The sequence below is a fragment of the Gilliamella sp. CG13 genome (assembly GCF_046635805.1).
Taxonomy (GTDB): domain Bacteria; phylum Pseudomonadota; class Gammaproteobacteria; order Enterobacterales; family Orbaceae; genus Gilliamella; species Gilliamella apicola_I.
In genome coordinates this window covers 1-57,671 of sequence record NZ_JBIDFM010000006.1, presented here as the reverse complement: position 1 = coordinate 57,671, position 57,671 = coordinate 1, and the positions used below count along the sequence as shown (strand labels likewise).

General features: G+C 36.4%; 52 protein-coding genes (1 of these 52 running past the window's edge). 33 read left to right on the top strand and 19 right to left on the bottom strand.

Annotated features, from left to right (window positions below):
• From ptsI to ACGH6R_RS09140, 3 genes are all read right to left on the bottom strand, one after another.
• On the bottom strand, positions 1 to 910 hold the 5' portion of the coding sequence (gene ptsI / locus ACGH6R_RS09150; protein ID WP_065559774.1) for a phosphoenolpyruvate-protein phosphotransferase PtsI. 818 nt of this gene lie to the left of the window's left edge; the window shows 910 of its 1,728 coding nt (coding positions 1-910); it begins with the start codon at positions 908 to 910; its stop codon lies beyond the left edge, outside the window.
• Between the two features lie 54 nt (positions 911 to 964).
• A complete protein-coding gene (gene ptsH / locus ACGH6R_RS09145) occupies positions 965 to 1,222 on the bottom strand; it encodes a phosphocarrier protein Hpr (protein ID WP_065559773.1) in 258 nt (85 codons plus the stop codon).
• Positions 1,223 to 1,364: 142 nt separating this feature from the next.
• Positions 1,365 to 1,709 carry a hypothetical protein gene (locus ACGH6R_RS09140; protein WP_267352127.1) on the bottom strand — a complete coding sequence of 115 codons (345 nt, stop codon included), beginning with the start codon at positions 1,707 to 1,709 and terminating at the stop codon, positions 1,365 to 1,367.
• A gap of 123 nt (positions 1,710 to 1,832) precedes the next feature.
• Here ACGH6R_RS09140 and ACGH6R_RS09135 point away from each other — a divergent pair, with 123 nt between their 5' ends.
• Together ACGH6R_RS09135 and pepP are read left to right on the top strand one after the other, a co-directional pair.
• On the top strand, positions 1,833 to 2,375 hold the full coding sequence (locus ACGH6R_RS09135; RefSeq protein WP_411599539.1) for a UPF0149 family protein: 543 nt from the start codon (positions 1,833 to 1,835) through the stop codon (positions 2,373 to 2,375).
• 29 nt (positions 2,376 to 2,404) lie between these two features.
• Entirely contained in the window at positions 2,405 to 3,718 is a 1,314-nt protein-coding gene (pepP, locus tag ACGH6R_RS09130; RefSeq protein WP_411599537.1) for a Xaa-Pro aminopeptidase, read from the top strand.
• A gap of 102 nt (positions 3,719 to 3,820) precedes the next feature.
• Here the strand turns inward: pepP and ACGH6R_RS09125 are convergent, their stop codons facing one another.
• A complete protein-coding gene (locus ACGH6R_RS09125) occupies positions 3,821 to 4,654 on the bottom strand; it encodes a TonB family protein (RefSeq protein WP_411599536.1) in 834 nt (277 codons plus the stop codon).
• A 154-nt stretch (positions 4,655 to 4,808) separates the two neighbouring features.
• On the opposite strand from ACGH6R_RS09125, the gene ispB reads away from it, so the two are divergent.
• Positions 4,809 to 5,795 (top strand): octaprenyl diphosphate synthase, encoded by a 987-nt coding sequence (ispB, locus tag ACGH6R_RS09120; protein WP_267352134.1) that lies wholly within the window; start codon positions 4,809 to 4,811, stop codon positions 5,793 to 5,795.
• Between the two features lie 168 nt (positions 5,796 to 5,963).
• Positions 5,964 to 6,830: an EamA family transporter gene (locus ACGH6R_RS09115; RefSeq protein ID WP_411599534.1), complete on the top strand. Its 867-nt coding sequence runs from the start codon at positions 5,964 to 5,966 to the stop codon at positions 6,828 to 6,830.
• A gap of 99 nt (positions 6,831 to 6,929) precedes the next feature.
• Here the strand turns inward: ACGH6R_RS09115 and ffh are convergent, their stop codons facing one another.
• Positions 6,930 to 8,297: a signal recognition particle protein gene (ffh, locus tag ACGH6R_RS09110; RefSeq protein ID WP_411599532.1), complete on the bottom strand. Its 1,368-nt coding sequence runs from the start codon at positions 8,295 to 8,297 to the stop codon at positions 6,930 to 6,932.
• Positions 8,298 to 8,481: 184 nt separating this feature from the next.
• Between ffh and ACGH6R_RS09105 the strand changes: the two genes are divergently transcribed.
• From ACGH6R_RS09105 to galU, 4 genes are all read left to right on the top strand, one after another.
• The gene (locus ACGH6R_RS09105) at positions 8,482 to 8,865 is read left to right on the top strand and encodes a RidA family protein (protein WP_411590814.1); all 384 of its coding nucleotides are present in this window, start codon (positions 8,482 to 8,484) and stop codon (positions 8,863 to 8,865) included.
• Between the two features lie 372 nt (positions 8,866 to 9,237).
• The gene (locus tag ACGH6R_RS09100) at positions 9,238 to 10,431 is read left to right on the top strand and encodes an aromatic amino acid transaminase (RefSeq protein WP_411599531.1); all 1,194 of its coding nucleotides are present in this window, start codon (positions 9,238 to 9,240) and stop codon (positions 10,429 to 10,431) included.
• A 29-nt stretch (positions 10,432 to 10,460) separates the two neighbouring features.
• Positions 10,461 to 10,610 (top strand): entericidin A/B family lipoprotein, encoded by a 150-nt coding sequence (locus tag ACGH6R_RS09095; RefSeq protein ID WP_081299206.1) that lies wholly within the window; start codon positions 10,461 to 10,463, stop codon positions 10,608 to 10,610.
• A gap of 754 nt (positions 10,611 to 11,364) precedes the next feature.
• Complete coding sequence (gene galU, locus ACGH6R_RS09090; RefSeq protein WP_411597359.1) at positions 11,365 to 12,279, top strand: UTP--glucose-1-phosphate uridylyltransferase GalU; 915 nt, start codon at positions 11,365 to 11,367, stop codon at positions 12,277 to 12,279.
• Positions 12,280 to 12,358: 79 nt separating this feature from the next.
• Here galU and ACGH6R_RS09085 read toward each other — a convergent pair whose 3' ends face one another.
• The 5 genes from ACGH6R_RS09085 to orn all read right to left on the bottom strand — a co-directional run bounded on the left by ACGH6R_RS09085 (position 12,359) and on the right by orn (position 18,319).
• Positions 12,359 to 13,780 carry a cation:dicarboxylate symporter family transporter gene (locus ACGH6R_RS09085; RefSeq protein WP_411599529.1) on the bottom strand — a complete coding sequence of 474 codons (1,422 nt, stop codon included), beginning with the start codon at positions 13,778 to 13,780 and terminating at the stop codon, positions 12,359 to 12,361.
• Between the two features lie 184 nt (positions 13,781 to 13,964).
• On the bottom strand, positions 13,965 to 15,296 hold the full coding sequence (locus tag ACGH6R_RS09080; RefSeq protein WP_411599528.1) for a CoA-disulfide reductase: 1,332 nt from the start codon (positions 15,294 to 15,296) through the stop codon (positions 13,965 to 13,967).
• 207 nt (positions 15,297 to 15,503) lie between these two features.
• Positions 15,504 to 16,469 (bottom strand): ferrochelatase, encoded by a 966-nt coding sequence (gene hemH, locus ACGH6R_RS09075; RefSeq protein WP_411599526.1) that lies wholly within the window; start codon positions 16,467 to 16,469, stop codon positions 15,504 to 15,506.
• A gap of 9 nt (positions 16,470 to 16,478) precedes the next feature.
• A complete protein-coding gene (waaA, locus tag ACGH6R_RS09070; RefSeq protein ID WP_411599525.1) occupies positions 16,479 to 17,750 on the bottom strand; it encodes a lipid IV(A) 3-deoxy-D-manno-octulosonic acid transferase in 1,272 nt (423 codons plus the stop codon).
• A 5-nt stretch (positions 17,751 to 17,755) separates the two neighbouring features.
• Complete coding sequence (gene orn, locus ACGH6R_RS09065) at positions 17,756 to 18,319, bottom strand: oligoribonuclease (protein WP_411599523.1); 564 nt, start codon at positions 18,317 to 18,319, stop codon at positions 17,756 to 17,758.
• Between the two features lie 79 nt (positions 18,320 to 18,398).
• Here orn and rsgA point away from each other — a divergent pair, with 79 nt between their 5' ends.
• Positions 18,399 to 19,427 carry a small ribosomal subunit biogenesis GTPase RsgA gene (gene rsgA, locus ACGH6R_RS09060; RefSeq protein WP_267360792.1) on the top strand — a complete coding sequence of 343 codons (1,029 nt, stop codon included), beginning with the start codon at positions 18,399 to 18,401 and terminating at the stop codon, positions 19,425 to 19,427.
• Between the two features lie 108 nt (positions 19,428 to 19,535).
• On the opposite strand, the gene ACGH6R_RS09055 is transcribed toward rsgA, so the two are convergent.
• Together ACGH6R_RS09055 and dauA are read right to left on the bottom strand one after the other, a co-directional pair.
• Positions 19,536 to 20,084, bottom strand: coding sequence for an HdeD family acid-resistance protein (locus ACGH6R_RS09055; RefSeq protein WP_411599521.1), 549 nt, complete (start codon positions 20,082 to 20,084; stop codon positions 19,536 to 19,538).
• Between the two features lie 187 nt (positions 20,085 to 20,271).
• Positions 20,272 to 21,945 (bottom strand): C4-dicarboxylic acid transporter DauA, encoded by a 1,674-nt coding sequence (dauA, locus tag ACGH6R_RS09050; RefSeq protein WP_220215986.1) that lies wholly within the window; start codon positions 21,943 to 21,945, stop codon positions 20,272 to 20,274.
• A 269-nt stretch (positions 21,946 to 22,214) separates the two neighbouring features.
• Here dauA and ACGH6R_RS09045 point away from each other — a divergent pair, with 269 nt between their 5' ends.
• Positions 22,215 to 23,594, top strand: a complete 1,380-nt coding sequence (locus tag ACGH6R_RS09045; protein ID WP_411599519.1) for a histidine-type phosphatase — start codon at positions 22,215 to 22,217, stop codon at positions 23,592 to 23,594.
• Between the two features lie 89 nt (positions 23,595 to 23,683).
• Here ACGH6R_RS09045 and dtd read toward each other — a convergent pair whose 3' ends face one another.
• The 4 genes from dtd to rpsT are packed head-to-tail and all read right to left on the bottom strand — an operon-like array spanning position 23,684 to position 25,943.
• Positions 23,684 to 24,118 carry a D-aminoacyl-tRNA deacylase gene (dtd, locus tag ACGH6R_RS09040; protein WP_267360798.1) on the bottom strand — a complete coding sequence of 145 codons (435 nt, stop codon included), beginning with the start codon at positions 24,116 to 24,118 and terminating at the stop codon, positions 23,684 to 23,686.
• Between the two features lie 7 nt (positions 24,119 to 24,125).
• Entirely contained in the window at positions 24,126 to 24,968 is an 843-nt protein-coding gene (locus tag ACGH6R_RS09035) for a virulence factor BrkB family protein (RefSeq protein ID WP_267352147.1), read from the bottom strand.
• Between the two features lie 8 nt (positions 24,969 to 24,976).
• Entirely contained in the window at positions 24,977 to 25,645 is a 669-nt protein-coding gene (locus ACGH6R_RS09030; protein ID WP_411597366.1) for an SPOR domain-containing protein, read from the bottom strand.
• 34 nt (positions 25,646 to 25,679) lie between these two features.
• Positions 25,680 to 25,943, bottom strand: a complete 264-nt coding sequence (rpsT, locus tag ACGH6R_RS09025; RefSeq protein ID WP_025316521.1) for a 30S ribosomal protein S20 — start codon at positions 25,941 to 25,943, stop codon at positions 25,680 to 25,682.
• A 229-nt stretch (positions 25,944 to 26,172) separates the two neighbouring features.
• Between rpsT and pgk the strand changes: the two genes are divergently transcribed.
• The 22 genes from pgk to ACGH6R_RS08915 all read left to right on the top strand — a co-directional run bounded on the left by pgk (position 26,173) and on the right by ACGH6R_RS08915 (position 53,631).
• Positions 26,173 to 27,336 carry a phosphoglycerate kinase gene (gene pgk / locus ACGH6R_RS09020; RefSeq protein WP_065559751.1) on the top strand — a complete coding sequence of 388 codons (1,164 nt, stop codon included), beginning with the start codon at positions 26,173 to 26,175 and terminating at the stop codon, positions 27,334 to 27,336.
• 74 nt (positions 27,337 to 27,410) lie between these two features.
• Entirely contained in the window at positions 27,411 to 28,490 is a 1,080-nt protein-coding gene (fbaA, locus tag ACGH6R_RS09015) for a class II fructose-bisphosphate aldolase (protein ID WP_065559750.1), read from the top strand.
• A gap of 176 nt (positions 28,491 to 28,666) precedes the next feature.
• Positions 28,667 to 29,095, top strand: a complete 429-nt coding sequence (gene rplK / locus ACGH6R_RS09010) for a 50S ribosomal protein L11 (RefSeq protein WP_065559749.1) — start codon at positions 28,667 to 28,669, stop codon at positions 29,093 to 29,095.
• Between the two features lie 3 nt (positions 29,096 to 29,098).
• Positions 29,099 to 29,800, top strand: coding sequence for a 50S ribosomal protein L1 (gene rplA / locus ACGH6R_RS09005; RefSeq protein WP_065559748.1), 702 nt, complete (start codon positions 29,099 to 29,101; stop codon positions 29,798 to 29,800).
• Between the two features lie 234 nt (positions 29,801 to 30,034).
• Positions 30,035 to 30,532, top strand: a complete 498-nt coding sequence (gene rplJ, locus ACGH6R_RS09000) for a 50S ribosomal protein L10 (protein WP_025316516.1) — start codon at positions 30,035 to 30,037, stop codon at positions 30,530 to 30,532.
• 58 nt (positions 30,533 to 30,590) lie between these two features.
• Complete coding sequence (gene rplL, locus ACGH6R_RS08995) at positions 30,591 to 30,959, top strand: 50S ribosomal protein L7/L12 (protein WP_065559747.1); 369 nt, start codon at positions 30,591 to 30,593, stop codon at positions 30,957 to 30,959.
• Between the two features lie 245 nt (positions 30,960 to 31,204).
• Entirely contained in the window at positions 31,205 to 35,233 is a 4,029-nt protein-coding gene (gene rpoB, locus ACGH6R_RS08990; protein ID WP_065559746.1) for a DNA-directed RNA polymerase subunit beta, read from the top strand.
• Between the two features lie 91 nt (positions 35,234 to 35,324).
• Positions 35,325 to 39,542, top strand: a complete 4,218-nt coding sequence (gene rpoC / locus ACGH6R_RS08985; RefSeq protein WP_294825694.1) for a DNA-directed RNA polymerase subunit beta' — start codon at positions 35,325 to 35,327, stop codon at positions 39,540 to 39,542.
• A 79-nt stretch (positions 39,543 to 39,621) separates the two neighbouring features.
• Entirely contained in the window at positions 39,622 to 39,936 is a 315-nt protein-coding gene (locus ACGH6R_RS08980; RefSeq protein ID WP_065559744.1) for an antibiotic biosynthesis monooxygenase family protein, read from the top strand.
• A gap of 449 nt (positions 39,937 to 40,385) precedes the next feature.
• A complete protein-coding gene (locus ACGH6R_RS08975; protein ID WP_411599517.1) occupies positions 40,386 to 40,982 on the top strand; it encodes a LemA family protein in 597 nt (198 codons plus the stop codon).
• 8 nt (positions 40,983 to 40,990) lie between these two features.
• The gene (locus ACGH6R_RS08970; protein WP_411599516.1) at positions 40,991 to 41,908 is read left to right on the top strand and encodes a TPM domain-containing protein; all 918 of its coding nucleotides are present in this window, start codon (positions 40,991 to 40,993) and stop codon (positions 41,906 to 41,908) included.
• Between the two features lie 256 nt (positions 41,909 to 42,164).
• A complete protein-coding gene (gene yceD, locus ACGH6R_RS08965; protein ID WP_267352151.1) occupies positions 42,165 to 42,674 on the top strand; it encodes a 23S rRNA accumulation protein YceD in 510 nt (169 codons plus the stop codon).
• Positions 42,675 to 42,678: 4 nt separating this feature from the next.
• Positions 42,679 to 42,846 (top strand): 50S ribosomal protein L32, encoded by a 168-nt coding sequence (gene rpmF / locus ACGH6R_RS08960; protein ID WP_025316508.1) that lies wholly within the window; start codon positions 42,679 to 42,681, stop codon positions 42,844 to 42,846.
• Between the two features lie 33 nt (positions 42,847 to 42,879).
• The gene (plsX, locus tag ACGH6R_RS08955; RefSeq protein ID WP_267352152.1) at positions 42,880 to 43,926 is read left to right on the top strand and encodes a phosphate acyltransferase PlsX; all 1,047 of its coding nucleotides are present in this window, start codon (positions 42,880 to 42,882) and stop codon (positions 43,924 to 43,926) included.
• Between the two features lie 4 nt (positions 43,927 to 43,930).
• Positions 43,931 to 44,884, top strand: coding sequence for a beta-ketoacyl-ACP synthase III (locus tag ACGH6R_RS08950; RefSeq protein WP_411599514.1), 954 nt, complete (start codon positions 43,931 to 43,933; stop codon positions 44,882 to 44,884).
• Positions 44,885 to 44,920: 36 nt separating this feature from the next.
• Positions 44,921 to 45,856 (top strand): ACP S-malonyltransferase, encoded by a 936-nt coding sequence (fabD, locus tag ACGH6R_RS08945; protein WP_411599512.1) that lies wholly within the window; start codon positions 44,921 to 44,923, stop codon positions 45,854 to 45,856.
• Positions 45,857 to 45,875: 19 nt separating this feature from the next.
• The gene (gene fabG / locus ACGH6R_RS08940; protein ID WP_411599510.1) at positions 45,876 to 46,610 is read left to right on the top strand and encodes a 3-oxoacyl-ACP reductase FabG; all 735 of its coding nucleotides are present in this window, start codon (positions 45,876 to 45,878) and stop codon (positions 46,608 to 46,610) included.
• Positions 46,611 to 46,760: 150 nt separating this feature from the next.
• Positions 46,761 to 46,994, top strand: coding sequence for an acyl carrier protein (gene acpP, locus ACGH6R_RS08935; protein ID WP_065559736.1), 234 nt, complete (start codon positions 46,761 to 46,763; stop codon positions 46,992 to 46,994).
• 160 nt (positions 46,995 to 47,154) lie between these two features.
• Positions 47,155 to 48,399 (top strand): beta-ketoacyl-ACP synthase II, encoded by a 1,245-nt coding sequence (fabF, locus tag ACGH6R_RS08930; RefSeq protein WP_411599508.1) that lies wholly within the window; start codon positions 47,155 to 47,157, stop codon positions 48,397 to 48,399.
• 164 nt (positions 48,400 to 48,563) lie between these two features.
• Positions 48,564 to 52,040, top strand: coding sequence for a DNA polymerase III subunit alpha (dnaE, locus tag ACGH6R_RS08925; protein WP_267360807.1), 3,477 nt, complete (start codon positions 48,564 to 48,566; stop codon positions 52,038 to 52,040).
• A gap of 241 nt (positions 52,041 to 52,281) precedes the next feature.
• Positions 52,282 to 53,241 (top strand): acetyl-CoA carboxylase carboxyl transferase subunit alpha, encoded by a 960-nt coding sequence (gene accA, locus ACGH6R_RS08920; RefSeq protein ID WP_267352158.1) that lies wholly within the window; start codon positions 52,282 to 52,284, stop codon positions 53,239 to 53,241.
• 21 nt (positions 53,242 to 53,262) lie between these two features.
• The gene (locus ACGH6R_RS08915) at positions 53,263 to 53,631 is read left to right on the top strand and encodes a diacylglycerol kinase (protein ID WP_065559732.1); all 369 of its coding nucleotides are present in this window, start codon (positions 53,263 to 53,265) and stop codon (positions 53,629 to 53,631) included.
• A gap of 68 nt (positions 53,632 to 53,699) precedes the next feature.
• On the opposite strand, the gene ACGH6R_RS08910 is transcribed toward ACGH6R_RS08915, so the two are convergent.
• The 3 genes from ACGH6R_RS08910 to metK form a co-directional block, all read right to left on the bottom strand.
• Positions 53,700 to 54,542 (bottom strand): 23S rRNA (adenine(2030)-N(6))-methyltransferase RlmJ, encoded by an 843-nt coding sequence (locus ACGH6R_RS08910; RefSeq protein WP_411597372.1) that lies wholly within the window; start codon positions 54,540 to 54,542, stop codon positions 53,700 to 53,702.
• Positions 54,543 to 54,815: 273 nt separating this feature from the next.
• On the bottom strand, positions 54,816 to 55,319 hold the full coding sequence (locus ACGH6R_RS08905) for a SprT family zinc-dependent metalloprotease (RefSeq protein WP_411599506.1): 504 nt from the start codon (positions 55,317 to 55,319) through the stop codon (positions 54,816 to 54,818).
• A complete protein-coding gene (metK, locus tag ACGH6R_RS08900) occupies positions 55,303 to 56,454 on the bottom strand; it encodes a methionine adenosyltransferase (protein ID WP_267352161.1) in 1,152 nt (383 codons plus the stop codon). The genes ACGH6R_RS08905 and metK overlap by 17 nt, the downstream gene beginning before the upstream one ends.
• Positions 56,455 to 56,666: 212 nt before the next feature.
• Between metK and murI the strand changes: the two genes are divergently transcribed.
• On the top strand, positions 56,667 to 57,482 hold the full coding sequence (gene murI / locus ACGH6R_RS08895) for a glutamate racemase (RefSeq protein WP_411599505.1): 816 nt from the start codon (positions 56,667 to 56,669) through the stop codon (positions 57,480 to 57,482).
• The last annotated feature ends 189 nt before the right edge of the window (positions 57,483 to 57,671 follow it).

The window sequence follows — 57,671 nt, the reverse complement described above, 5'->3', positions numbered from 1 at the left end:
GATCCATAAATAAAAATTCAGTACGATAAAGACCAACACCTTCATAACCGTTGCGATCCGCACCAGCGATATCACGCACCGTACCAATATTCGCACAAATTTCAACTTGGTGACCATCAAGCGTGACGGCAGGTAAGTCTTTTAATTTTGCTAACTCTTCTTTGTCGGCAATATATTTTGCTTGAACTTGTTTGAGTTTTTCTTGGGTAGTATGATCAGGATTGATATAAATGGCGTTATTTATAGCATCAAGTATAACAAAATCACCTTGTTTAATTGTTTGTGTTGCATTTGATGTACCAACAATTGCCGGAATTTCTAATGAACGAGCCATAATTGAAGTATGGGATGTACGTCCACCTGCATCAGTAATAAAACCAAGTACCATATCTAGATTTAGTTGTGCAGTTTCAGATGGAGTAAGATCTGTTGCAACTAAAATACAAGGTTGGCTAATAGCACTTAAATCGACAATTTCAATCCCTAAAATATTTTTGAGTAAACGTTTGCCAATATCACGAATATCAGCAGCACGCTCTTTTAAGTATTCATCGTCTAAGTTTTCAAGCTCTTTAGCTTGAGTTTCAAATACTGATTGGACAGCGGCATCAGCGGTTGAATGCTTGCTTTGTATACGAGAAATAACTTCTTGCTCCAAATCCTCATCTTCTAAAAGCATAATATGCCCTTCAAAGATAGCAGCTTTATCTTCGCCTAATGTGGATTTTGCTCGTTCCATTATCGCATTTAATTGCTCGCTGGATTTTTGACGAGCATCTTTAAAACGCGCAATTTCAGCATCAATTTTGTTATCTGGAATTGCCCTATTATTAACAACAATAGGTTCTTCTTTTAATAATAGCGCTTTTGCAAAAGCGATACCGGGGGAAACAAGTATACCTGATACCATAACATTTAATCCTTATTCAATTTTAAATCTGTTCTTATCGCATTTTGGAGCTAATTATTCCAATTCAGGAATTAATTTAACTAGATGATTTACCGCTTCTTTTTCATCTTCGCCTTCTGCTGAAATGGTGATGGTGGTACCTTGTGTTAGACCAAGTGTTTGTAGTTTGAATAGACTTTTAGCACTAGCACTTTTACCATTTGATGTGACGGTAATTTCAGCATTAAAGTTTTTTGCTTCTTTTACAAATTGTGCAGCAGGGCGGGTATGGAGACCATTTGGTGCGGTAATGGTTACATCTTGTTTATACATAATAATTCTACTCCTAAAAATATTTTCATTTACGCGACCAATATAAATAAAAACCGCCTTAATGGCTAGTAACATTTAATCGATCTTTGGAAATTTAGTTAATCTTATTCAAATCAAAATATAGTTGTTATATCCATATTTCTCAATAACGGTAAATTCGAGTGATTCTATCACTACATTTTTTAAATTCTACTTCTCCATGTATACCACGCTTTATATTTTCAAAAACAATTTCTTCACTTCCATCAAGTTGTGACTCTTTTATTTCTTTACTGCAAAATGTTTCAAATCGTTGAAGTTCTTCTTCACCATTACCTAATTGGTAATTATGAGGTAAATCGTGACTTGTTATGAATGTTTGGGTTTTGTTCTGCACGTCAAGGATGATAGTGCCTTTGTTAGATAACCATGAACTACAAGCAGTTAATGATATAGCAAACGCCAGAAGGAGAAGGGAAAATTTCATCACAAATCTTACAATATTCAAAATAATTCCTTTATAAAGCTTAGTAACCTGTTTATTATTTATAGCTAGTTGTGGATTATATACTAATAATTAATGAAAGTGCAGAGTGCTTTTTATTGATATGACAAAATCAGGGTGACATTAATGACCAAAACTGTAAATTATGATGAACTTAATCATGAATTAAACTTAAATAAAATGGGTATTACTGCTGCTGAATTACATGGTTTTATTTCGGGTATTTTAGCCGGAGGCAATCATGATGAAAGTTGGCGCCCTTTAGTTGAAGATATGCTCAATAATGGGCAAAAAATACCAGAATCTTTAAATAAGAAAATGGTGGAACTTTATTGTATTACCAAGCAACAATTTTTGGATGATGATTTTGAATTTCAATTGATACTTAACGAACATGATCTTTTTTCACAAATTGATGATTTAGTCGGTTGGGTTAACCATTTTTTATTAGGGATTGGATTAGTTCAACCAAAATTAAATCGTATTCAAGGTGATGTAGGTGAAGCAATTTATGATTTAAGGCAAATTGTGAAGCTAGGTTACGATGAAAATGAAGATCAGCAAGAGTTAGGCTTTGCATTTGAAGAGATCAAAGAGTATGTTCGCATGACTTCGATTCTCTGTTTTGATGAATTTAATGAGGCTGATATCGCACCAACCATTCATTAATATTAACTTGTTTTTAAAAGGTTATCACTATGCTAAATATCGATACCAAAAAAGAGCTTTTTTCTCGTCGAGAAAAGCTTCTTTCGCAGATGCAACCTAACAGCGTCGCACTTTTTTTTGCCTCACCCGAAGTCGTCAGAAGCAATGACACGCATTATCCTTATCGGCAAAATAGTGATTTTTGGTATTTTACCTGTTTTGATGAACCCGAAGCCGTATTAGTGATGATTAAACAACAAGATAATCATGTTCGATATGTGCTGTTTAATCGTAAAAAAGACCCTCTGGCTGAAACATGGACAGGCTATCGTTTAGGGCAGCAAGCTGCGTTAGAAACCCTTGGCGTTGATGAAGCGCATCCTTTTGATAAAATTGATACTATTTTGCCTGAGTTGTTGAATGGTAAGCAGGCAATTTATCATGCTGATCTGCAATATGATTATGCTGACACGATTGTCAAAAAAGCCCTTACGATTTTAAAACAAGGTGCAAGATTTAAGCTTTCAGCACCCAGTAGCGTGATTGATTGGCGTCCTATTGTGCATGAAATGCGGATGTTTAAATCTAATTTTGAAATAGACCTTTTACGTCAAGCGTGCAAAATTAGTGCCCAAGCCCACTGTCGAGCTATGCGTAGATGTAAATCTTCGATGTATGAATATCAGTTAGAGGCAGAAATTTTACATGAATTTGCCTGGCATGGTGCGCGTTCTCCTTCCTATAATACGATTGTAGGAGCCGGAAACAATGGTTGTATATTGCATTATGAAAATAACAGTGCGCTTTTAAACGAGGGTGATTTAGTGTTAATCGATGCCGGCTGTGAATATCAATATTATGCAGGGGATATAACACGGACTTTTCCTGTTAATGGTCAATTTAGCCAAGCGCAACGGGATATTTATCACATTGTTTTAGCTGCTCAATATCAAGCAATTGATCTGTTTAAACCCGGAACATCGATTATGGAAGTAAATGATCATGTTGTTAAAACAATGGTGACGGGCTTAGTTAAATTAGGCATTATGCAAGGGGATGTCGATTCGCTCATTGCTGATAAAGCTTATACCGCATTTTATATGCATGGTTTAGGGCATTGGCTCGGCATTGATGTACATGATGTCGGTAGTGGAAGGGATCGTATTTTAGAGCCGGGTATGGTGCTGACTGTTGAGCCGGGGCTTTACATCAATCAAGATGCAGATGTGCCAGAGTGTTATAAAGGTATTGGTATTCGTATAGAAGATAATATTTTAATCACAACATCGGGTAATGAAGTATTGACCAGTGATGTGCCAAAAGAACCAGAGCAAATCGAAAAATTGATGTTATCGGATCAATAATCTTATCGCTAAAGCAATAATCTTCTAATTGTGATTATTGCTTTTGTTTTGATTATAGATAATAAAATCGTATTTTATTATTTTAAGAAACTGTTTAGACCATTAATTATCTAATCTGATTGATTTATCCCGATTAAAAATTATTTTTATTTTTAAATCTTTTGCTATTTTACCTTCGTATTTCCACGTTTTCATCGCTGTGATAACTGAACGATTAAAAATATTGTTCGGTTTGGTTTCGATAATTCGAATATTTTCGACTCGCCCATTACTATTGATATCAAAGAGTACAACGACATAGCCTTCTATGCGCATATCAAGTGCCCGACGAGGATATTCTGGCTGATTACGACTAATTGGCGAGGGATTACCCGAATGTTGACGGCTGTCAGAAATGGAAGATGCGACGGCTGTTTTGGCAAAGTTATCCGTGATCACTTCTTGTCTGACTTGCTGACGAGACTCTTTTTGAATCGGTTTGGATTCCGTTCTTGGTTTTGGCTTCGGTTTCGGTTTTTGCTCGATGACAATGTTATTTTCGGGCATGACTTCCGGTTTTTTTTCAACGATAGGTTCCGGTTTTTCTTCATTAGTCATTTGGGTTTCAATAACTGGCTCAACTATCGGTTCTGGTATTGGTTTATTATCGATAATGTCACTTTCTTTTACACCTTTGATATCAGGTGTATTTTCAACTAATGATTGTTCAGGCGCTGCCATTTGCGATATATCAATCATGATCGCTTTAATTGAGTTGTCACCTTCATCAACGATGATATTTTTGGCAAAAAGCATAGGGCTGAACAGCAACGCCAGTAAAAATAGATGTGACACAATCGAAAGTGACGTGAATAAATAAACACTCTTGGGTTTGATATGTGTTGGCGATTGAGGCGCTTTTTCGTTGCTAATGTCTATATCAAAATTGATTTTCATAACAATTATCATGTTTAACTTAAGGTAATCATTCTAAATGAAAATGCTTATCATTTGTAGTCTTTTTTAAAATATGCTAATCCAACACCTTGTTGCTCGGCAATATTTATCAGATAATAGCAATTAAATATCTATTTTTTTAGTGGTTTGGGTGATGAATAATCCTTCAATGAGTCAAATACTCGATCTTGTAAAAGATGACTTAGTTAAAGTTAATGAGGCAATTCAGGCGGAGCTTAGTTCGGATGTTGTGCTTATTAATCAATTAGGTAATTATATTATTAGTAGTGGCGGTAAGCGTATTCGCCCTATTATTGCGTTGTTAGTTGCCAAAGCACTTAATTATCAAGGTGACAAGCACATCGTTGCCGCTGCGTTCATTGAATTTATTCATACTGCTACATTATTACATGACGATGTCGTTGATGAGTCCGATCTCAGGCGTGGAAAGTCAACCGCGAATGCATTATTTGGTAATGCAGCCAGTGTTTTAGTTGGTGATTATATTTATACGCGTTCTTTCCAAATGATGGTACGGACTGAATCTTTCAAAGTTTTAACTATTATGTCGGCAGCAACAAATGTGATTGCTGAAGGTGAAGTGCAACAATTAATCAATTGTAATGATCCCGATATTACTAAAGAACAATATTTAGAAGTCATTTATCGTAAAACCGCTCGTTTGTTTGAAGCAACTTCGCATTCGGCAGCGGTATTAGCTGGCGCCAATGCAGAACAAGAATTTGCCTTACAAGAATATGGAAAATATTTAGGTACGGCCTTCCAAATTATTGATGATTTATTAGATTATAGTGCTGATAGTAATCAAACCTTAGGTAAGAATTTGGGTGATGATCTTAATGAAGGCAAACCAACTTTACCATTGTTACATGCGATGCGTCATTGTCAAAATGCTGAGGAAGCCAAGTTGATTCGTCAAGCCATCGAGCAAGGAAACGGGCGACATTTGTTAGATCGTATTTTGCAGATCATGAATGAGTGTGGTTCACTTGAATATACTTTACAAATAGCACAGCAAGAAGCCCAAAAGGCTTTTGATGTGATTGCTATCCTGCCAGACTCTCCCTATAAAAAAGCATTGCAAGATCTCGCATTGCTCTCAGTAAAAAGAGAAAATTGACAGGAGTTAAATCGAAGTATGGATTGAAAACATTCCTACTCGTACTTATATGGACATTTTATATTAAATCATAATTAGCAATGATCAAAAATTGATTTCTTTAGATTTCATCGTATGTTGTGAAATGACGAGCAATTTTTTCTGATTATATTAACAAGGTAATTAGGCATGTTTAAACGATCTTGGCCGGTCTTTATTATTTTTATCTCTATGATTTCGTTACAATCAAGTGCATCTATGGCCAAATATCTTTTTCCGGTATTAGGCCCTGAAGGGATGACTGCTTGGCGATTAACTTTTTCATCCTTGATGCTTATCATTATTTTTAAACCATGGCGTAAACCCATTACTAAACAAGCTTTTAAGTATGTGTTTTTATATGGTGTAGCAACCGGTTGCATGAATTTGGCTTTTTATAGTGCCATTGCCAGAATTCCGCTTGGTATTACCGTTGCGATAGAACTTACTGGACCGATAGTTGTCGCAATGTGTTATTCGCGTCGGTTAGTTGATTTTATTTGGTTAGGCGTTGCAGTTATCGGGCTTGCGATACTTTTACCGATTCATCAAGCTTCTGGTGATTTAGATCCCGTTGGCATTTTAATGGCATTATTAGCAGGTTCAGGTTGGGCATGTTATATTGTCTTTGGGCGTAAAGCTGGGGCATTATATGGTTCATCAAGTGTTGCGATAGGGTCTTTAATAGCGTCGTTATTTTTATTTCCTATTGGTGTGTGGGATAGTGGAAGTGCTATGTTTTCTTTGGAACTTCTTCCTTTAGTGTTTGTGGTTTCATTATTGGCGTCGGCCATTCCTTATGGATTAGATATGATAGCGTTGCCAAGATTACCCGCTCAAACATTTAGTACATTAATGAGTTTGTCGCCAGTTTTTGCTGCTTTGTCAGGCTTCATTGTTTTGCAAGAGCAATTAACGCGTTATCAATGGTTAGCCATTACATTTATTATTGTTTCATCAATCGGGACGGTATTGACAATGAGCCGACCAACTAAAATTAAATCGGTTAATCCATAATGTTTTTACCAGCATTACGCAGATTAATACGCAATGCTCGTGTAAATATCGCTTGTTATACTTTGTTTAAAGCATAACAAGCGAGTTGATATCAGCTTATTAGCGGTGGGGGAAGCCCATTCCGCCACTCATAAGTCCTTTCATTTGGCGCATCATTTTCATCATGCCGCCGCCTTTCATTTTTTTCATCATTTTTTGCATATCTTCAAACTGTTTAAGTAGTTTGTTGACGTCTTGTACTTGAGTACCTGATCCATTAGCAATTCGACGTTTTCGAGATCCTTTGATGATTTCAGGATTGGCTCTTTCTTTTAACGTCATTGAACTAATAATCGCCTCCATTTTAATGGTAATTTTATCGTCCATTTGCGCTTTAATGTGTTCAGGTAGTTGCCCCGCACCGGGAAGTTTTGCCAACATAGCTCCCATTCCACCCATATTTCGCATCTGTTTAAGTTGATCTTGGAAATCGTTAAAATCGAACTTGTCGCCTTTTTTTAACTTCTTGGCAATTTTTTCTGCTTTTTCACGATCAACATTTTGTTGCAATTCTTCGATTAAGGAGATGACATCTCCCATACCTAAAATTCGTGAAGCAATACGATCTGGGAAGAATGGCTCTAAAGCATCTGTTTTTTCTCCCATTCCTAAGAATTTAATCGGTTTACCCGTAATATGACGAATTGATAATGCCGCACCACCACGGGCATCACCATCAACTTTGGTTAAAATCACACCGGTAAGTGGCAAGGCATCATTGAAGGCTTTTGCGGTATTGGCGGCATCTTGCCCTGTCATTGCATCAACAACAAATAACGTTTCGATTGGGTTGATAGCCTGATGCAGTTCTTTGATTTCATCCATCATGTTGCTATCAATATGTAAGCGTCCCGCTGTATCGACAATTAACACATCGAAGAACTGAAGTTTAGCGTGAGAAATGGCTTTATTAACAATATTCACTGGTTTTTCATGAATATCCGATGGGAAAAACTCAACATCAATAGCTTTTGCAAGCGTTTCTAATTGTTTAATTGCAGCCGGACGATAGACGTCAGCAGACACAACCAGCACTTTCTTTTTTTGCTTTTCTTTTAAAAATTTAGCTAATTTAGCGACGCTGGTGGTTTTACCTGCCCCTTGCAAACCAGCCATCAAAATAACAGCGGGGGGCTGTGTTGCCAAATTGAGGGTGCTATTAACTTCACCCATAGCCGATGTAAGTTCAGCCTGCACTATTTTGATAAATTCTTGACCTGGTGTTAAGCTTTTAGAAACGTCCAGACCAACGGCTTTTTCTTTTACTTGATTAATAAATTCACGTACAACAGGAAGTGCTACGTCGGCTTCAAGTAAAGCCATACGTACATCACGTAGTGCTTCTTTAATATTATCTTCAGACAGTCGTCCTCGACCACTGATATTACGGAATGTCTGCGATAAACGGTCGGTTAAATTCTCAAACATGTTAACTCTCAATAAACAAAAAAATTGTGATTATCATAACAGAAAATCTTAAGAAGTCCCATGATCATAATTTTGTTCTTACTTGACACTAAATAGTGTTCCTGTTCAAATGTTGAAAATTAACTTAGCATAATATTCCCCTTTATTTTTTTAGCAAGGGCAGATGATTACAGGAGATATTGATATGAAAAAAATCATTAATACAGATAACGCACCCGCAGCAATAGGACCTTATGTACAAGGCGTTGATTTGGGCAATATGTTATTTGCATCAGGACAAATACCGTTAGATCCAGTTACCAGTAAAATGTCAGATTGTGTCAAAGAACAAGCTAAACAAAGTTTAGCAAATGTAAAAGCTATTATTACGGCAGCGGGTTATCAAGTTAGTGATATCGTTAAAACCACCATTTTTTTAGCTGATATGAATGATTTTGCGGCCGTTAATGCAATTTATGAAGCCTTTTTTACAGAACATCATGCTGCGTTTCCTGCTCGTTCTTGCGTACAAGTCGCCAGAATACCCAAAGATGCTAAGGTTGAAATTGAAGTCATTGCTGTAAAATAAACGCAATACATCCTTTACTCTGAAAAATTTTGGACTTATACCTAGTGCCCAAATCGAATTGGTGTAGTCACTTGGTGACTACTTTTTAATTGCATGAATTTTCGCCCTTCATTTCCGCTTTTTTTAGATAATCCTATAAGGTAGTCAGTATACTCGTTTAGGTGGACAAACATCTTTTATGATCAGCAATATCTAAAGAAATTTTATCGTTTAAGCTTTGCCATATTTATCTTTTTTTACATTAATCATTCAAGTGAATGATTAATCATACCCAGAACGTGTAAACTTCTATTTAATGATTGATTGCCGATTGAGTTGATGCAATAATCTACAATTATTTATCATTAGTTGCCGTGTAATTAGGTTGCAAATATGTTTGAAAAAGTTGAGTCGTACGCAGGGGATCCTATTTTATCATTAGTTGCTGAGTTTAATCAGGATAACCGAATGAATAAAACAAATTTAAGTATCGGTTATTATTATGATGAAAACAGTGTTGTACCTCAATTAGCATGTGTAAAAGCTGCACGGGATTTTATCTATCAAAACGATAAAACTGCATCACTTTATTTACCGATGAGTGGATTACCTGATTATTGTCGAGCTATTCAATGTTTGCTATTTGGTGAAGCACACAGCGCTCTTAAAGATAAACGCATTGCAACCATTCAAACTTTAGGTGGTTCAGGGGCATTAAAAATAGGTGCTGATTTTTTGTTTCGCTATTTTCCGAAATCAGAAGTTTGGGTCAGTGATCCAACATGGGAAAATCATATAGACATTTTTCATGGTGCTGGATTTAAGGTAAATAAATATCCGTATTTTGATTCACAAACTTGTGGCGTTAAGTTTGATGCAATGCTTGAAACTTTATATCAATTACCGGCTAAAAGCGTTGTTTTGCTACACCCTTGTTGTCATAATCCAACCGGTGCCGATTTAACACATGCACAGTGGGATCAGGTTATTGATATATTAAAAACACGCGATCTTATTCCCTTTATGGATATTGCCTATCAAGGATTTGGTAAGAGTATCGAAGATGATGCATATGCAATTAGACGAGTGGCAGAGTTAGGAATATGTGGTTTTGTGTGTAACTCTTTTTCAAAAACATTTTCGTTATATGGTGAAAGAGTGGGTGGTTTATCCGTTTTATGTGATAACAGCGAAGTCGCTAATCGTGTACTTGGTCAACTTCAAGCAACCGTACGTCGAAATTATTCAAGTCCTGCGGCCTATGGTGCTCATCTTGTTAGTTATATTTTGAATAATGTCGAACTTAAAACCCAATGGATTAATGAAGTTACTGCAATGCGTGAACGTATTATCTCAATGCGAATAAAGCTTGTTGAATTACTAAATAAGTTAGTACCCGAAAACAATTTTGATTATCTGATCAAACAGCGAGGTATGTTTAGTTATACTGGATTTTCTGAAGAACAAGTCACACATTTAAAAAATAACTTTGCTGTTTATTTGGTGGGCAGTGGACGGATGTGTGTGGCGGGTTTAAATCACCATAATATTCATCGAGTAGCAGAAGCGTTTGCTACATTAAAATAACCATGTAATTAATTAGAGGAGTATTTAATATGTTCCGAAAAATGTTAATGTTAATGCTAGGGTTAGTTATGGCAACGTTTGTCGTGGGTTGTAATACGGTAAGTGGTGTCGGTAAAGATGTTCAATCTGGTGGTAAAGCAATTACCCATACGGCTGATGAAGTGAGCGATAGATTATAAATGGAGCAGTGAGTCGAAATATACATAATTTATCATTCACATTTACTTCTAAAATAAATCTATTTTTCTCATAAAAGCACAGTTCATCAAGTTGACGAACTGTGCTTTTAATCAAGTAACTATTGGATATTTAATAATATATATTAATTCATATTGCGTCAGATCTTATTTTTTTGAAATGAATATTTACATAAAATGATTTTTGATAATTTATTAAATTGAGACAAGCTAATACTAATACAAAAAAATTGTAAGGATTAAAGGATTAATTCATTGTAGTCGACATTGGTATTTTTTAACTTATTTTTTATTGGTTATTAACTTTATGATTGATTCAATATGATGTTTTCGCTGTTTTTGGGAAGAATTTGTTTATAGTAATTCACATCATTTTATTCCATATATTGATAAGTTGTTTTTATTTGAACTAATTGGGAGTTCGCTGTTAATTGTTATAAACATCTATTTAACTTACTTATTTTCTAAAACAATATAAATTTGCTAACGCATTCGTTTTTTTACAGATTTTCAATACTATTTTTATCGTAGGCGATCATGGTCTATACCAAAATCTATTGGTTCAATTTTTTAGACCAGTTTGATCGAAAAAAGATGTAGAGAGCATTTATTCATACACTTATTTTGATACCTTTTATGTTAAAGTCTGTGAGCGTTAAAAATACCATTTATAAATGGTCGTCCAACGGAAGCAAATTATGATAGTATTAGCCGTTAATTTTTTTGAGGAATGATTATGTCATTTAATTTTGAAAATTCCCTAAAGGGTAAAGTAAAAAAAGCGGTTATCCCTGTTGCTGGTCTAGGAACACGCATGTTACCCGCAACTAAAGCAATTCCTAAAGAAATGTTACCTGTTGTGGATAAACCACTTATTCAATATGTGGTTAATGAATGTATTGCAGCCGGTATTACCGAAATCATTTTTGTTACGCATTCATCCAAAAATTCAATAGAAAACCATTTCGACACCAGCTTTGAATTAGAAGCCATGTTAGAAGCACGGGTGAAGCGTCAATTGTTGCAAGAAGTACAAAGTATACTTCCTAAACATGTAACGATAACAAGTGTACGTCAAGGTTTAGCTAAAGGGCTTGGTCACGCTGTTTTATGTGCCTATCCTTTAGTGGGCGATGAACCTTTTGCAGTAGTATTACCGGATGTGATTATTGATGAATATGAAAGCGATCTGGCTTGTGACAATTTAGCTGCCATGATTCATAATTATCACGAAACTAAACATAGTCAAATTATGGTTGAACCTGTGCCTAAGGAATTAGTGTCTTCATATGGTATTGTCGATTGTCGTGGTGAAGAACTTGCCGCAGGGAATGTGGCACAGATGTATAGTGTGGTTGAAAAACCGTCGGTTGAGGATGCGCCATCAAATCAGTCTGTAGTTGGGCGTTATGTATTATCTGAGAAAATTTGGCCATTACTTGCTAAAACGCCATTAGGTGCTGGCGGTGAAATTCAATTAACAGATGGCATTGCAATGTTACTTGAAGAAGAGCCTGTCGATGCGTACTGTATTAAAGGACAAAGTCATGATTGTGGCAATAAACTTGGTTATATACAAACGTTTGTTCAATATGCCATGCGTCACAAAACATTAGGTAAAGATGTTTCTGATTGGTTGAAATCAATTTAATTGGTTTGAATGGTTTTATTAACCTAAAAAAGGACGCTTAATCGCGTCCTTTTTATCATTGAATATATATTGTTGTTACTTAAGCTTCGGCGTTGTCATTATCCAGAGTGACATTCGGATCGTTAAAGACATTCATATTCATCAATCCTACTTCACGATCTGTGGCAACCGCTGCGGTCATTGCACCCGATACGTTAGCTAAAGTTCGAGCCATATCAATAATTGGATCGACAGCGAGTACCATACCAATTAACGGGAAGTATTCGACCATTCCCATCCCAGATAAAACCACTGTTGCTGCAACGGTTGCTGTTCCTGGAATGCCTGCAATTCCTATTGATCCAATGACAACGACTATTACAAGCATAATGTAAAATTGAATATTGGTATCTATCCCAACCATATGGGCGACCATTACCGCTAATAATGCAGGAAAAAATCCAGCACAACCATTCATACCCATGGTGCTGCCAAGTGAGCCAACTAAGTTTGCTGTACCGGTGTTGACGCCCATTCTGACGGTTAATGTTGAAATAGTCATTGGTAAGGTGCCTACTGACGAGCGGCTAGTGAAAGCTAATAGCCATGTTCCTAATGCTTTTTTGATAAACATTACTGGTGAAATACCATGAATTAAAACAATTAATACATGTACAACAAGCATAACGAGAGTTGCAATATAAACCGCTGCAACAAAACTTGATACTTCAACAATTGCAGGAATACCATTAGATATAATTGTACGGGCGAGTAACGCAATGACAGCATACGGCATATATTTAATAATAGTCATTGCAATTGACATAACAATTTTATATAGCGCTTCAATAAATGTTTTAAAAAAGGCAATCGGTTGAGGGTTTTTCTTTTCCATTCTATTGGCGGCAAGCCCCATTAATGCTGAAAAGATAACTAATCCTACAATATTTTCTTTTGCCATGGCTCCGATAATATTGCTAGGGATCAGATTAACGAAGGTATCAATAATATTGGTATAATGTTTAGCTTGAGCGTGATGTACTGATGTTGAGCTTATTTCACCGAGTTCAAAAACGTTAGCTAAAACAATGCCGACTATACAAGCGATTGCCGTGGTGAAAAGTAACCAAAAAATGCCACGGAATGCTATTTGGGGTAAATTCTTTTTTCCCGAAAAATCAATAATAACTTTAACAATTGAGACAAATACCAGTGGAATCACTAGCATACGTATAAAGGCAATAAAGGCACGCCCAAAAAGACCATACCATGTTGCAATCTCTTGCATCCAAACTGTTGAACTTTTTGGAAAACCTGCCGACCATTGGATTCCCAGACCAAGAACCGCTCCAAGTATCAAGCCAACTAACATGCGTACTGAAAAATTAACTTTTTTGTCTTGTAATGGTTTCATTATGACAAAAAAACAGATGAGTAATAACCCAAGACCAATTAATGTTTGGTAATGAGTAATGGATAGGAACTTTTCAAAAAAAATCCCGTGAAAAATGGCATCTGACATAATCGATCCTCGCCCTTTTAGGGTGTATATAATTAAATAATTATCAATAATGCTTTAATTTTATCTATTAATCAATTTGTTAAGTGCTTTAAGAGTTTGTGTTGAGACTAAAGCCGTTGATTAACAAATTTAATTTTTTTATTGACTATTTTTGAGTGATTAGTAAACACTCTTTTCATCATCTCTATTTGGCAATAGAACCTGCAATATTTAAAATATCCCAAGGCCGTGAAAAAGGTGGTGCATACAGAAAATCTAGCATTGTAAGTTCGTCAATCTTCATTTGTGACCATATTGCTATTGCTAATACATTTATTCTCAATGCGGAACCACTGCCGCCGACTAATTGTCCCCCCAAAATCTTGCGTGTTTCAGCATGATAAATAAGTTTAGCCGTAACGGGTGATTGACCTTCGACATAATTACTGTGGTTTTTATCGTTTACTAAAACCGTTTTATAGGGGATACCTAATTTGATGGCTTCATTTTCAGTTATTCCTGTTCGTCCTGCTTCAATATCAAATACTCGGAGTGCTGATGTGCCTAACGTACCAGGAAATTGACAATTGCCACCTGCAATGTTTTCACCTACAATTTTCCCTAATTTGTTTGCGCCAGTTGCTAATGGAATATAGACTTTAGTTTGGCTGACTTTATGGAACAGCGTGGCACAATCTCCAGCGGCATAAATATCAGTGATATTTGTTCTACCTAAATCATCGGTAATAATGGCACCATTATTTAGGGTATTAATGCCAATGTTTTTGTAGATTTGACTATTTGGTCTAACACCGGTAGCGATAATGACCAGATCAGCAGGATATTGTCCTTTATTTGTAATAACCTGCGTCACTTTATCTTGACCAACAAAACCTTGGACACTTTCTTGTAAATGTAAGTCACAATGTTGCTCAATATTTTCCTGAATAATGTCAGTAAGTTGCTCATCGAATGCTTCGACTAATACTCGATTGTCTAATTGAATTAATTTTACTTTCTTTTTTAATGCAACCAGTGATTCGGCTATTTCCAATCCAATATAACCAGCTCCAACAATAATAATATTTTTGCATTCCGGTTTTGACAGCGCTTCTTTGATTGCTAATCCATCATAAAGATTGCGTAACGTAAAAATATTGTCCAGCTGATCATTCGCCAGTGTTGGAATAATTGGACTTGCACCTACAGCAAATAGCAATTTGTCATAGCTATCTTCAATGTTTTCACCGTTACTTAAATCTTTAATAAGTAATTTTTTTTGTTTAACATCAACAGATATCACTTCATGTCGTGTTTTTATTTCAATACCATCTTTTTGAAATTGTTCAGGTGTTCGGGATATCATTTCATTAGCATCAGTAAAATGATTGCCAATATAATAAGGTAAGCCACACGCACCGAATGAAACAATATCCGATTTTTCATAGATACGAATTGTTGCATTAGGGTTTATTCTTTTGGCTTTAGCTGCAGCACTCGCCCCAGCTGCTTGAGCTCCAATAATGATTATTTTCATCTATTATTCTCCTTTGTGCGCCTATTTTGAACACTTATCTGCTCATTGATCAAGGTAAAGTAACAAAGCATATCGATAAGTATTCATAATTGTCCATTTTAATTGTAATAAATGTACAATGATGTGTTAAATTTAACATTTCACTTGCAAATATAGTTTTAATCTTATTTTAAATCAAATTAATCGAAAAAAAAGTCGGATCGGTTTTTAAGATTCCGTCTGATGTATGAGATCGATGATAGTATTAATATGTTGTTGTGAATCATTTAATGCAGGGATGTAATGAAAGTGTTTTCCTCCTGAATTAAGGAATATTTCTCGATTTTCTTGATCTATTTCATAACAAGTTTCAATACAATCCGCAGAAAATCCTGGGCACATCACATGAACACGAGTCACGCCATTTAAAGCTAAATTTCTAAGTATGTCACTCGTGTTTGGTTCAACCCATTTTCCTTTTCCAAATTTTGATTGATAGGCCATTTGTATTGGCAGCGTGATGCCGTTCGCTAAACACTTTTCAATTAATAATAAGGTGGTGAGTTCACATCGCTCGATATAATCATCATGGCGTTTAATAATATAGCGCTCAGGCATACCATGATAAGAAAGGAGTAAAACATCGGGTTGCCCTTGTTCTAAAAAAGCCTGTTTTATCTGTAAATAGAGTGCATTAATGTAACTTGGGTGATCAGCATAGTCTCGAATATAGTGAATATTACTTCTTATAATATTGGTATCATTTAATTGTTTGATTTTATCCAGAACGGCAAGTGTTGTGGTTGTAGAATATTGCGGGAATAGGGGTAACAACGTAATTTTTTTACAGGATTTTAAGTTATTTAAGGCAGCTTGAAGACTCGGCTCACCATACGTCATGGCAAGTTCACATTTTATATTGGGTAAGTGTTGCTGCAATTTTTCGTGTAACAATTTACTGTAATGTAACAAAGGTGAACTACCCTTTATCCAGATTTTTTGGTAATGCTTGAGAATGTAGGGGATACGTTTAGGTAAAATAATATATTTTAAAATTGGATACCAAATAAAGCTGGGCAGATCAACAACATGTCGATCAAGCAAAAATTCTGTTAAATACTGTTTTATAGCATCTGGCGTTGTCGCGCTAGGTGTACCTAAATTAACCAATAATAAACCGTTTTTTTTATCCACAGCTTAGCCTCATTTGATATTAAGATAATGGTTAATAACTGCTAAAAGTCTACTGAGTGCTCCTTGATTTTGCTTCAAAACGAGATAGGCATTTTCGCCCAGTTGTACTCGGCGACTATTATCATTTAATAGGCGATCTATTGTTGAATATAAATCATCCGCTGAGTTTGTGCAAACAATCATTCCTTGCGCTTCAATCAACTGTTCACAAATCACTTGGAAATTAAAAAAATATTCACCGGTAATAATAGCAATATGGTGCAGTGCAGGCTCTAAAGGATTATGTCCACCCTGTTTTACTAGGCTACCACCAACAAAAGCGATATCTGCCATTGCGTAAAGCTCTACTAGTTCGCCCATTGTATCGCCCAAAACTATTTGAGTTTGTTCTGTAGGTATTTGATTTGTACTACGCTTTAAATAATTAAAACCATTATCACTAATGAGTTTTTCAACCGTTTTAAAACGTTCAGGATGACGTGGAACCAGAATTAACAATAAATTGGCATGTTTAAGCAGTAATTTTTTAAATGCAGTTAAAATAATTTCATCTTCGCCACTATGGGTACTTGCTGCAATTAACACAGGCCTTTTTAATTGCCATTGTTGTTTTAACTGGTTTATGTTTTGGCGCTGCTCATTGGATAAGTTAATATCAAACTTTATGCTGCCTGTTATTGCTAAATGATCAGCAGGTAAACCAAGTGAAACAAATCGTTCACCATCTTGCTGATTTTGAGCTGCCACCATACTGATTTTCGAAAATAATTGTTTGACTGCTTTGCCTAATTTGCCATAGCGAGCAGCAGATCGTTCTGATAATCTGGCATTTGCAATAATTAAAGGAATTTTTTGTTTATAACATTGGCTAATTAAATTAGGCCAAAGTTCAGTTTCCATAATTATAACAATTTTAGGCTTTGTGGTTTTTAAGAATCGTTTTATGGCTCCGGGCAGATCATAGGGTAGATAAACATGACTGACACTGTCTTTTAATAACGATTTTACTCGCTCAGAACCTGTCGACGTCATGGTGGTAACAGTGATTGGTAACTGTGGATATTTTTGTTGCAATGCTTTAATTAGCGGAATCGCCGCTATTGTTTCACCTACGGATACGGCATGCACTAAAATACCATTTGGTTTGACTTTATTTTTGCAAAAACCATATCGTTCTAACCAGCGCTGACGGTAGGCTGGCGCTTTACGACTGCGCCATAATAGTTTTAGCCAAACAAATGGCTGAATTAGATATAATAAAAGGGTATAGATAATTTGCATGCACGTTAATGATCTAGATTAAAAAAATGCTGACGATAATAGATAAGTTCTGAAATGGAATCACGAATATCGTCAAGCGCTTGATGAGTACCTTGTTTAGTAATGCCTTTCAAAATTTCGGGTTTCCAACGTTTTGCTAATTCTTTAATAGTACTGACATCTAAATAACGATAATGAAAATATTTTTCTAACTTCGGCATATAGTTAAATAAAAAACGTCGATCTTGACCAATCGTATTACCACATATTGGTGAGCAGTTTTCTGGTACCCATTGTTGTAAAAATGCGATGGTTTGTTGTTCGGCTTGCTGTTCTGAAATAGTACTTTTGCGTACACGGTCGATTAATCCCGAATTACCATGAGTGTTTTGATTCCATTCATCCATGAGCGCTAATTGTTCATCTGATTGATGAACAGCAATAACCGGACCTTCTGCAAGAATATTAAGGTCAGAATCAGTTACAATAGTGGCAATTTCAATAATACGATCAGTTTTTGGATCAAGTCCCGTCATTTCAAGATCAATCCAAATTAGATTACTACTATTAATTTGAGAGTGTTTGATCATAATTTGCTGTGGAAATTTTCTTTTTAATGCCGAGTAGTGTAGCATATCTGTCAAACTGTTTAGTAAAAAATTCGTAACTGTGGCAAAAAATCAATTATCAAAAAATCAAAAAAGGCGTGTAGCTGCTAAACATCAGCAACGATTAGAGACAAGACAAGATGATAACTTGTCGAGTTTTTCGTTGCCGCGTGAAGGTGTCGTTGTGAGTCGTTATGGTAAATCCGCTGACGTCGAAGATGATACTGGACTAATTTATCGTTGCAGTATTCGCCGTACCTTACCGTCGTTGGTTACTGGTGATAAAGTAATATGGCGAGAGAGTTTGGAACCCAATACTAATGGTATTATTGAGGCGGTACATCCTCGACACTCAGAATTGGTGCGTCCGGATTTTTATGACGGTGTAAAACCTGTCGCAGCCAATGTCGATCAGATTGTCATTATATCGGCAGTTTTACCGGAATTATCCTTGAACATTATTGATCGTTATTTAGTGGCTTGTGAAGCAACCAATATTCAGCCCATAATTGTGTTAAATAAAATTGATTTACTTACCCCTGAACAGCGTACGGAGATTGAAAAGCAGTTATCAATTTATCGGGATATTGGTTATCCGTTATTGTTTGTCTCTTGTCAAAATCAGCAAGGGTTAGCCCCTTTACAAGATGCATTACAAGGAAAAGTGTCTATTTTGGTTGGTCAGTCTGGTGTAGGTAAATCAAGCATTATTAATCTGTTATTGCCTGAACAGGCACAATCAGCTTTAACGGGCGATATCTCTGAATTATCGGGTCTTGGTCAACATACCACAACCTCTACACGGCTTTATCATTTACCCAATGGTGGCGATATTATTGATTCGCCGGGGATTCGTGAATTTGGATTATGGCATCTTGAACCTGAACAGGTTATTCATGGCTTTATAGAGTTCGGTGATTATTTAGGCGGGTGCCAATTCCGTGACTGCAATCACTTAAATACGCCAGGGTGCTTGTTACAAAAAGCGGTACAAGAAGGAAAAATAGCACCATCGAGACTTGATAATTATCATCGTATTTTACAATCCATGAAGGATGTGAAAGCTAAAACAAATAAAAGCTATAAATAGCCTGCTTTTCAATACGTTCAGAAAATGATAGTGAGCTTGAATGAGTTAGAAAACATTGCTCATAATCTCAAAACACATGATTATGAGCAATCAGATTAGCTATTTTAACTATTGGCGTTTTTTTAGTGCAAAACCGATAGCGACATACGCCCAACCTTGGAAAATAAGGTCAATTCCTAAAAACATGCCCAATACCCATAGGCTATCGTATGGCCAGCCGGCAATAATCATTAAACCTAAAATTAGCGTAATAATCCCCGATGCTAAAATCCATCCCCAACGTGGTATTTCTCGGTTATTTAATGATGCAAATATTTGCGTAAACCCACTGATAACCAGTAAGAGTGAAATTAGTAATGTAAATGCAGAAGAAACGGCAATAGGTTGGAAATACGCCATTAATCCAATAAAGATATACAAAATCCCCATCACTGCCCATAAGGATGTTTGACCAAAACCTTTAATATTAAAAGCATGTATTATTTGCGCAATACCTGCAATTAAAAGTAATGAACCGATAAAGTAAACAGAAAAGACAGTTGCAATAAACTGGTAGCCTAATGCTAAGCATCCCAAAATAATTAAAATCACACCGATAAAAATAAACCAGCCTGTTTTTTGTTTAAGATCTTGAGTATTATTTTCAGTAGATATCATATTAAATTCCTATTTTATATGGTTAACTTTCGGTTGTAATCAACATAGCCTTTCAATTCAAACTTGCCAGACGTTTTTAGCGAGCGAAAAGAAGGCATGACGGAGGTAATGCTAAATATGCAAAGAAAATGCGTACCATTTCCTTTGCGTATAATAATTAATCAATATAATAAAACTAATTGTCCTTTTAATTTTTATCTTTCAGTGCTTCGTCTAATGTTGAATAAAACATTAATTTATTCGAAATCGGTATAAACTTGGCTCTGGCTAATGTTTTCAATGGTTGGAATTGTAATTCACAAATAGATAAATCTACTTGTTCTGGCAATTCATCAACAAAATGGCGTAATGCATTAAGCCCACCCGCATCAAGAATAGGCACCGCATCCCACTGTAATACGATGTGCTCATAGCCATTTATTTTCTGATAGATTTCAGAAAAGGTACGTTCAGCGGCGGCAAAAAATAGTGGTCCATTAATGCGAAGTACTAATGTTTTTTCACTGCTTCGATTGAGTTCAACCAATCGTGTCATGTGTGCAATACGACGCATAAATAGGATTGAAGCTAAGACTATGCCAAGTGTTATAGCAATAACCATATCAAATAATACGGTTAAAGACATGCAAATAAGCATGATTAAAATATCATCTTTAGGTGCGCATTTAATTATATATATAACTCGTTGCACAGCGCTCATATTCCATGCCACAATTAATAACAAGGCCGCCATTGCTGATAAAGGAATATAGGATAATAATGGTGCAAAACAAATGAGTGCAAGCAATACTACAATCGAATGCAGCACGGCAGCAATAGGTGATGTTGCGCCTGCTTTGACATTAGCAGCGGAACGGGCTATAGCGGCTGTTGCTGAAATCCCTCCAAAAAACGGCGCAATGATATTGCCTAATCCTTGTCCGATAAGTTCACTATTTGAGTGATGTTTTGTATGGGTCATTTCATCTAATACGACGGCACATAATAATGATTCAATCGCGCATAGCATTGCCATTGTAAGCGAAATTGGAAGCAGAGCGGATAACATTGACCAATCCCATTTAAAATCAGCGTGCTGCCAAGGTAAGATAAATTCGGGTAAAACGGACGGGATACCATGACCGATGCTATTATCAGGTAAAATATAGGTAAATCGAGAACCGATAGTTTCAATTTCATAGCCAAATTGATTCAAAATAAACATGACCAAAATACCCGTTATTAATGCCGGTAAATGCCCGGATATTTTTATTCGAAGTTTCGGCCATACAATCAGTACTATCAGTGTTACAATCCCTACTAAAGTATCGGCAAAATTAATAGTTGGAAAGGTTTTAACTAAAGCGGTTACTTTGCTGATATAACTTTCCGGCATGTGTTCAAGTGTTAAACCAAAAAAATCTTTGATTTGCATGGTGGCGATAGTTATCGCAATGCCAGAGGTAAAGCCTAAAACAACAGGTAAAGGAATATATTCAATTAATCGACCAAGTCGAATTACTCCCATGATTATTAGAAAGACACCGGATAATAAGGTCGCAACAAGTAATCCAGACAAACCAAATTGTAATGAAACGGGATATAAAATCACGACAAATGCCGCTGTTGGGCCCGATACGCTGAAGCGTGAACCTCCGGTTAATGCAATGACAAAACCTGCAATTATTGCGGTGTAAAGCCCATGTTGTGGTGGAACACCACTCGCTATTGCTAAAGCCATGGCTAATGGTATAGCAATAATACCAACCGTAATACCAGCAATTAAATCCTTAAAAAAACGGGTAGATGTGTAACGATCTTTTATGCACGCTGCGATAAAAGCGCAACAAATTTTGGTGCCAGTTATGCCATATAATTTCATTATTTTTATTCGACTAATAGAAGTTTTTTGAAATGCTTACTAAGATAATCTTTTTTACAAAAATTAAAAGAGTGTTATTAAAATAATTTATATTGTCATTTAATTGCGTTAGGCTTTTTCAATTGAGGCATAAATAAGTTTATTAGGAATGATTTTGTAAATTGTTTCTAAGGTGCTTTTTTCTATTGATTTGATACCAGTATCGTTTAAAAATAATGTCGTAGACCCATTCGCTTTTCTTAATATGGTATGATTAGCAGGAGCAATGTATGGTAGTAATTAATCAAAACGTGTTTATTCATTCTTTTAGGGGAATAGGTGCAATTATGTTACTTGCTTTCTCTTCATTTTGTTTTGCATTACCACAACTAGCAGGCTCAAAGACGGCCTATCATTATGACACTAAGCAAACCATTACCCCTGCTCCAAAAGGCTATCAAGCATTTTATATTAATCATATTGGTCGTCATGGTTCTCGCTATATTAGTAAATCAAAATATGAAGAGATTGTTTATCAGACATTATTATTAGCCGACAAAGATAATCAACTCACTGATGAAGGAAAATCGTTACTCAAGCAAGTTTTGTATATTAAACAGTTGAATAATAATCACTATGGAGAGTTAACCGATTTAGGACGTCAAGATATAGGTCTCATCAGTCAGCGAATGTTAGCAAATAATCCAACGGTCTTTAAAGGCCATAACATTGCGGTAATTTCATCTACGTCGCCTAGGGCTAAAGAGACGGCTGAAATTTTTGTCCAACCCTTTAAAGCAAAATATCCTCATATTCAAGTCACCACCCAGCCCGAAAATGGACAAACGTTGTTACGCTTTTTTAACTATTCGCCTGCTTATGATAAATATAAACAGAGTAAAGCGGTTAAAAATGCCTTAAAAACAATTAAATGTTCACCTAAAACTGTCGCACTGAGTCAAACCGTCGCCATAAAATTTTTTACCCATAATTTTATTGAAAAATTAAATGTAGGAATGGATATTGGTGAATATTATTCGATTAAAACCGAAGATTTTAGTCTGGCCGTTTATCAACTCTATCAAGAGTTACAGGCATTACCCACAGAGGTATTAGTTAATCATCAACTTAATTTTGATAATTATTTTTCAGAGGAAGCAAATGCGTGGTTTAATACGGTTGTCACTGCAAAAAATTATTTACAAATTGGTCCGGCATTTGATGCCAATGGTATTCAAATTAAAACTGCTGCACCTTTATTAAGGAATATGCTAATGACAGCCGATAACGCAATTACCAATAATAATGTTGATGCTAATTTGCGTTTTGCCCATGCAGAGACGCTTTCACCATTAGCAACGCTAATGGAAATAGAGGGTACAGCAAAAGTTGCCAAGACGCTATTTGATTATCCGACTGTCTGGCATGCAGAAAAAATTATTCCTATGGGCGCCAATATACAATGGATTTTTTATAAAAGTGAACAACCACATCATCCGATACTAGTTAAAATCTTATTAAATGAACAAGAAGTCCATCTGCCAATTAGTACCCAACAATATCCTTATTATCGTTGGCAGGATGTTAAACAGTATTATACCAATAAATTAAATCAATTAGGCTTAAATGAAAATCAATCCGATATCGATATGCTTAAAAAATTAAAATGATTCTAGATTGAGCATATGGTAAATGACTGTTTTACTGAATTAGGTAAAGTAGAAACTATTTCTGCATAAGCCTATGATCCGTCAAATGACTAAACCTGAAGCCAGAAGGTTACTGGACCATCATTAATTAATGATACTTGCATATCTGCTGCAAACTGACCAGTTTGCGTCTTAATATTCTTTTGGCATTGCTCAACAAAGAATTGATACAGTCTATTGGCATCTTCTGGTTTAGCCCCTTTGGTAAAGCTTGGACGCATTCCTTTTTGGGTATCTGCAACTAAAGTAAATTGGGATACAACAAGAACTTCACCTTGAGCTTGATTAACATTAAGGTTCATCTTACCGTCACTGTCACTAAAAATACGGTAGCCAAGAACTTTTTCACATAATCGAATTGCTTTTTGTTCATCATCATCTTGCTCGACACCGAGTAATATCAACAAACCATGATTAATTTTTCCAATAATCTGATCTTCAACAGTGACAGAAGCTTGTTTAACACGTTGGATTAAGGCAATCATAAAAATATTACTCCGCTTGAGCTTGGTTATCCGATATTCGTTTTTTAGGGCGGTTAAATTCGGTTAAGGTTGCTGCAAATTCAGCGCCAAATAAGACAATACACCAAGAACAGTAAATCCAAACAAGCATGATTGGAATAGAAGATACTACGCCATAGATTAACTGATAAGTTGGAAATGAACTTACATAAAACGCAAAGGCACGTTTACCTATTTCAAACAATATTGCTGCAACAATCGCACCAATGAATGACTCTTTAAAAGGAACGGATTCAGTAGGGATAATACTGTAAAGTAACCAAAATCCAACGACAGAAATAATAAACGGTAAACTACTCAGCATAATATTCCCCGTTGCTCCAGTTGATAACCAGTTTAACGAAAATATATATGAACTGACCGCTACACTTGAGCCCGCTAAAATAGGCCCCAAAGTCAATATTGTCCAGTACATAGTTAGATTATACATAAATGAGCGTTTGCGTTTTGTTCTCCAAATATGATTAAGGGCACTATTAATTGAGTTAATAAGCAATAATGAGGTAACGATTAATCCAACTATACCCACTACCGTCATCTTTTTAGTATTGGTGATAAATTGTTCTAAGTAATTTTGAATGGTATCACTTGCGGTAGGCACGAGATTACTGTAAATGAGCTGTTTTAGCGATAAGCTAATTTCATCAAACATTGGAAAAGCGGATAATAATGAAAAAATAACAGTAATAAGCGGAACAAGTGCCAGTATTGTGGTATAGGCAAGGCTGGCAGAGGATGTGGTCAACTGATCTTGATTGATTTTAGCCCACAACATTTTTAAGAACAACGTTATCTGCTGAAATGTTTTCATGGTTTTTTCTATTTGTTAGAAAGAATACAATTATTGATCCCACTATTTTTTAATGAGTTCAACGCTTTATCAGCTTCGCTTTTGCTAGTATAGGGCCCAGCTGTAACGCGATATAACTGACCAGAAGAAATATTACCATTTATACCTGTCATAGCAAGTTGAGCTTTTAGGGTGTCCGCATTGGCTTTTTCCTTAAAAGCACCACATTGTAATGTCCATTTCGTTGTTGTCGATGAGGTTTGATTGGTATTCGATCGTGTATTGGTGTTATTCGCAAAACTGTCTAAAATTTGTTGCCGTTCGCTTGCAACTGAATTCGATGTTGCGTTTGAACTGGCATTGGGTGTTTCTAGCGCTTTAAGGTATGTCCAACGTTCCTGAGGTTGCTCTGGTAAGGTAACGGCAGGTGGAGGCGTTTTGACTTTTGGTTGTTCAACGGGTTTGTTAGGTTTATTATTGGTAATTAAATAGAGAATGGCGGAAAATAAGACAATAAGAACAATTGCCATAAATATCATAAATTTTGGCATAAAGCTTGATTTGTTTTTTTTCGGTCGACTTTTTCTTCTCACATAATCACGCTGAACCACAATATACTCTCTTATTCTTTTTTTATTGATATGGAATAACTGATTATTATACAAATAAAAAAAGTGGCTTACACCACTTTTTAGCATTTTCTTTAACTACAATAGTTAACAGATTCGGGCATTAAGCCAATGCTTTAATCTGTTTAATTAAATTTGCTTTATGACGTGCAGCTTTATTTTTGTGGATTAAGCCACGAGCCGCTTGACGGTCAACAACTGCTTGCATGTCTTTGAATGCTACTTCAGCTGTTTGTTTATCACCAGCTGCAACAGCTGCGTAAACTTTCTTGATATAAGTACGCATCATTGAACGGTTACTAGCATTATGTTTACGGCGTTTTTCGGATTGAACCGCACGTTTTTTAGCTGATTTGATATTAGCCAAAGTCAACTCCCAAGTTTAAATAAAATTACATATTAATAAGGCGGCAAAATATGCCTGATTTTCTGCCAGTTGTCAATGCTGTTACATAAAAAATTTGCAATTTATAAATTACACATTGATGACAAACGTTTACTATTTGAACAATAATCGCTATAACCTAAAAAGAATTTTTATGTTAGAATACGTGAAGTTTATTTTTATTTATATTTTTTTATTAAGAGGAAGTCTCATGTCTGTTATTAGAATGCAAGATCTTGATCTAAAAGGGAAACGTTTATTTATTCGTTCAGATCTTAATGTACCAGTCAAAAATGGTAAAGTCACTTCTGATGCACGTATCAAGGCATCATTACCGACAATTGAAGAAGCAATCAAAAAAGGCGCTAAAGTGATGGTGACTTCTCACATTGGTCGTCCAACAGAAGGAGAATATAACCCTGAATTCTCATTGCAACCAGTCGTTGATTACTTAAAAGAACATGTTTCATTTCCTGTCCGTCTTGTTAAAGATTACCTTGATGGTGTAGATGTTAAAGAAGGCGAATTAGTGGTTCTTGAAAATGTACGCTTCAATGTGGGTGAAGGTAAAGATGATGAAACGTTATCTAAAAAGTATGCCGCACTTTGTGATATCTATGTAATGGATGCATTTGGAACAGCTCACCGTGCTCAAGCTTCAACGCATGGTGTGGGTAAATTTGCACCTATCGCATGTGCTGGTCCTTTATTAGCTGCGGAACTTGATGCATTAGGAAAAGCACTTGATAACCCAGCTCGTCCAATGGTTGCGATTGTTGCGGGTTCTAAAGTATCAACTAAACTTACTGTACTTGATTCGCTTTCAAAAATCGCTGATCAAATTATTGTCGGTGGCGGTATTGCTAATACTTTCATTGCGGCTGAAGGTTATAATGTAGGTAAATCACTATATGAAGCAGATTTAATCCCGGAAGCGAAAAAATTGATGGCTAACTGCCATATTCCTGTTCCAACTGATGTGCGTGTTGCGACTGAATTCAGTGAAACAGCAACGGCTACAGAAAAATCTGTTTCTGATGTTAAAGAAAATGAACAAATTCTTGATTTAGGTGATAAATCAGCTGAAGCATTAGCTGATATTATTAAAAAAGCGAAAACCATATTATGGAATGGTCCAGTTGGTGTATTTGAATTCCCTAATTTCCGTCGTGGGACTGAAATTGTTGCTAAAGCAATTGCTGATAGTGAAGGTTTTTCAATTGCTGGTGGTGGTGATACGTTAGCTGCAATTGACTTATTTGGAATTGAAGATAAAATTTCTTACATCTCAACTGGTGGAGGTGCCTTCCTTGAGTTTGTTGAAGGTAAAAAACTTCCTGCTGTTGCAATGTTAGAAGCGAGAGCAAAAGCATAATATAGATTCAGTAAAAAGGATGAGATGATTACTCATCCTTTATTTTTTATAATAATTAAATCATAGGTAATAAAATGGCTACAAAGATTTCTGATGTCGTTAAACCCGGTGTTGTAACTGGTGATGATGTTCAAAAAGTATTTCAAATCGCTCGTGAAAATAACTTTGCTTTACCAGCAGTTAACTGTGTTGATACCAACACAATTAATGCGGTAATTGAAACAGCGGCAAAAGTAGGTTCTCCTGTTATTGTTCAATTCTCAAATGGTGGTGCACAGTTCATCGCTGGTAAAGGTCTTAAATTAGAAGGACAAGAATGTGCAGTACTAGGTGCTATTTCTGGTGCAAAACATGTTCATTTAATGGCTGAAAAATATGGTGTGCCAGTGATTGTTCACACTGACCACTGTGCAAGAAAATTACTTCCATGGGTTGATGGCTTACTTGATGCTGGTGAAACTCACTTTGCTAAAACCGGTAAACCACTATTTTCTTCACATATGATCGACCTGTCAGAAGAAACATTAAAAGATAACATTGATATTTGTTGTCAGTATCTTGCTCGTATGTCTGCAATGAAAATGACATTAGAGCTAGAATTAGGTTGTACTGGTGGTGAAGAAGATGGTGTGGATAATAGCCATATGGACAGTTCAGCACTTTATACTCAACCTGAAGATGTCGCTTATGCTTATGAGCGTTTAAGCGAAATTAGTCCTCGTTTCACTATCGCTGCATCATTTGGTAACGTGCATGGTGTATATAAACCAGGTAATGTTAAATTAACACCAAAAATTTTAGATAACTCACAAAAATACGTATCAGAAAAATTCAACTTACCTGAAAAATCACTGAATTTTGTATTCCATGGTGGTTCAGGCTCAACACCTGAAGAAATTGCAGAAGCAGTTAGTTATGGTGTTATCAAAATGAATATCGATACCGATACTCAATGGGCTAACTGGGCGGGTATTTTAGATTACTACAAAGCTAATGAAGCTTATTTACAAGGTCAATTAGGTAATCCTGAAGGACCTGATGCGCCAAACAAAAAATACTATGATCCACGTGTTTGGTTACGTAAAGGTCAAGATTCTTTAGTTGCTCGTTTAGAACTTGCATTTAAAGAACTTAACGCTGTTAACGTACTTTAATTAACGTTTTCATTTTTAATACAAAGTGGGGGAATCGCCTACTTTGTATTAATTGTTCATAAAATAAATCTTGCATTTGTATATCAATTGTAGGATAATTCTGCCCTCATTTAACTTAGGGGAGCTGTCTATTTATATAATAGAAGCGTTTGCACCCGAGAGAAGGAAACCAAAAAATGGCAAAAAAAGTACAGGCTTACATCAAGTTGCAAGTTGCAGCTGGTGCAGCAAATCCTAGTCCACCAGTTGGTCCAGCACTTGGTCAACATGGTGTTAATATCATGGAATTCTGTAAAGCATTTAATGCGAAAACAGAAAGCATGGAAAAAGGTCTACCTATTCCAGTTGTTATTTCAGTCTATTCAGACCGTTCATTCACCTTTGTTACTAAGACTCCTCCTGCGGCAGTACTATTGAAGAAAGCTGCTAAAATCAAGTCTGGTTCAGGTGAGCCTAACAAGAAAAAAGTAGGTAAAGTAACGAGTGCTCAAATTCGCGAAATCGCTGAATTAAAAGCTGCAGATATGAATGGTGCTACCATTGAATCAATGATGCGTTCTATTGAAGGAACCGCTCGTTCAATGGGCTTGGAAGTGGAGGGTTAATCGATGGCTAAATTATCTAAGAAAGCTAAACTTATCCGCGAAAAAGTGAATGCAACTAAACAATATGAAATCAACGAAGCAATTGCTTTATTAAAAGAGCTTGCGACTGCTAAATTTACTGAAAGCGTTGATGTTGCTGTAAATTTAGGTATTGATTCACGTAAATCAGACCAAAATGTTCGTGGTGCAATTGTATTGCCACATGGTACTGGTCGTAGCGTTCGTGTAGCTGTGTTTACACAAGGTGCAAATGCAGAAGCAGCTAAAGAAGCGGGTGCTGAATTAGTTGGTATGGACGATCTTGCGGATCAAATCAAAAAAGGCGAAATGAATTTTGATGTTGTTATCGCATCGCCAGACGCTATGCGTGTAGTTGGTCAATTAGGTCAAATTTTAGGACCACGTGGTTTAATGCCAAACCCTAAAGTAGGTACTGTAACGCCTAACGTTGCTGAAGCAGTAAAAAATGCGAAAGCAGGTCAAATCCGTTACCGTAACGATAAAAATGGTATTATCCATACTACTATCGGTAAAGCTGATTTTGATGCAGCTAAACTTAAAGAAAATTTAGAAGCATTACTTGTTGCGTTAAAACGTGCAAAACCAGCATCCTCTAAAGGTGTCTTTGTGAAGAAAGTAAGTCTTTCTACTACTATGGGCGCTGGTGTTGCTATCGATCAAACAACATTGAATGCATCTGTTTAATTAATCATTATTAATTAAACAAAAAAATCGGTTGGTGTCTGGCCTTAACCAGACCCCGTCCAAGACCGTAGGTGTAATTGACGTTTAATTACTTAATTTTCCTACGTAGACGGTGACAGAACCTGATAAGATATAATACAGGAATTCTGCTCATCGTGGTTGTGCTAACTATATTGTTATAGTTAGTTTAAATAAGTCTAGGCTTTGCCTAGTTTTAATCCAGGAGCAAAACCAATGGCACTAAATCTTCAAAATAAACAAGAAATTGTTGCTGAAGTTAATGAAATCGCCAAAGGTGCGCTATCTGCAGTTGTTGCCGATTCTCGTGGCGTAACTGTAGAAAAAATGACTGCATTACGTAAATCTGCTCGTGAAGCGGGTGTTTATATGCGTGTTGTTCGTAATACGCTATTACGCCGTGTTGTAGAGGGCACTCAATATGAGTGTTTAAAAGATACGTTTGTTGGTCCTACTCTAATTGCGTTTTCAAACGAGCACCCAGGTGCTGCTGCGCGTATTTTTAAAGCGTTTGCAAAAGAAAACGATAAATTTGAGATTAAAGCCGCAGCCTTTGAAGGGGAGTTAATTACTGCAGCGAACATTGATCGCTTAGCAACATTACCTACTTATGAAGAAGCATTAGCTCGCTTGATGTCAACCATGAAAGAAGCCGCAGCAGGCAAATTGGTTCGTACTCTTGCAGCTGTTCGTGATCAAAAAGAAGCTGCTTAATTAGCAGTATGATGACGAATTTTATTAATTAAAAATTGTAAATTTGGGAAACTATATTATGTCTATCACTAAAGAACAAATTTTAGATGCAGTTGCTGAAATGTCTGTAATGGACGTTGTTGAACTAGTATCTATGATGGAAGAAAAATTCGGTGTTTCTGCAGCAGCAGCAGTTGCAGTTGCAGCAGCAGGTCCAGCTGAAGCAGCTGAAGAGAAAACTGAATTTGATGTAATCTTAAAAGATGTTGGTGCAAATAAAGTAGCTGTTATCAAAGCAGTTCGTGGTGCAACTGGTTTAGGCTTAAAAGAAGCTAAAGATCTTGTTGAATCAGCTCCTGCAACAGTTAAAGAAGGTGTTAGCAAAGCTGATGCTGAAGAACTTAAAAAGGCACTTGAAGAATCTGGTGCAGCTGTCGAACTTAAATAAGTTAATCGATAGCAAGCTAAATGGCTGGGGGTTTTACCTCCAGCCTTTTTGCGCTGTAAAAAGTCGAAGAATTTTATTTGAAGACTATCAATAAAAAGCAATAAAGAAATAGTATATTTATTAAGCCTAATCAATTGATATTTATAGATATTTTCGATGAGGTGTCAGGCGTTATTATTCGATTGAAGTGCTCCTGATGAATATTTAATCATGCTAAAATAGCAGATAAGCAAGTTGAGGAACTAATGGTTTACTCTTATACCGAGAAAAAACGAATTCGTAAGAATTTTGGTAAGCGTCCACAAGTCTTGGATATACCGTATCTTCTTTCTATTCAACTTGATTCGTTCCAGAAATTTATTGAGCAAGATCCAGAAGGTCAGTATGGTTTAGAAGCCGCTTTTCGTTCAATATTTCCGATAAAAAGTTATAGTGGTAATGCTGAGTTACAATACGTGAGCTTTAAGATGGGCGAACCTGTGTTTGATGTAAAAGAATGTCAAATTAGAGGGATCACTTACTCAGCACCGTTGCGCGTAAAATTACGTTTAGTTATTTATGATAAAGATGCACCAGAAGGAACTGTAAAAGATATTAAAGAGCAAGACGTCTACATGGGCGAAATTCCTTTAATGACGGACAATGGAACATTTGTAATCAATGGTACCGAACGGGTAATCGTTTCACAATTACATCGTAGTCCAGGTGTGTTCTTTGATAGTGATAAAGGTAAAACACACTCTTCTGGTAAAGTTTTATATAATGCTCGGATTATTCCTTATCGTGGCTCTTGGCTTGATTTCGAATTTGATCCAAAAGACAATCTTTTTGCTCGTATTGACCGTCGTCGTAAACTTCCAGCAACAATTATTTTGCGCGCATTAGGTTATGAAACAGAAGAAATTTTAAATATCTTCTTTGAGAAGACCATTTTTGAAGTTGGCAAATCTAAATTAAAAATGGATTTAGTCCCAGAGCGTTTACGTGGTGAAACAGCCTTATTTGATATTGAATCAAAAGGTAAAGTGTACGCTGAAAAAGGTCGCCGTATTACTGCACGTCATATTCGTGAATTAGAAAAAGATAAAGTAAGCAAAATTGATGTACCTGTTGAATACATCGTTAATAAAGTGCTTGCTAAAAACTATGTTAATGACGCGACAGGTGAAGTCATTGCATTCGCTAATACACCAATTTCTTTAGAATTGTTATTAGAATTAACGAATGCAGGCTACAAAAAAATTGAAACATTATTCACCAATGATCTTGATCATGGTGCGTTTATCTCTGAAACATTAAATGTTGATTCAACACGCGATCGTTTAGGTGCATTAGTTGAAATTTATCGCATGATGCGACCAGGTGAGCCACCTACAAAAGAAGCTGCAGAAGCGTTATTTGACAACTTATTCTTCTCTGATGAACGTTATGATTTATCAGCTGTTGGTCGAATGAAATTTAATCGTTCTTTAGGTCGTGATGATATCGAAGGTCAAAGCGTCTTAACTAAAGATGATATCGTTGACGTTATGAAGAAATTAATCAGTATTCGTAATGGTCATGGTGATGTTGATGATATCGACCACTTAGGTAATCGTCGTATTCGTAGCGTTGGTGAAATGGCAGAAAACCAATTCCGTATTGGTTTAGTGCGTGTTGAAAGAGCCGTAAAAGAGCGTTTATCTTTAGGTGATCTTGATTCATTAATGCCACAAGATATGATTAATGCTAAACCAATTTCAGCGGCAATCCGTGAGTTCTTTGGTTCTAGCCAGTTATCTCAGTTTATGGATCAAAACAATCCATTATCTGAAATTACGCATAAACGTCGTATTTCTGCATTAGGTCCGGGTGGTTTAACTCGTGAGCGAGCAGGCTTTGAAGTCCGTGACGTACATCCAACTCATTATGGTCGCGTATGTCCGATTGAAACGCCTGAAGGTCCAAACATCGGTTTGATTAACTCGTTAGCGGTCTATTCTCGTACTAATGAGTATGGTTTCTTAGAAACACCATATCGTCGAGTGATTGACGGTGTTGTGACTGATGAAATTAATTATTTATCAGCAATTGACGAAAGTGAATTTGTTATTGCACAGGCGAACTCAAACCTTGATGAAGAAGGTCGCTTTAAAGAAGATTTAGTGACTTGTCGTTTAAATGGTGAATCAGGCTTATATAGTCCTGAACAAGTTCATTATATGGACGTTTCAACACAACAAATCGTGTCGGTTGGTGCGTCATTAATTCCATTCTTGGAACATGACGATGCGAACCGTGCTTTGATGGGTGCAAACATGCAACGTCAAGCAGTTCCGACATTAAAAGCGGAAAAACCATTTGTTGGTACTGGTATGGAACGTGCGGTAGCTGTTGACTCAGGTGTAACAGCCGTTGCTCGTCGTGGTGGTACTGTTCAATATGTTGATGCGTCACGTATCGTAGTCAATGTCAATGCCGATGAAATGTATGCAGGTGAAACAGGGATTGATATTTATAACTTAACTAAATATACCCGTTCTAACCAAAATACTTGTATCAATCAAATTCCATGTGTGGAATTAGGCGAAAAAGTTGAACGTGGTGATGTACTTGCAGATGGTCCATCAACTGATTTAGGTGAACTCGCACTAGGTCAAAACATGCGTGTGGCATTTATGCCATGGAATGGTTATAACTTTGAGGATTCTATTTTAGTTTCTGAAAAAGTGGTACAAGATGATCGTTTCACCTCGATCCATATCCAAGAGTTATCTTGTGTATCTCGTGATACTAAATTAGGTGCTGAAGAAATCACAGCTGATATTCCAAATGTGGGTGAAGCTGCGCTTTCTAAATTAGATGAATCAGGTATTGTTTATATTGGTGCTGAAGTGAAAGGTGGTGATATTCTTGTTGGTAAAGTGACGCCTAAAGGTGAAACACAATTAACACCAGAAGAAAAATTACTACGTGCAATTTTCGGTGAAAAAGCATCTGATGTTAAAGATACGTCTTTACGTGTACCAAATGGTGTTTCTGGTACGGTTATTGATGTCCAAGTCTTCACTCGTGATGGTGTACAAAAAGATAAACGTGCACTTGAAATTGAAGAGATGCAACTTAAACAAGCAAGAAAAGATTTAACTGAAGAGCTTAAAATCTTAGAAGCAGCTTTATTTGCGCGTATTCGTGATGTGTTAATTTCAGGTGGTATTAAAGCTGATAAATTAGATGCCTTACCACGAGAAAAATGGTTAACAATCGGTATTTCAAACGAAAGCAAACAAGCACAGTTAGAGCAACTTGCTGAACAGCACGAAGAAATTAAACTTGAGTTTAACAAAAAGCTTGAAGCTAAACGCATGAAGATTACCCAAGGTGATGATTTACAACCTGGTGTGCTCAAAATTGTTAAAGTTTACTTAGCGGTTAAACGTCAAATTCAGCCTGGTGATAAAATGGCGGGTCGTCATGGTAACAAAGGGGTTATCTCTAAGATTAATCCAATTGAAGATATGCCATATGATGACAAAGGTCGTCCAGTTGATATCGTGCTAAACCCACTAGGGGTTCCGTCTCGTATGAACATTGGACAGATCCTAGAAACCCACTTAGGTATGGCGGCTAAAGGTATTGGTCAAAAAATTGACACAATGCTTAAAGAACAGCAAGAACTTGCTAAATTACGTGAGTTTATCCAAAAAGCATACGATCTTGGTTTAGGTGCTGCACAAAAAGTTAATGTTGCAGAATTTACCGATCAAGAAGTGATGACATTGGCACAAAATTTACGTAATGGTATGCCACTTGCTACACCAGTGTTTGATGGTGCAAAAGAGCAAGAAATCAAGTCATTACTAGAATTGGGTGATTTGCCGACTTCAGGTCAAATTACATTATATGATGGTCGTACAGGTGAACAGTTTGAACGTCCGGTAACGGTAGGTTATATGTACATGCTGAAATTAAATCACTTAGTTGATGATAAGATGCATGCACGTTCTACAGGTTCATATAGTCTGGTTACTCAACAGCCATTGGGTGGTAAAGCTCAATTTGGTGGTCAGCGTTTCGGTGAGATGGAAGTATGGGCACTTGAAGCTTATGGTGCTGCTTACACACTACAAGAAATGCTAACGGTTAAATCAGATGACGTAAACGGCCGTACTAAGATGTATAAAAATATTGTAGATGGTGATCATCGTATGGAACCGGCGATTCCAGAATCATTTAATGTATTGTTAAAAGAGATTCGTTCGTTAGGTATTAATATCGAGTTAGATGAAGAGTAATCTTCACTCACTAAAAATGATTTCTATTTATAGGGATAACTTATTAGCGATAATAAGTTATCTAATTGGTTTAACTCCATAGGAGCCAATTGTGAAAGACTTACTAAAGTTTCTAAAAGCACAGACAAAAACAGAAGATTTTGATGCTATCAAGATAGGTCTTGCCTCTCCTGATATGATTCGTTCATGGTCTTTTGGTGAAGTTAAAAAACCTGAAACAATCAACTATCGAACGTTCAAACCTGAGCGTGATGGATTGTTTTGTGCGCGTATTTTTGGACCAGTTAAAGACTATGAATGTTTATGTGGAAAATATAAACGTTTAAAACACCGTGGTGTGATCTGTGAAAAATGTGGCGTTGAAGTAACTCAAGCGAAAGTACGTCGTGAGCGTATGGGGCATATTGAACTTGCATCGCCAACTGCACACATCTGGTTTTTAAAATCATTACCATCTCGTATTGGTTTATTGTTAGATATGCCACTTCGTGATATCGAACGTGTTCTTTATTTTGAATCATTTATGGTTCTTGATGGTGGTATGACCAACTTAGAGCGTGGTCAAATCTTAACAGAAGAGCAATATTTAGATGCGTTAGAAGAGTTTGGTGATGAATTCGATGCTCGCATGGGTGCCGAAGCTATCCAAGAGTTGTTGCGTAATATTGATGTACAAGCGGAATGTGAAGCACTACGTGACGAACTTTCAACAACAAACTCTGAAACAAAACGGAAGAAAATCACTAAACGCATTAAGATTATTGAAGCATTCATTCAATCAGAAAATAAACCTGAATGGATGATCTTAAACGTATTGCCTGTGTTGCCACCAGATTTACGTCCATTAGTACCACTTGATGGCGGACGTTTTGCAACATCAGATTTGAATGATCTTTATCGTCGAGTGATCAACCGTAATAACCGTTTAAAACGTTTATTAGACTTAGCTGCGCCAGATATTATTGTACGTAATGAAAAACGTATGTTACAAGAATCTGTCGACGCATTATTAGATAATGGTCGCCGTGGTCGTGCTATTACCGGTTCAAACAAACGTCCATTAAAATCACTTGCCGATATGATTAAAGGTAAGCAAGGTCGTTTCCGTCAAAACCTATTAGGTAAACGTGTTGACTACTCAGGTCGTTCTGTAATTACAGTGGGACCATACTTGCGTTTACACCAATGTGGTTTACCGAAAAAAATGGCACTTGAGCTTTTCAAACCATTTATCTACGGTAAATTAGAGCGTCGTGGCTATGCAACAACCATCAAAGCTGCGAAGAAAATGGTTGAACGTGAAGATGCGATTGTTTGGGATATCTTAGATGAAGTTATCCGTGAACATCCAGTATTACTAAACCGTGCACCAACACTTCACAGATTGGGTATTCAAGCATTTGAACCTATCTTAATTGAAGGTAAAGCGATTCAGTTACATCCATTAGTTTGTGCGGCATTCAATGCTGACTTCGATGGTGACCAAATGGCGGTTCACGTACCATTAACGTTAGAAGCGCAATTAGAAGCGCGTGCGTTAATGATGTCAACCAACAACATTCTTTCGCCTGCGAGTGGTGAGCCTATTATTGTTCCTTCACAGGACGTGGTATTAGGTCTTTACTATATGACTCGTGATAAAGTCAATGCGAAAGGTGAAGGCATGATTTTAACCGGTCCTAAAGAAGCAGAAAAACTGTATCGTTTAGGTCTTGTTGAGCTACATGCTAAAGTTAAAGTGCGTATCACTGAAAGCCAACGTAATAGTGTTGGTGAGTGGGAAGAAACAACGTCAGTTATTGATACTACTGTTGGACGTGCTATTTTATGGTTGATTATGCCAAAAGGGATGAGTTACTCAGTGATTAACCAACCACTTGGCAAAAAAGCAATTTCACGTATTTTGAATATTTGCTATCGTCAACTCGGTATGAAAGAAACCGTAATTTTGGCTGACCAAGTGATGTATACCGGTTTTGCTTATGCTGCACGTTCTGGTGTTTCAGTTGGTATTGATGATATGGAAATTCCGGCTAAGAAATTACAAATCATCAACGAAGCTGAAATTGAAGTCGCTGAAATTCAAGAGCAATTCCAATCAGGTTTAGTCACAGCAGGTGAACGTTATAATAAAGTTATCGATATCTGGGCAGCAGCCAATGAACGTGTTGCAAAAGCCATGATGGATAACTTATCAACTGAAAAAGTGATTAATCGTGAAGGTAAAGAAGAAGTACAATCTTCTTTCAACAGTATTTATATGATGGCCGACTCAGGTGCGCGGGGTTCTGCAGCACAGATTCGTCAGTTAGCAGGTATGCGTGGTTTGATGGCAAAACCGGACGGCTCTATTATCGAAACACCAATTACAGCAAACTTCCGTGAAGGATTAAACGTACTTCAGTACTTTATTTCTACCCATGGTGCTCGTAAAGGTCTTGCTGATACAGCGTTAAAAACGGCGAACTCTGGTTATTTGACTCGTCGTTTAGTTGATGTTGCACAAGATTTAGTTGTTATTGAAGACGATTGTGGCACATTAGAAGGCGTAGTGATGACACCGGTTATCGAAGGTGGAGATGTTAAAGAGCCACTTCGTGAACGTGTATTAGGTCGTGTAACGGCTGAAGATGTGTTAAAACCAGGCAGTGCCGATATATTGATTCCACGTAACACATTACTTGATGAAAGCTATTGTGATTTACTAGAAGCTGAATCGGTTGATAGTGTTAAAGTTCGTTCTGTTGTTTCGTGTGATACTGATTTTGGTGTTTGTGCGAAATGTTATGGTCGTGACTTAGCACGTGGTCACTTGGTGAATAAAGGTGAAGCAATCGGTGTTATCGCAGCTCAATCAATCGGTGAGCCAGGTACACAGTTAACCATGCGTACGTTCCATATCGGTGGTGCGGCATCAAGAGCGGCAGCAGAATCAAGTGTTCAAGTTAAAAACAAAGGTAGTATTAAATTAACTAATGCTAAATTTGTGACTAACCCAGACAAGAAATTGGTTATTACATCACGTAATGCTGAGTTAACGATTATCGATGATTTAGGTCGAATGAAAGAGACTTACAAAGTTCCTTATGGTTCGATTTTAACAAAAGGTAATGGCGCAGCAGTCGATGCTGGTGAAACAGTTGCTAACTGGGATCCGCATACAATGCCAGTTATCTCTGAAGCGAAAGGCTTTGTTAAATTTGTTGATATGGTTGATGGTCAAACGATTACCCGTCAAACCGACGAATTAACAGGTTTATCATCGATTGTTATTTTAGATGTCGCTGAGCGAACAGGTGTAGGTAAAGATTTACGTCCAGCAATCAAGATTGTTGATGCTAAAGGTAAAGATATCTATGTTGCAGGTACTGAAATGCTTGCACAATACTTCTTACCAGGTAAAGCATTAGTTCAATTAGAAGATGGTGCAGAAATCAATGTGGGTGATACACTTGCACGTATTCCACAAGCCTCTGTAGGGACTAAAGATATTACCGGTGGTTTACCACGCGTAGCTGACTTATTTGAAGCTCGTAAACCGAAAGAATCAGCTATTCTTGCTGAAATTGATGGTATTATTTCGTTTGGTAAAGAGACCAAAGGTAAACGTCGCTTGATCATCACGCCATTAGATGGCAGTGAACCATATGAAGAGATGATTCCTAAATGGCGTCAACTTAACGTATTTGAAGGCGAACAAGTTGGACGTGGTGATGTGATTTCGGATGGTCCTGAATCAGCACATGATATCTTACGTCTACGTGGCGTAAATGCGGTAACACGTTACATTGTTAACGAAGTTCAAGAAGTTTATCGCCTGCAAGGTGTAAAAATCAATGATAAGCACATTGAAGTTATCGTTCGTCAGATGCTGCGTAAAGCAACGGTTATTCATCCGGGTGGTTCTCGTCTACTTGACGGTGAACAACTTGAAGTTTCACGCTTGAAAATTATTAATCGTGAACTTGAAGCACAAGGTAAAGAACCAATTGTTTATTTACACGATCTACTTGGTATTACTAAAGCATCATTAACAACTGAATCGTTTATTTCTGCGGCATCGTTCCAAGAAACGACTCGCGTATTAACCGAAGCAGCAGTTGCTGGTAAAAACGACGAATTACGTGGCTTAAAAGAAAACGTCATTGTTGGTCGATTGATTCCGGCTGGTACTGGTTATGCTTACCATAAAGAGCGTTTACGTAAACGTGCAGTACCATCAAGTGATGATATTCAAACAACAATTTCTGCTGAAGAAGCAACAGCTAACTTAGCTGAGTTACTTAATTCTGCAGAAGAAAACCAATAGTCAGTAGGACGAGTTATTAAAATAGCACGTGATCGCACGTGCTATTTTTTTATCTCAAATGAAATGAAAGGAGTTTTATATGTATATTGTTATGAACCGTTTTAAAATAAAACGAGGTAGTGAAGAGACTTTTATTGACATATGGCGTAATCGTGATAGCCATTTGAAAGAGATGAAAGGATTTAATCGCTTTTACTTTCTACAAGGAAAAACTGAACAGGATTATACTTTATTTTCTTCATTTGCCGAGTGGGAATCAAAGGCTGATTTTGAAGCTTGGGTAAATTCAGATCACTTCAAACATACTCATCGTAATACGAATAATCGACCGAATAATAGTGATATCTATTTTGAACCGGCACAATTAGAATGTTTTGATGTTTTACTAAAATAATAAATTTGATGAAACAAGCAAAAATCTAATATTCCGATTCATCATTAATTCATTAAGGTTATGTGAGCAATAATCCAATAGTGACATAATGAAATTTAATAATAAGTTATGATTATACTTCGCAAAGTTTATAAAAATAGCTATAATACAATCTAACTATTATAAAAATGTTGGTGTGATTAGCGTATATTTATTCAAAAAAAATACAAAACTAATGAAAAATTAAGCTAATCCACATTGAATTACTTTTTTCCTGACTATCTTTTCTTTTTTACTTATAGTGTTCTTTTTAGTTCTGATTCAACTCAAGTTTATGTATTGATGATATTCAGTGCTCATTTCATATATTGAACTATATTTTGATGTCCTTAGTTTAATTGTTATTAGTTTCGATTAGTTGTGTTTTTCTAAGTTACCTATTAATTAGACAATTTTATAAGGGGTTTACGATGAAATCAAAACTTGTGTTACTCATTATTGCGTTACTTATTGTTGCCGGATTCATTTTTTTTAAAAACTACAATAGTATCCAAACTCAAGATGAAAAAGTGGCAGCTTCATGGTCAGAAGTTATTAACCAGTATAAACGTCGAGCAGATTTAGTCCCTAATTTGGTTAATACTGTTAAAGGATACGCGACACACGAGAAAGAGGTGTTTACACAAGTCACTGACGCCCGAGCCAAAGTTGGTTCAATACAATTAAATGCAGATCAACTTACCGATCCTGCTTTATTTTCTAAATTTCAACAAGCACAATCTGAATTGAGTTCTGCATTAAGTCGTTTGATAGCAGTTAGTGAAAATTATCCAGAGCTTAAAGCTAATACATTATATCAAGATTTAATGAGCCAACTTGAAGGTACTGAGAACCGTATTGCTGTTGCTCGAGGACGCTACATTGAAGCAGTGCAAAATTTCAATATTTATATCCGTCAATTACCCACAAAATGGGTAGCAGATGTTTTAGGTGTGAAACCAAAACAACAGTTTAGTGTTGAAAATGAAAAACAGATTTCTAATGCACCTGCAGTTAATTTGGGGTAGTGAATATAATGAAGAGATACTTTCCAGTTAGCTTATTGTTAATATTCAGTTGGTTTTGTTTTGGGCTGACTGAAATTCCACAATTTACCCGGCGGGTGATTGATACGACAAATACACTGACGCCATCACAAATTGATGATTTAGAATCGAGCCTAATTGAATTTGAAAAACCAAGAACTGACGGTGCTCAAATTATCATATTAATGATTGCAAAACTTGAAGATGAAACCATTGAACAATGCGCGACTCGAGTTTTTGCTCAATGGGGAATAGGAAAAAAAGGACAAGATAATGGTATTTTATTATTAATTGCTAAAGACGATAGACGTATGCATATTGAAGTCGGTTATGGGTTAGAGGGAACCATAACCGATTTAATTGCTAGTCATATTATTCGTGAACAATTAACACCGGAATTCAAACAAAATAACTATTATCAAGGTATCAAAAATGCTATATCCGTCTTGAAACAAAAAATAGATAACTCAGAATCCCTAGGTAATGAAAATAGCAATGAATCCGATATTGGTACGCTACTTGCTGGTGAATTTGGTGCTAAATTATTTAATTATGGTTTGGTCTCTTTTTTCATTTGCTTTGTTATCAATAGTATTATTCCGCTAGGATCGTCTAAACGCTCTGCCAGTCGAAATTTGGGTACTGGGCTACTTAATGGATTATCAGTAGGTGGGTTTACCTTATGGAATGGTCATTCTATATCCATTGCTTTTATCTTACTATTCTTGGCGTTTGTCATGAGTACGATTGCGAGTGGATTTTTACGAATAAATGGTAGCAGTGGTTCAGGTGGCGGCGGATTCCGTGGAGGAGGTTTTGGCGGTGGTGGGTTTGGAGGCGGCTCAGGAGGATTTAGCGGTGGCGGAGGTGGTCGTAGTGGTGGTGGTGGCGCTTCTGGTAGCTGGTAAATTGATTAGAAATCGTTTTAATTTGTTTGTCTAAAATTGGCTTATAATTATCAAATAAAAATCTCAAATTTGATGTTTTTATATTATTGAAATAATGGAGTAATAAAAATATCAAGCCAATAATCAACGACTAAAACAAATTATCTTCTACGATCCCATTGACGAAACCTTGATTTAAAGGTAATATGCGCGCCTTACGGCATCGTGTAGTTTTTAGCTACACTGAATAATTTTTTAAGGTAGATGTGCATATTTTATGCAAAATAAATTGCCATTAACGATAGATCCTATTAAAGCTGCACAGAAACGACTTGATTATGTTGGATATTATCCAGCAAAAAGTGCAACAAGGATTGAAAGTCCAAAAAGTGATATCGAGTGCCGCTTATCTTTTGATTATGATGAGCAAAAACTCTGTGTTATCAACATTGATGCGAAGATAACGTTGGAACTGATTTGCCAACGTTGTTTTAAACCTTTTATCACTGAAATTCATGTGATGAATAAATTTAGTCCTGTAAAGAGCGATGCTCAAGCAGAGACACTACCGGAACATTATGAACCTGTTCTGATGAACGAGTTCGGTGAAGTGGATATATTAGCGTTACTTGAGGACGAAATTATTCTCTCGTTACCAATTGCGCCGGTACATGATAGTAAACACTGCGAAGTGTCAGAGGCAGATATGGTATTTGGTGATATTCCAAAAGAGAATGAAAAGCCAAATCCATTTGCAATTTTAGTTAGTTTAAAGAATAAGGGGTAAATCCATGGCTGTTCAACAGAATCGTAAAACTCGTGCAAAACGTGGTATGCGTCGTTCACATGATGCATTAACTGTTGCTAATATCTCAGTTGATGAATCAGGTAAAACACATTTACGTCATCACGTAACCGCTGATGGTTATTATCGTGGTCGTAAAGTGATTTCTAAATAATTACTGCGAATTTAGAAATCCTCAGGTGACATTTTGGATAATCTAACCATCGCGTTAGATGCTATGAGCGGGGACTTCGGTCCTCGTATTGTTGTTCCTGCTGCAATACAAGCATTAAATCGTTATCCAAATCTTTCTATTTTTCTGGTAGGTAATCTAACAGAAATAAGCTCCTTTTTGTCTAAAGAAAACACCAAACTTATTGCACAGTATCAAAATGATGGTCGATTGGTATTGATAGAATCAACCACTGTGATTACGAATGACATGAAACCCTCTTACGCAATTCGTCATAGTCAAGGCTCTTCAATGAGAATCGCATTGGAACTTGTCAAAGATAACTCTGCTCAGGCATGTGTTAGTGCGGGTAATACGGGCGCTTTGATGGGGTTATCTAAACTATTATTACATTCTCTAACCGGTATTGACCGTCCCGCTCTGGTTGCGACTATACCAGCATTAAATAATCATGATACAGTCGTTTTGGATCTTGGCGCTAATGCTGAATGTGATAGTGATATGTTAGTACAATTTGCGATAATGGGTGAGATTCTTGCCAAAACCGTACTTAAGATCGAAACTCCACGAGTTGCATTACTTAACATTGGTGAAGAGGATATTAAAGGATTAGATAAAATTCGTGCAGCAGCGGCAGTTTTAAAATCGAATGAACAAATTAATTATATCGGTTATTTAGAAGGCAATGATCTTTTAACTGGTAAAACCGATGTATTAGTCTGTGATGGATTTGTGGGTAATGTAACATTAAAAACGGTAGAAGGCTTAATCAAAATTTTTATGTCTTCGCTCAAATTATCCTTAAATCATAATTCATTTTTAATGAAATTACTGAGCAAATGGATACAAAGAAAGATTGCAAAAAATTTTTGTTATTTGGATCCTGGGCGATATAATGGAGCCTGTTTACTTGGACTTCAAAGTATTGTGATTAAAAGTCACGGTAGTGCCAATCAAAAATCTTTTTTTGCAGCAATAGAACAAGCTATTTTGGCTATACAAACAAATATACCAGAGAAGATTGCAACCAGTCTTTCTTCCGCACTACCTAAGAGCGAATAATTAGATGTATACAAAGATATTAGGAACAGGAAGTTATCTTCCAAAACAGATACGAACCAACGCAGATCTTGAAAAAATGGTTGATACTAGTGACGAATGGATTACAACTCGCACTGGCATCAAAGAAAGGCGTATTGCCGCTCCAGATGAAACTGTAACAACAATGGCCTATGAAGCGGCAATTAATGCTATTGACATGGCAGGTATCGATAAAAATGATATCGGTTTGATCATTGTTGCAACAGCAACTTCAGTGAATGCTTTTCCAAGTTCTGCAACTGAACTACAAGCTAAACTTGAAATAGGTGATGTTATTGCCTTTGATGTTTCGGCTGCATGTTCAGGATTTGTTTATGCGTTAGATATTGCGGATAAATATGTAAAAAGTGGTGCGATCAAATATGCTTTAGTAGTGGGGTCTGACATGTTAACACGTGGTGTTGATCCGGATGATCGTGGCACTATTATTATTTTTGGTGATGGAGCAGGTGCTGTTGTTGTAGGCGCATCTGAAGAGCCTGGTATTATTGCTTCACATTTACATGCCGATGGACGTTACGGGGATCTATTAAAATATCCTTATGTTGATCGCCGTGATATGAATGAGCCTGTTTATATGACGATGCATGGTAATGAAGTGTTTAAAATAGCAGTTAAAGAACTCTCAAATTTAGTTGATGAGCTTTTAACTGAAAATGCTTTTAATAAAGCCGATTTAGATTGGTTGGTGCCTCACCAAGCAAATTTAAGAATTATTTCAGCGACAGCTAAACGATTAGATATGGATATGAGTAAAGTCATTGTAACGTTGGATAAACAAGGAAATACTTCAGCTGCATCGGTACCTTGTGCATTAGATGCAGGTGTCCGAGATGGACGCATTCAACGTGGCCAATTAATTCTATTAGAGGCATTTGGTGGCGGTTTTGTATGGGGCTCTGCGCTCATTAGATTTTAACTAATCAATTATTTTTATGTGATCAAGGATTTTAAAATGACCAAATTTGCAATGGTATTTCCAGGACAAGGTTCACAAGCGGTAGGTATGCTAAAAGATCTTGCTGATAATTATCCAATTGTGAAATCAACTTTTGATGAAGCTTCACAGGTATTAGGCTATGACTTATGGACACTTGTACAAGATGGTCCAGTAGAAGAATTAAATAAAACTTGGCAAACACAACCTGCGTTACTTGCTGCATCTGTAGCAATTTATCGGGTATGGCAGAGTGTAAATGGTGCACAACCAGATTTTATGGCAGGCCATAGTTTAGGTGAATATTCAGCATTAGTTTGTGCAGGTGTTATTGATTTTAAAGATGCTATCAAATTAGTCGAACTACGCGGACAACTTATGCAAGAAGCCGTACCAACAGGTACAGGCGCAATGTATGCAATCATTGGACTTGATAATGAATCAATTCGTAAAGCATGTGAACAAGCCGCTCAAGGTCAAATTGTTGCACCTGTTAATTTCAACTCACCGGGTCAAGTTGTTATTGCTGGTAATAAAGAAGCGGTTGAACGTGCTGGTGCTTTATGTAAAGAAGCAGGTGCTAAACGCGCATTACCTCTTGCCGTGAGTGTTCCTTCACATTGTGCATTGATGAAACCGGCAGCAGATAAATTAGCAATAGCATTAGAAAACATTACTTTTAATAGGCCAAAATTTGCAGTAATTAATAATGTCGATGTTAAAGTTGAATCATCTGCAGATCAAATTAAAGCAGCGCTTATTGCTCAGCTTTATAGTCCTGTTCGATGGACTGAAACAGTTGAAGAAATGGCAAAACAAGGTATAACCCTTTTAGTTGAAATGGGACCAGGTAAAGTATTAACAGGATTGACTAAACGTATTGTTGATTCATTGTCTGCTTGTGCAGTCAATGATAAAGCTTCATTAGAAGTTGCGTTAGAAAATACTAAATAAAAATTTAAAAGAGGTAGTTATGAACCTATCAGGAAAAATTGCTTTAGTTACAGGTGCCAGCCGCGGAATAGGTAAAGCGATTGCAGAAAAATTAGTTGCATGTGGTGCAACAGTTATTGGTACAGCAACAACGGAAAAAGGTGCTGAAGCAATAAGCCAATATTTAGGCTCACACGGTAAAGGTTATGCTTTGAATGTGACAGATGAAGCATCAATTGAATCGGTTATTGGTGCAATTAAAACGGAATTTGGTGATATTGATATTTTGGTTAATAATGCAGGTATTACCCGTGATAATTTATTAATGAGAATGAAAGAAGATGAATGGCAAGATATTTTGAATACCAATTTAACTTCTGTGTTTCGTCTCTCAAAAGCCTTAATGCGAACTATGATGAAAAAGCGTTATGGCAGAATTATTACTATCGGTTCAGTTGTGGGAACGATGGGTAACGCCGGTCAAGCGAATTATGCGGCAGCAAAAGCAGGTTTAATTGGTTTTAGTAAATCATTAGCTCGTGAAGTCGCATCACGAGGAATTACAGTCAATGTTGTTGCGCCAGGCTTTATCGCAACAGATATGACAGAAGCACTTACTGATGAACAGAAAGCGTTAACATTAGCACAAGTCCCTACAGGGCGTTTAGGTGAACCCGCTGAAATTGCAAGTGCTGTGGCATTTTTGGCATCTGATGAAGCTTCTTACATCACGGGTGAAACTTTGCATGTCAATGGTGGCATGTATATGGTGTAATTGATTGGAATAGTGTAAAATAAGTTAATATTTTGACGATTCGAACAAAAATTAAGCAATTGGGTTGAAAAATGATTTGCATCTTTTTCAACATTTTATAAACTTACATTCACCGCCACTTTCGGCGATTTTTATAGGAAAAAAAAGAGTATGAGCACTATTGAAGAGCGAGTTAAAAGTATTATTGTTGAGCAACTTGGTGTGAAAGAAGACGAAGTAAAAAATGAATCTTCTTTTGTAGAAGATCTTGGCGCTGACTCTCTTGATACTGTTGAACTAGTTATGGCTTTAGAAGAAGAATTCGATACAGAAATTCCTGACGAAGAAGCTGAAAAAATCACAACTGTTCAATCAGCAATTGATTATATTACTGCAAATCAATAATTTTAGCTGAGTTTTCATAATAGGCGGTCAACTGATCGCCTAGTTTATATTTATGTCTTTAACTTGTTGAAGTATATCAACTTGATGTTTATTATTAGAAAACTCAAAGTAAAAATTTCATTGATTCAAATTTCATCTCAATCCTTTTCTGGAGGACAATGTGTCTAAACGCAGAGTTGTTGTTACTGGAATGGGCATGATATCTCCAGTTGGTAATACAGTTGAATCCACATGGCAAGCTTTATTAGCAGGTCAAAGTGGTGTTGAACTCATCGAACATTTTGATACAGCCCCTTTTGCAACGCGCTTCGCAGCGATGGTTAAAAACTTTAATGGCGAAGATTATAATATTTCACGTAAAGATGCACGTAAAATGGATTATTTTATCCAATATGGCATAGCCGCTGGTATTCAAGCAATGCAAGATGCTAGCATCGAAATTACGGAAGAAAATTCAGAACGTATTGGCTGCGCTATTGGTTCAGGTATTGGTGGACTTGGATTAATTGAGGAAAATCACAGTGCGCTAATTAATGGCGGACCACGTAAAATTAGCCCATTTTTTGTTCCATCAACCATCGTTAATATGATTGCTGGTCATTTATCCATTATTTATGGATTAAAAGGACCGAGTATTACTATAGCTACCGCTTGTTCTTCTGGCGTTCATAATATCGGACATGCAGCAAGAATGATTGCTTATGGTGATGCAGACGGCATGCTTGCCGGTGGTGGCGAAAAAGCGAGTACACCGCTTGGTATTGGTGGTTTTGGTGCAGCACGTGCATTATCAACCAATAATGACAATCCTAAAGCGGCGAGTCGACCTTGGGATAAAGACCGTGATGGTTTTGTACTTGGCGACGGTGCAGGAATCATGTTTTTAGAAGAGTATGAGCATGCTAAAAAACGTGGTGCTAAAATTTATGCTGAAGTTGTCGGTTTTGGAATGAGCGGCGATGCTTACCATATGACTTCACCACCAGAAGATGGTAGTGGTGCAGCTTTAGCGATGAAATGTGCAATTCGTGATGCAGGTATTACACCTAATCAAGTTGGTTACATCAATGCGCATGGGACATCGACTCCTGCAGGTGATAAAGCTGAAACTCAAGCAGTAAAAAGTATTTTTAAAGAAAATTCAAGCAAAGTTATGGTCAGTTCAACAAAATCAATGATTGGTCATTTACTCGGTGCAGCTGGTGCTGTTGAATCAATCTTTACTGTACTTGCATTACGTGATCAAGCTGTACCGCCAACAATTAATTTAGATAATCCTGATGAAGGATGTGATCTCGATTATGTTCCTCATACAGCTCGTCAAGTTAAGAATTTAGAGTATGCACTGTGTAACTCGTTTGGTTTCGGTGGAACGAATGGTTCAGTGTTATTCAAAAAAATCTAATTTCTTATTCTGAAATTATTCGTCGGTAATTTTTATTATCGACGAAAGCCTTCCTGAAAATTATTTTGGTGTGTTATATCTTATCGACAAAGAGAAAAAGAATATTTATATAGCTTGTGATATAATCTGATATAAATTTTAAAGCATTATCATTACTGGAAATTATGGCAGAACCTCAATTTATTCATCTCCATTTGCATAGCGATTTTTCTATGGTTGACGGAATTGCGAAAGTAGGCACATTAGTAAATGAGGTGAGCAAGTTACAGATGCCAGCCTTTGCGATTACCGATTTTACTAATTTATGTGGTCTTGTAAAATTTTATGGCACAGCAATGTCAAAAGGCATCAAACCTATCATTGGTGCTGATCTTGCTATAAAAAATCCACAAATGCCAGATGATATTTTTCGGTTAACTTTACTTGCAGCCAATAATGATGGATATAAAAATCTTACCTTACTGATTTCCAAAGCTTATGAAAGAGGTTACATCGGTGATATTCCGGTTGTTGATCAAGAATGGTTAACAGAGTATCGATCTGGATTAATTGTTTTAGCAGGTCGTGAAAGTGATATTGGTATCGGAATCATTCGCAATAATCAATCAATTATTGATAATGCTATTCAATTTTATTGTGAAAACTTTCCAGATCATTTTTACTTTGAATTAGTACGTACCAAACGTGTTAATGAAGAACTATTTATTCATAGTGCGGTTAAACTTGCAGAACAATATGCATTACCTGTTGTGGCAACTAATGATGTAAGATTTTTGGTTCCTTCTGATTTTGAAGCTCACGAAATTCGGGTTGCTATTCACGATGGTAATACCCTTGAAGATCCTAATAGACCCAAACACTACTCAGCTGAACAATATTTACGTTCAGAACAAGAAATGTGCGAACTGTTTTCTGACATTCCAGAAGCATTAGAAAATAGTGTTGAAATAGCCAAACGTTGTAATGTGTCGATTCGATTAGGGGAGTATTTTTTACCTAAGTTCCCAACAGGGAATATGTCTACAGAAGATTTTTTAGTTCACAAATCACGTGAAGGTTTGGAAGAAAGATTAGAACTTTTATTTCCTGATCCTAACGTTAGACAACAAAAACGACCAGAATATGATGAACGTTTAGAAACCGAATTAAACGTAATCAACCAAATGGGGTTTCCTGGCTATTTCCTGATCGTTATGGAATTTATTCAATGGTCTAAAGATAATGATATTCCTGTCGGTCCGGGTCGTGGTTCAGGGGCTGGTTCTCTTGTTGCTTATGCACTGAAAATAACGGATTTGGATCCGTTAGCCTTTGACTTACTTTTTGAACGTTTTTTAAATCCTGAACGGGTATCAATGCCAGATTTTGATGTTGATTTCTGTATGGAAAAACGTGATTTAGTGATTGATCATGTTGCTGACATGTACGGTCGAGATGCAGTTTCACAAATTATTACATTTGGTACAATGGCTGCTAAAGCCGTTATACGCGATGTGGGACGAGTGCTGGGACACCCTTATGGATTTGTTGATCGTATCGCAAAGCTCATACCTCTTGACCCCGGAATGACCCTTGCAAAAGCGTTTGAACTCGAGCCTCAATTGCAAGAAATTTATGACAATAATGAAGATGTAAAATCATTAATTGATATTGCCAGACAATTAGAAGGGGTGACTCGAAACGCTGGTAAACACGCCGGTGGAGTCGTGATTTCACCAACTAAAATTACAGATTTTTCGCCTATCTATTGTGATTCTGAAGGTCATCATCCCGTTACACAATTTGATAAAAATGATGTTGAATATGCAGGATTGGTCAAATTCGACTTTTTAGGATTACGTACGTTAACCATTATTGATTGGGCAATCAAAATGATTAATGAGCGTCAGGCAAGAGAAGGTCTGGAAGCGGTTGATATTACACGCATTCCGCTTGATGATCAGAAATCGTTTGATTTACTATTAAATGCAGAAACGACTGCTGTTTTCCAGCTTGAATCGCGTGGTATGAAAGATCTCATAAGACGTTTAAAGCCCGACTGCTTTGAAGATATGATTGCATTAGTCGCATTATTCCGACCAGGGCCTCTACAATCAGGAATGGTGGATAATTTTATCGATCGTAAACATGGTCGTGAAGAGGTGTCTTATCCCGATATTAATCATCAGCACGAATCCTTGAAGCCTATATTAGAACCAACTTATGGCATTATTCTCTATCAAGAACAGGTCATGCAAATAGCACAAACGTTATCTGGTTATACCTTAGGTGGTGCGGATTTATTACGTCGAGCTATGGGTAAGAAAAAGCCAGAAGAAATGGCTAAGCAACGTTCTGTATTTAAAGAAGGCGCTGAAAAGCAAGGCGTTGATGGAGAACTGGCTATGCGGATTTTTGATTTAGTTGAAAAATTCGCAGGTTATGGTTTTAACAAATCGCATTCGGCTGCTTATGCACTTGTTTCTTATCAAACTCTCTGGCTAAAAACACACTATCCTGCAGAGTTTATGGCGGCAGTTATGACGGCTGATATGGACAATACCGATAAAATCGTTGGTCTGGTCGATGAATGCCTACGTATGGGACTCAAAATTAATCCGCCCGATATTAACAGTGGGTTGTATCATTTTCATGTGAATGAAAAAGGTGAAATTGTTTACGGTATTGGTGCAATAAAAGGTGTGGGCGAAGGTCCGATTGAGGCGATAGTTGAAGCGCGCAATAGTGGTGGATATTTCAAAAATATTTTTGAATTATGTGCGCGAACAGATATGAAAAAAATTAACCGTCGTGTTTTAGAAAAACTCACCATGGCTGGCGCTTTTGATAAATTAGGTCCACATCGAGCAGCGATTTTAAATAGTATTAACGACGCTATGCAAGCGGCGGATCAATATGCTAAAGCACAAGATATTGGTCAAGAAGATATGTTTGGTGTATTAGCTGAAGAACCAGAACAAGTTGAACATGCTTATGCAGCTGTTCCAGAATTGCCAGAACAAGTTTTACTTGATGGTGAACGTGATACTTTAGGGCTTTATTTAACGGGGCATCCGGTTACACAATACCTGAAGGAGCTAAATCGTTATGCTGGAGGTTTACGGATAAGTGAAGCTTCTCCAACGGGTTGGGGAAAAATGGCCACTTTTGCTGGTATTGTTGTTGATGCTAGAGTTCGCATTACTAAAAAAGGGAACAAAATCGGTTTATTTACGTTGGATGATCGCTCAGGTCGTATTGACGGTATGCTTTTTACTGATGCACTGGAAAAATTTGAGCATTTATTGGTTAAAGATAAAATTTTGATAGTCACAGGTCAAGTCAGTCATGATGATTTTAATGGTGGATTCAAAATGACGGTACGTGATATGGTTGACTTGAAGGATGCCCGAGCGAAGTATGTTAAAGGTTTGGCGGTGACATTAACTGACAGTGAAGCTGATAGAGCAATGTTGCAGCGTCTACAACAACTATTTGAACCCTATCGACATGGTAGTGTACCTGTAAATCTTTACTATCATAGGGATGACTCGATCGTTAGAATACAATTCGGTACAACTTGGCGAGTTATTCCTGAGGATGCTTTGATTGTAGAGCTTAAAACCTTGCTAGGTAATGATCGTATTGAATTTGAATTTTAGTAAATTAGTATAAAATTATTCCTATTAAGTAAAATAAAGGAATATAGCAAATCTACATTTAAGGATAAAAATAAGTTGTTCTTTTTTATATCCCAGTCGATAACTGATAAATGTAGATGACTTTAATTAGTATTACATAGTAAAATTGACTTAATTTTATTTTAAGAATTAGTCTTTATACTATATTAAATAATGTATTTATTACAAATACAAAATAAATTAAGAGGCAATCATAAGCGTTATGAACAATTTTTTGGAATTTGAAAAGCCGATAGCGGAATTAGAAGCAAAAATTAATTCCTTAAAGAATATTGATTCACAACAAGTTGAATTAGATATCAATTTAGACAAAGAGATTAAACAACTAAATAAAAAAAGTCGAGAGTTAACAAAAAAAATATTTGCAAATTTATCTCCATGGGAAATCGCACAATTAGCCAGACATCCAAATAGACCCTATACACTTGATTATATCAAAGAAATTTTTACTGATTTTGATGAGTTAGCAGGTGATCGTGCTTATGCTGATGATAAAGCAATCGTCGGTGGTATTGCTCGTATTGATGATCGACCAGTTATGGTAATTGGTCATCAAAAAGGTCGTGAAACAAAACAGAAAATATATCGTAACTTTGGTATGCCTGCACCTGAAGGTTATCGAAAAGCATTACGTTTAATGCAATTAGCTGAACGTTTTAAATTACCTATTATTACTTTTATTGATACGCCGGGAGCATATCCTGGTATTGGTGCCGAAGAGCGAGGACAAGCTGAAGCAATAGCTAGAAATTTACGCGAAATGTCTCGTCTTAACGTTCCAACTATTTGTACTGTTATTGGTGAAGGCGGTTCTGGTGGAGCACTCGCGATTGGTGTTGCTGATAAAGTGAACATGTTGCAGTACAGTACTTATTCGGTTATTTCTCCTGAAGGGTGTGCATCTATTTTGTGGAAAAGTGCTGATAAAGCTCCTGTTGCTGCTGAAGCAATGAATATGACAGCTGATAAATTACTTAAATTAGATCTAATTGATTCAATAATTCCTGAACCACTAGGTGGTGCTCATCGTGATTATTTTGCGGTATCCGATTCTTTGAAAAAACAGTTAATTAATGATCTTAATGAACTTGAAGAAATGGATTTATCCGTACTGCTTGAAAGAAGATTTCAACGCCTTATGAACTATGGTTATGCAAGATAGCCTTATTGGAATACTATTATTATGGAAAAAAAGACGGGTTTAAAACGTATAATTAATGCAACAAAGTACTCTTTTAAAGGGTTTAAATCAGCGATCAAATATGAAACCGCATTTCGTCAAGAATTATTGTTGTTGATTGTGGCTTATATTGTGGTCATGCTAATTGATTTCACGATATATGAACGTATTTTATTATTAGGTTCTATTGGTGTTGTGATGATTGTTGAGCTTATCAACAGTGCCATTGAATGTGTGGTAGATAGAATCGGTAGTGAAAGACACGAGTTATCGGGTCGTGCTAAGGATTATGGATCTGCAGCCGTGTTTTTATCGTTATTATTAACGGTAATTTTATGGATTTACTTATTTTCTTGCCACTTTTTTCCCTAAATTCTTTCTAACTCATTGACAATTTGAATGATAATAGTGCGAGTGAAATACTCGCATTTCATTCTTTTTTATTCCGATACTAGCTCTTTAATGGTGAAGTTGCCTGTTTTTTCTGTATCCAGCTTCTCTTTTAACCATGGCATAATCGATTGCATTTGCTCATGTAGCTTCCAAGGCGGATTAATTACAATCATACCGGATGCTGTCATTCCTTTCTGATTATTGTCAGGTTTTAGAGCGAGCTCAAACTGTGAAATTCGCTTAATTCCTAAATTTACAATTCCATCAATCATCCTTTGGGTCTGTGTTCGTGATACGACAGGATACCAGATAAGATAAACACCAGTCGCAAAACGTTTATACGCTTCATTTATCGCCGTTGGAATTTTTTGATAATCATCTTTGATCTCATATGAAGGATCAATTAATATCAGTCCTCGGCGTGATTCGGGAGGTAATTTTGATTTTAATTGTGCAAAGCCATCTTCACGTAATACTCTTGCGCGTTTATCCTTATTAAATTCCTGCCTTAACAAAGGATAGTCGGTTGGATGTAATTCGGTAAGATTAAGTTTATCTTGTTCCCGAAGTAGCTGTTTAGCAATGAGCGGTGAACCAGGATAATACTTTAAAGTATCAAATGGATTGTAGCGCTTAAGAATTGATAGATAAGTATCAAGTTGTTTTGGAAGATCCGGTTGTTGCCATAATAAATTAATCCCAGATAAATATTCTCCCGTTTTCTCAGCATGTTCACTTTTTAATAAATATCGCCCCGCACCACTGTGAGTATCCAGATATAAAAAAGGTTTTTCTTTTTCCTTTAACGATTCAATACATAGTGTTAATACAATATGTTTTAAAACATCTGCATGATTACCTGCATGGTAGCTATGACGATAACTTAACATTAAAAATTTAGCCTCATTTGTTTATTATTTTGCATGTGAAATAGATAAAGCTTAATAAAGTAGGCAAGTCATTTTCATTAATTTTCAATTAAAGTTGAATACTGATGTTATCATCAGAAATTGATAGCCATATAAACTATATTTTGCGATATCGGTGTAACCTAAATATAAGGAGAATGAGTATTATAAGTCAGAAAGGGATTTTTTCAACTTTGTAGCCTTAAAGTGTATATGGCAAGAGATTATAGGTAACGTGTGCTCGTCATCTCACATTTAGGACAACATTTTTTGTTTAAGTTGTGTACCACATTTGCGACATAAATAATTTATATTATTGTGCTGAACTTTATTGTGTCTAATCTTTGTTAATTGATGCTCCTGACACTCACAATAGTATAAAAAAAAGTCTCGTTTAACATCGAAATTATGAGTTGTTTTAGGCATTTTACCTAGGATATTTGACATAACATATTGCCATTCTTTGCCATGAGGCTTTACGTTGCCAAATTTTTTAAAAACAATTAGGTGCGCTAACTCATGGGGCACAACTTCTTCAATAAATACTTGTCCATTGTCGGCAAGCATTATTGAATTCAATTGGATTTCCCAACGCATTAGAAAAGCACTTCCTGCCACACTTCCTTTAGGTTTATAAATTATTTTAGGTTCGGTAAATTGCATATTTAGCAATTGATTAGCTTGCGCTAAGTATTTTCTTAGGCAAGCTATAACTTGGTTGTGCAAATTTATGGGGATACGTTTAAAGTCCTGCTGCATCTCGTAATTGAGCCGCTTTATCTGTTTGTTCCCAAGGAAAAATATCTCGTCCAAAGTGACCATAACTTGCTGTTTTTTGATAAATTGGTTGAATTAAATTTAGCATTTTAATCAGTCCATAAGGTCTTAAATCAAAAAATTCCTTAATTAATGCAACAATTTTATCATGCGCAATTTTTTCCGTGCCAAATGTATTAACATAAATTGAAGTCGGATTAGCAATACCAATTGCATAAGATAGTTGTAATTCACATCTATCAGCTAATCCAGCAGCAACAATATTTTTTGCAACATAACGAGCAGCATAAGCAGCCGAACGGTCAACTTTTGATGGATCTTTACCAGAAAAAGCCCCACCACCATGACGAGCTGCTCCACCATAAGTATCCACAATTATTTTACGTCCGGTTAACCCACAATCCCCCATAGGTCCGCCAATAACAAAACGCCCAGTTGGATTGATGAAATATTTAGTTCGGGAAGTTAACCACTCAGCTGGTAAGGTTGGTTTGATGATCTCCTCCATTACCGCTTCATGTAATGCATTTTGTTCAATATCTTCTGCATGTTGAGTGGATAAAACAATCGTATCAACACCTTTAATTATGCCATTTTCATAAATTAATGTTACTTGGCTTTTGGCATCAGGTCTTAACCATGGAAGTATTCCTTTCTTTCTAACTTCAGCTTGGCGATGCATAAGCTCATGAGCATAACTGATTGCTGCTGGCATAAAGTTTGGCATTTCATTGGTTGCGTAGCCAAACATTATCCCCTGATCACCTGCTCCTTGCTGTAAAGGGTCTTCACGATCTACACCTTGGTTAATATCGGGTGATTGTTTTCCAATTGCATTTAAAACAGCACAAGAATTAGCATCAAATCCCATTTCTGAACTGGTATATCCAATATCACTAATTGTTTTTCGGGTTAACTCTTCTATATCTACCCATGCTGAGGTTGTAATCTCGCCACCAACAAGTGCCATACCTGTTTTTACATAGGTTTCACATGCAACACGAGCTTTAGGATCTTGCTTTAAAATAGCATCAAGTACCGCATCTGAGATTTGATCGGCAATTTTATCTGGATGACCTTCTGAAACTGATTCAGAAGTGAATAGAAATTCTGACATTCAATACCTTCTTAAATTTATTCGTACGAATAACATATAAATTCAAAATAGCGTTCATTTTAGCAGTTTTACCATCTAGACGTCTAGTTAAAAAATTTTTCTAATAGTGTCTTTTCTTCAATGACAGGTAATAAAATAACTTGCATTAATTTTTAATCAATTTACGATAGTTTGCGTTTTTACCTATCAATTAGCTAAACATCTACAGAAATATGAAAATAAAAAATACAACTCCTACAGTGCTAGTATTTGATTCCGGTATTGGTGGATTATCGGTATATGACGCCATTTACAAGAAGATGCCTAATCTACATTACATTTATGCATTTGATAATGAAATGTTTCCTTACGGCGATAAGTCATCCGAATTTCTTATTGATAGGGTCACGTCAATTATTGGACATATTTCGAAACATTATTTAATTGACATAGCTGTTATTGCATGTAATACAGCAAGTACTATCTGTTTACCGAGTTTAAGATCCAAATTTTCTTTTCCTATTGTAGGTGTTGTTCCTGCTATTAAACCAGCTTGCCAAATTACCCAAAACAAATGTATCGGACTGCTGGCAACAAAGGCAACCATTGAACGCGCTTATACAACAAATCTCATTCAAGAATTTGCAAAGGACTGTACAGTTAAACTACTTGGCTTATCTGAGCTTGCATTTATTGCAGAAAATAAATTGCAAGGTGTTACTGTCGATATAAATCAATTACAAACTTTACTTGCGCCGTGGCTTTCTGAACCTGTTATACCAGATACTATTGTATTAGGTTGTACTCACTATCCATTTATCAAAGAAGAGTTACAAGTAATTTTTCCTAATGCGACATTTATTGATTCAGGAAATGCTATTGCTACTCGTGTCTATAATTTACTCAACGAACAATTTGATTTAAATGCAGAAAACAAGAGTGCTAAGGAAAATATTGTAATGAGTACCAACTATAACCAATATGTTGAAAAATTAACTGACAAATTAACTAAATATAAACTTAATAAATATCAATATATTAATATTTAGCGTGTTTAAACCTTACTCGAACGGAGCAAAGATCTGCTTTTTTTGCTTGTAAAAAAAAATGAAGTGCCTATAATGCGCATCCACTGACACGGCGTCAGCGAAAGCAGGCGGCAAAAGAGGTTAGTGAGCAGGATCAAAAATTTTGAAAAAAGATCTTGACGAATAAAAAGGTGTAGCGTAGTATACGCA

What these genes read in the sequence shown, in the direction of transcription:
- ACGH6R_RS09115 (WP_411599534.1), top strand. Translation starts at nt 5,964, where the DNA reads ATGTTTAAACGATCTTGGCCGGTCTTTATTATTTTTATCTCTATGATT.
- ffh (WP_411599532.1), bottom strand. Translation starts at nt 8,297, where the DNA reads ATGTTTGAGAATTTAACCGACCGTTTATCGCAGACATTCCGTAATATC.
- rpmF (WP_025316508.1), top strand. Translation starts at nt 42,679, where the DNA reads ATGGCTGTTCAACAGAATCGTAAAACTCGTGCAAAACGTGGTATGCGT.
- galU (WP_411597359.1), top strand. Translation starts at nt 11,365, where the DNA reads ATGTCATTTAATTTTGAAAATTCCCTAAAGGGTAAAGTAAAAAAAGCG.
- rplL (WP_065559747.1), top strand. Translation starts at nt 30,591, where the DNA reads ATGTCTATCACTAAAGAACAAATTTTAGATGCAGTTGCTGAAATGTCT.
- rpoB (WP_065559746.1), top strand. Translation starts at nt 31,205, where the DNA reads ATGGTTTACTCTTATACCGAGAAAAAACGAATTCGTAAGAATTTTGGT.
- ACGH6R_RS09100 (WP_411599531.1), top strand. Translation starts at nt 9,238, where the DNA reads ATGTTTGAAAAAGTTGAGTCGTACGCAGGGGATCCTATTTTATCATTA.
- murI (WP_411599505.1), top strand. Translation starts at nt 56,667, where the DNA reads ATGAAAATAAAAAATACAACTCCTACAGTGCTAGTATTTGATTCCGGT.
- rplJ (WP_025316516.1), top strand. Translation starts at nt 30,035, where the DNA reads ATGGCACTAAATCTTCAAAATAAACAAGAAATTGTTGCTGAAGTTAAT.
- ACGH6R_RS08975 (WP_411599517.1), top strand. Translation starts at nt 40,386, where the DNA reads ATGAAATCAAAACTTGTGTTACTCATTATTGCGTTACTTATTGTTGCC.
- ptsH (WP_065559773.1), bottom strand. Translation starts at nt 1,222, where the DNA reads ATGTATAAACAAGATGTAACCATTACCGCACCAAATGGTCTCCATACC.
- ACGH6R_RS09085 (WP_411599529.1), bottom strand. Translation starts at nt 13,780, where the DNA reads ATGTCAGATGCCATTTTTCACGGGATTTTTTTTGAAAAGTTCCTATCC.
- ACGH6R_RS08950 (WP_411599514.1), top strand. Translation starts at nt 43,931, where the DNA reads ATGTATACAAAGATATTAGGAACAGGAAGTTATCTTCCAAAACAGATA.
- ACGH6R_RS08915 (WP_065559732.1), top strand. Translation starts at nt 53,263, where the DNA reads ATGGAAAAAAAGACGGGTTTAAAACGTATAATTAATGCAACAAAGTAC.
- metK (WP_267352161.1), bottom strand. Translation starts at nt 56,454, where the DNA reads ATGTCAGAATTTCTATTCACTTCTGAATCAGTTTCAGAAGGTCATCCA.
- ACGH6R_RS09030 (WP_411597366.1), bottom strand. Translation starts at nt 25,645, where the DNA reads ATGCTAAAAAGTGGTGTAAGCCACTTTTTTTATTTGTATAATAATCAG.
- fbaA (WP_065559750.1), top strand. Translation starts at nt 27,411, where the DNA reads ATGGCTACAAAGATTTCTGATGTCGTTAAACCCGGTGTTGTAACTGGT.
- yceD (WP_267352151.1), top strand. Translation starts at nt 42,165, where the DNA reads ATGCAAAATAAATTGCCATTAACGATAGATCCTATTAAAGCTGCACAG.
- fabG (WP_411599510.1), top strand. Translation starts at nt 45,876, where the DNA reads ATGAACCTATCAGGAAAAATTGCTTTAGTTACAGGTGCCAGCCGCGGA.
- ACGH6R_RS09125 (WP_411599536.1), bottom strand. Translation starts at nt 4,654, where the DNA reads ATGAAAATCAATTTTGATATAGACATTAGCAACGAAAAAGCGCCTCAA.
- ACGH6R_RS09045 (WP_411599519.1), top strand. Translation starts at nt 22,215, where the DNA reads ATGGTAGTAATTAATCAAAACGTGTTTATTCATTCTTTTAGGGGAATA.
- rplK (WP_065559749.1), top strand. Translation starts at nt 28,667, where the DNA reads ATGGCAAAAAAAGTACAGGCTTACATCAAGTTGCAAGTTGCAGCTGGT.
- acpP (WP_065559736.1), top strand. Translation starts at nt 46,761, where the DNA reads ATGAGCACTATTGAAGAGCGAGTTAAAAGTATTATTGTTGAGCAACTT.
- ACGH6R_RS08910 (WP_411597372.1), bottom strand. Translation starts at nt 54,542, where the DNA reads ATGTTAAGTTATCGTCATAGCTACCATGCAGGTAATCATGCAGATGTT.
- accA (WP_267352158.1), top strand. Translation starts at nt 52,282, where the DNA reads ATGAACAATTTTTTGGAATTTGAAAAGCCGATAGCGGAATTAGAAGCA.
- ACGH6R_RS09055 (WP_411599521.1), bottom strand. Translation starts at nt 20,084, where the DNA reads ATGATATCTACTGAAAATAATACTCAAGATCTTAAACAAAAAACAGGC.
- dnaE (WP_267360807.1), top strand. Translation starts at nt 48,564, where the DNA reads ATGGCAGAACCTCAATTTATTCATCTCCATTTGCATAGCGATTTTTCT.
- pgk (WP_065559751.1), top strand. Translation starts at nt 26,173, where the DNA reads ATGTCTGTTATTAGAATGCAAGATCTTGATCTAAAAGGGAAACGTTTA.
- ACGH6R_RS09105 (WP_411590814.1), top strand. Translation starts at nt 8,482, where the DNA reads ATGAAAAAAATCATTAATACAGATAACGCACCCGCAGCAATAGGACCT.
- ACGH6R_RS09135 (WP_411599539.1), top strand. Translation starts at nt 1,833, where the DNA reads ATGACCAAAACTGTAAATTATGATGAACTTAATCATGAATTAAACTTA.
- ACGH6R_RS09095 (WP_081299206.1), top strand. Translation starts at nt 10,461, where the DNA reads ATGTTCCGAAAAATGTTAATGTTAATGCTAGGGTTAGTTATGGCAACG.
- orn (WP_411599523.1), bottom strand. Translation starts at nt 18,319, where the DNA reads ATGATCAAACACTCTCAAATTAATAGTAGTAATCTAATTTGGATTGAT.
- ACGH6R_RS08905 (WP_411599506.1), bottom strand. Translation starts at nt 55,319, where the DNA reads ATGCAGCAGGACTTTAAACGTATCCCCATAAATTTGCACAACCAAGTT.
- dauA (WP_220215986.1), bottom strand. Translation starts at nt 21,945, where the DNA reads ATGAAATTATATGGCATAACTGGCACCAAAATTTGTTGCGCTTTTATC.
- ACGH6R_RS09035 (WP_267352147.1), bottom strand. Translation starts at nt 24,968, where the DNA reads ATGAAAACATTTCAGCAGATAACGTTGTTCTTAAAAATGTTGTGGGCT.
- pepP (WP_411599537.1), top strand. Translation starts at nt 2,405, where the DNA reads ATGCTAAATATCGATACCAAAAAAGAGCTTTTTTCTCGTCGAGAAAAG.
- ispB (WP_267352134.1), top strand. Translation starts at nt 4,809, where the DNA reads ATGAATAATCCTTCAATGAGTCAAATACTCGATCTTGTAAAAGATGAC.
- fabD (WP_411599512.1), top strand. Translation starts at nt 44,921, where the DNA reads ATGACCAAATTTGCAATGGTATTTCCAGGACAAGGTTCACAAGCGGTA.
- rplA (WP_065559748.1), top strand. Translation starts at nt 29,099, where the DNA reads ATGGCTAAATTATCTAAGAAAGCTAAACTTATCCGCGAAAAAGTGAAT.
- dtd (WP_267360798.1), bottom strand. Translation starts at nt 24,118, where the DNA reads ATGATTGCCTTAATCCAACGTGTTAAACAAGCTTCTGTCACTGTTGAA.
- ACGH6R_RS09080 (WP_411599528.1), bottom strand. Translation starts at nt 15,296, where the DNA reads ATGAAAATAATCATTATTGGAGCTCAAGCAGCTGGGGCGAGTGCTGCA.
- ACGH6R_RS08970 (WP_411599516.1), top strand. Translation starts at nt 40,991, where the DNA reads ATGAAGAGATACTTTCCAGTTAGCTTATTGTTAATATTCAGTTGGTTT.
- waaA (WP_411599525.1), bottom strand. Translation starts at nt 17,750, where the DNA reads ATGCAAATTATCTATACCCTTTTATTATATCTAATTCAGCCATTTGTT.
- ACGH6R_RS08980 (WP_065559744.1), top strand. Translation starts at nt 39,622, where the DNA reads ATGTATATTGTTATGAACCGTTTTAAAATAAAACGAGGTAGTGAAGAG.